This window comes from Polaribacter sp. SA4-12 (genome assembly GCF_002163675.1).
GTDB lineage: Bacteria > Bacteroidota > Bacteroidia > Flavobacteriales > Flavobacteriaceae > Polaribacter.
In genome coordinates this window covers 3,411,612-3,469,282 of the sequence record NZ_CP019334.1, presented here as the reverse complement: position 1 = coordinate 3,469,282, position 57,671 = coordinate 3,411,612, and the positions used below count along the sequence as shown (strand labels likewise).

Below are 57,671 nucleotides of genomic sequence, written 5' to 3'. Positions count from 1 at the left end.
TTCTCCTTTTAAAATGATGAATGCCTTAATAGGGCTTCAAGAAAAAATTATTAATGAGCAAACATCTTTTAAATGTTACCACGGTTTTAAATATGGTAAAAGAGCAAACGAATTTATGGGTTGTCATTGTGGAATTGTTGGAAGACCTATTAAGTTAAAAACTGCTATTGCAAAATCTTGTAACAGTTACTTTTCTAATACCTATAAAAGGATTGTAGAAAAAGACAACAATCCTTCTGAAGGGATAGATAATTGGCATAAACACGTTTCTAGTTTTGGATTAGGTGATTATTTAGGCTATGATTTACCTGCAGGACAAAAAGGTTTAATTCCAAATGGAAAGTATTATGATAGCCGTTATAAATATTCTTGGAATGGATCTACAACAATATCCAATGCAATTGGTCAAGGAGAAATCTTAACTACTCCAATTCAATTAGCAAATTTTACAGCTGCAATAGCAAATAGAGGTTATTTTTATACACCACATATTTTAAAACAAGTTGATAAAAAATCTATTGACAACCCAAAATTCACGATAGCAAAACAAACTACTATTGATAAAAAACATTTTTCTCCTGTTGTTGAAGCAATGCACGAAGTTTTTAAAACAGGAACAGGGAAATGGAGTCAAGTAAAAGGAATTGAAATTTGTGGTAAAACAGGTACTGCAGAAAATTTTATAAGAATTGATGGTCAGAAAATTCAACTTCCAGATCATTCAATTTTAGTTGCATTTGCTCCAAAAGAAAATCCGAAAATTGCTTTGGCTATTTTTGTTGAAAACGGTGGTTATGGATCTACCATTGCGGCTCCAATTACTAGTTTACTTATTGAAAAATATTTGACAGGTGAAATCTCTAAAGCAAATAAATATAGAGAACAAAACATGTTAAACTTAAGTTTACAAGATATTTACGATAAGTTAAACCAAAAGCCTAAAGAAATTGCGTCAGGAACGAAATAACATTTTTGCAAACATAGATTGGATTCTTGTTTTTCTATTCATTACACTTGTTGGTTTTGGATGGATGAATATTTATGCCGCATCAAAAACGGAAGAGAATCATCAAATATTAGACTTTTCTACTAAATATGGAAAACAAATTATTTGGATTGTTTTAAGTATTCCGTTAATAGTTATTATCCTCTTTTTTAACTCCAAATTTTACGAGCAGTTTGCAAGTATTTTTTATATCATCTCATTATTTGCATTAATACTATTGTTTCCTCTTGGAAAGGAAATAAATGGAGCAAAATCATGGTTTAATTTTGGAGCTATGAGCTTACAACCTTCCGAGTTTGTGAAAGCTTTTACAGCCTTAGCAGTAGCCAAACTTTTAAGTGATAGACAATACAATTTAAAGTTGGTAAAAAACCAGGTAAAAGCTTTTATCATTATTTTTACTCCAGCTCTTTTAATAACACTTCAACCAGATGCAGGTTCTGCATTAATTTACTTAGCATTCTTTTTTGTTTTAAATAGAGAAGGATTAACGTTGAATTATATTATTTTTGGGTCCTTATTGATCCTTCTTTTCATTTTAACTATTTTCTTTGGATACTTTCCAATCCTAGTAACCTTATTAATCTTAATTACTATTGCCACTATTTATGCAACTTACAGAGGTGGTAAAAGGTTTATTCGTTTTAATTGGTATAAAGTTTTAACAATATATATAGTTACTACACTTTTTATCTTTGGAACAAATATTACTTATAATAATATTTTTAAACAACATCACAGAGATCGTTTTGAGGTGCTATTAGGACTAAAAACCGACACAAAGAATATAGGTTACAATTCTCATCAATCTGAATTAACAATTAGTTCTGGAAGTTGGACAGGTAAAGGTTTTTTAAAAGGAGATATTACCAAAGGAGATTTTGTACCTGAACAACACACAGATTATATATTTAGTACTGTTGGTGAAGAATGGGGCTTTTTAGGTAGTAGTTTTGTTATTATAATTTTCATGCTAATGCTATATAGAATTATTTATCTCTCAGAAACACATTCTAATAAGTTTGGACGAATATATGGCTATAGTGTAGCCTCTATCCTCTTTTTTCACATTATCGTTAATATAGGTATGGTTATCGGTTTATTGCCAACTGTTGGAATACCGTTACCGTTTTTCAGTTATGGAGGATCCTCTCTTTGGGGATTCACGGTCTTACTATTTATCTTTATAAGACTAGATGCTCATAAAAATTATGATTGGTAAATTCAACCAATATCTTCTACCCATATTTTAGACTTCTTTTAGACTTCTTTTAGCCTAGAAATTGTTTTAAAAATACATTATTAGAAAAAGGCACCAAGTCGTATATAAAACCCTTAATATATCCTCATAATAAACATTCTCTGGTCAGTCAAAGAGAAATTTAAATTAAGAGCAAAAAAAAACTCTGAATATAAATATTCAGAGTTTTTAAATTTCTTAAGAATTAAAATCTTACAATGCAGCAACGTGCTTTGTTAATTTAGATTTTAAATTAGCAGCTTTATTTTTATGGATAATATTAGTCTTAGCTAATTTATCTAACATAGAAATTACTTTAACTAATTTTCCTTCTGCTTCTTTTTTATCTTCTGCAGAACGTAAATCTCTTACAGCATTACGAGTAGTTTTATGCTGATATTTGTTACGTAACCTTTTAGCTTCGTTACTTCTAATTCTCTTTAATGCTGACTTGTGATTTGCCATAATTTCTTAATTCGTTTTGTTTATTAAAACTTGTAGTCCGTACGGGAATCGAACCCGTGTTACATGGATGAAAACCATGCGTCCTAACCCCTAGACGAACGGACCATAACAATTAAAATACATCTCAATTGCGGGTGCAAATATACAATGTTTTTTAACATCTGCAAACAATCATTTTAAAACATATCATTTTTTTGAAAATAGTTGATTTAGCATCACAAATATTTATAAAAAACCACCTTAAAGCACATTAATATTAGACTTATAATTGAAATCAACCTTACTACAGTATAAATTTAATTTTAGATATGAGGAATTCTATTCTTTTAAAACAATTATTAGAGTATTTATCAATTTATAACTGATGAATAGTATAAAATAAACCAGAATATAAATATTAAGAATAAGTTTAAAAAAGAAACAAAAAAAACTCTGAATATAGATATTCAGAGTTTTTGAATTTTTTAAGAATTAAAATCTTACAATGCAGCAACGTGCTTTGTTAATTTAGATTTTAAATTAGCAGCTTTATTTTTATGGATAATATTAGTCTTAGCTAATTTATCTAACATAGAAATTACTTTAACTAATTTTCCTTCTGCTTCTTTTTTATCTTCTGCAGAACGTAAATCTCTTACAGCATTACGAGTAGTTTTATGCTGATATTTGTTACGTAACCTTTTAGCTTCGTTACTTCTAATTCTCTTTAATGCTGACTTGTGATTTGCCATAATTTCTTAATTCGTTTTGTTTATTAAAACTTGTAGTCCGTACGGGAATCGAACCCGTGTTACATGGATGAAAACCATGCGTCCTAACCCCTAGACGAACGGACCATAACAATTAAAATATACCTCAATTGCGGGTGCAAATATACAACGTTTTTTAACTCCCGCAACAATTTTATAAAAAAATGTTATTTTTTTTTCAAAATTAATATGCCTTTGCAAAAAGCACTCTTTTACTTGATGGGTTACCCGTTAAAACACAGACTCCTAACTCTTCTTCTGCATCATTAGGAATACATCTAATAGTTGCCTTTGTATATTCTTTTATTCTGTCTTCTGTTTCTTCTGTACCATCCCAATGCGCAGAAACAAAACCACCTTTACTCTTTATTGCTTTTTTAAACTCTTTAAAATCATCTACAACTGTTGTATGCTCTTTTCTAAAGTCAATTGCCTTTTTAAATAAATTATCTTGTATTTCTTCTAAAAGATTTTCGATAAATGAAACAGCATCATCTTGTGCAACAGTTTGCTTTTCTAGAGTATCTCTTCTTGCTATTTCTAAAGTTCCGTTTTCTAAATCTCTATTTCCAATTGCAACTCTAACAGGAACACCTTTTAATTCGTATTCTGCAAACTTAGCTCCTGGTCTATATGTGTCTCTAGTATCAAATTTAACAGAAATACCTTTTTTTCTTAATTCCTTTACAAATACATTCATTTTTTCTGAAATAGCATCTAATTGCTCGTCACCTTTATAAATAGGCACAATTACAACCTGAATAGGCGCTAATTTAGGAGGTAATACCAAACCTAAATCATCAGAATGTGTCATAATTAAACCACCAATTAAACGAGTAGAAACTCCCCAAGAAGTTGCCCAAACATATTCTTTTTTTCCTTCTTTTGAAGTAAACTTCACATCAAAAGCTTTTGCAAAATTTTGACCTAAAAAATGACTTGTTCCTGCTTGTAATGCTTTTCCATCTTGCATTAAAGCTTCAATAGTATAGGTATCTTCTGCTCCTGCAAAACGTTCGCTATCAGATTTTATTCCTTTAACTACTGGCATTGCCATAAAATTTTCAGCAAACTCTGCATACACATCTTGCATTTGTCTTGCTTCTGTTACAGCTTCTGTTTTTGTTGCGTGTGCAGTATGTCCTTCTTGCCATAAAAATTCTGCTGTACGTAAGAATAAACGCGTACGCATTTCCCAACGAACAACATTTGCCCATTGATTTATTAATAAAGGTAAATCTCTATAAGATTGCACCCAACCTTTATAAGTATTCCAAATAATTGCTTCAGAAGTCGGTCTTACAACTAACTCCTCCTCTAACTTTGCTTCTGGATCTACTCTTAACTTACCTGGATTATCAGGGTCATTTTGTAAACGATAATGTGTAACAACAGCACATTCTTTAGCAAAACCTTCTGCATTTTTCTCCTCTGCTTCAAACAAGCTTTTAGGAACAAAAAGAGGAAAATAAGCATTCTCATGCCCTGTCTCTTTAAACATTCTATCTAGTTCTGCTTGCATTTTCTCCCAAATAGCATAACCATAAGGCTTTATAACCATACAACCTCGAACAGCAGAGTTCTCAGCTAAATCAGCTTTTACTACTAATTCGTTATACCATTTAGAATAATCGTCGGCTCTTTTTGTTAAATGTTTGCTCATAATCAAAAGTTTGGCACAAATATTGTTACCTTTAAAGTGAAAGTTTTGTTAAAAATTTTAGTATCTATTTTACAAAAACGATACAAAATTACTATAATTTAAAGAGTTTTTAGCAAGATTTAATCATTAAAATAAGTATTCATCTAAATATATTCATTATGAAACTACGATATAAAAATTTCAAATTAAACCAACTATTATTTTTACTTACAATTATTCTAGTTTTGGTTTCTTGTGGGACTTATCAAAACGCATCATATGACGATGGTATTTATGATGACGAAACAACTGTTAAAGAAAATAAAAGAGTAATAGTTGTTGATGAAAAAGAGTACCAAGAATACGAAGAAAATTATTTTTTAAAAAAATACGATAGCTTAAATAACATAAACAATAATGATGTTTTTACAAACGTAGATGATTACAATACTGTAGATACTATTTATATTGACGAAGAAGTTATTGATGAAAATTTAAATTACAATCCAAACCAACCTTGGGGACAAGGTGAAAACAATGATGTAGTAGTTAATATAAATTTAATTAGCAATCCTTATTGGAATGGTAATTACGGATATGGTTATTACGACACTTGGGGCTACAGAAACTGGAGCAATAGAGGCTATTATGGATGGAATTATAATCCTTACTGGCACCCTTATCATAATTACTATGCATGGAACGTAGGCTTTTACAACCCTTATTATTACCAATCAGGTTATTATGGTTACGCAAACCCTTATAGAAACTATAACAACAGATACAATAATCGTTATTATAGAAATAGTAATTACGGAAGAAGAACTACAAGTAATAGCATCTACAACAGAAGAAGTAATAAAGCTAATTCTAGCAGTAGAAGGTCTAGTACATCTACAAAAAGAAAACCAACAACTACTTCTAGAAGAAGCAGTAATACAACAACATCTCCTAGAAGAGGTTCAACGAGAGGTAGCTCAACTACAACAAGGAGAAGCTCTACACCCACAAGAAGTGGTTCTTCTACAAAAAGAAGTTCTGGAAGCAGAAGAAATATTGCTGATGTAAATAACAATACAAACACAAGAAACAAAAGACAAGTTGTAGTTGTTAGAAGATCATCTACCGCTTCTTCTACAACAAGAAGATCGAATACAGCTACCAACAGAAATTCTAATAATTCTACAAGAAGAACATCAAGTTCTACAGCGTCTAGAAATAGTTCTTCAACAAGAAATTCATCTACAAATTCATCAACAAGAAGAAGCAGTAGTAACAGCAAACCTTCAACAAGAAGCTCTTCTTCTACAAGATCATCTTCTACAAGAAGTTCTCCTCGTAGAAGCAGCTCTAGAAGTTCATCTACAAGAAGTAGTTATAACAGAAGTAGCTCTAGTAGCTCATCTTCAAGGAGTTCATCTTCATCAAGAAAAAGAGGATAAGATAACTTAAATAAAAAATTATATAAATATTATTATGAAAAATTTTATAACAATAGCGTTATTTTTCGCAGCAACAATCACGTCTTATTCTCAGTCTTTAGGATATCAAGATTTAGGAATTTTGTTTTCACAAAATGATGAAAATGGTTCTGCACGATTTACAGCTATGAGTGGTGCATTTGGAGCATTAGGAGGAGATGTTTCTTCAATGAGTATAAATCCTGCAGGTATTGCTGTATTTAAAAATAGTTATTTTACAGGAACAATTAACTCTAGAAACACTGATATAATTTCTAATTATTATGGAAAATCATTATCTACACAAGATAACTTCTTCAACCTTTCTCATGCAGGTGCTGTTTTAGTTTTTGACAGCGCATACAATTCTGAATGGAGTAAATTTGCAATTGGTTTTAACTATAGAATTACAAAAGATTTTACAGATAGTTTTATAGCACAAGGAAATAGTGGTGTTGCTACTTTTACAGAATTCCCTTTAGACAACAACTCTCCTGCTTTAAATTATAATTTAGCCGATGAGCAACGTTTTTCTAATAACTATAAAGGTGAAATTTCTGAATTAAACATTGCCTTTTCATCTGTTCACCAAAACAAACTATATATAGGTTTAGGATTAAATTTTTATGATTTAGACTTTAGTCAACAATCACTATTAACAGAATTTAATAGTGATGCAAATAATAATGAATTAGATGCTTTTTATTATCAAGAGAACTTTACCACAGGAACTGGTTTTTCCGCTAACGCAGGATTTATTTACAAAGCACATCCTAATTTTAGATTTGGTCTTGCTTACCAAACTCCAACTTGGTATTCAGAAATAATTGAATCTACAAATATTTTAGATAATGATGGCTTTTATGGAGATACAGAAATTGTAGTTAGTAATGACAATAAAACATACTCTAATAATGTTGATGATTTTGGAAACGAATATTATCCTTCACAAGAACTATTATACAAATTAAAAACACCAAGCAAATTTACAGCAAGTGCCGCTTTTATTTTTGGTAAAAATGGGTTATTGAGTTTAGATTACATCAATAAAAATTATCAAAACATCAAATTTTCAAACAATAATTTCATCGAAGAAAATCAATTTTTTCAAAATGAATTAAGAAACACACACTCATTTAATGTTGGTACAGAATGGCGTTTTGATAGATTTAGTATTAGAGGAGGATATAAATTTGAGCAAAACCCCGATAGATTAGCTAAAGATTCAAATAATTTAAAAGGACATTCTTTAGGAGCTGGATATAACTTTGGTAGCTTTAAATTAGACTTTTCTTACAGCAACAATAATAAATCAAGCTTATACAACTTCTACCCTGGCTTTAATGTAAACCCAGCAGAGTTAGATATAGACAACAGAACAATTACAGCTTCAATTACATTAAACCTGTAACTTTTAAAAGTTAAAAATTGAATTCCGCTTAAACAGATAAACGCTGTCTTTAAGCGGAATTCAATTTTTAACATATCAAAAACAATTCTGTTTCCCTTTTTTGCCTTAATTTTGCAATTCAATTTTTTCAAGATAATGAAAGACGTAAAAATCACAGTTCAAGAAACTACCAACAATACAATTATAAAATTTAACACCAATCAAGTTTTAATAAACGGAGGTAGTTATGAATATAGCAATATAGACGAAGCAAAGAATTCGCCTTTAGCACAACAGTTATTCTACTTACCTTTTGTGAAGAAAGTTTTTATTACAGCAAACTTTATTGCTGTTCAACGTTTTGACATTTTAGAATGGATAGATGTGCAAGAAGAAGTTAAAGAACAAATTGAAGCTTATTTAAATGACGAAGGTGTTGTTGTTGATGAAGCCCCTACTTCTAAAAAAGAAGCAATTGAGGTATATTCTGAGGTTACACCAAATCCTTCAGTAATGAAATTTGCATCCAACAAGTCACTAACACAGACGAATGTTGAATATAAAAATATTGATGAAGCTAGCAAATCATCTCCTTTAGCACAAGCTGTTTTTAATTTTCCATTTGTAAAAGAAGTATTTATTTCTGATAATTACGTTTCTGTTACAAAATACGACATGGTAGAATGGAGTGATGTTTTTGCAGAAGTAAGAACTTTTATTCGTGAATATTTAGTTTCAGGAAAGACGATCATTAAAGACTTACCATCTGAAACAAAATCAGCTGAAGAAGATAAAGCCGAAGAACCTAAAGTTCAATTAGAAGGAATTGAAGCACAAATTGTAGATATTTTAGACGAATACATAAAACCTGCTGTTGCTAGCGATGGTGGAAACATTGCTTTTCGCTCTTATGATGTAGAACATAAAATAGTAAGTGTCGTTTTACAAGGTGCTTGTAGTGGATGCCCATCCTCTACTGCTACTTTAAAAAACGGAATAGAAAACTTACTAAAAGAAATGTTACCAAATCAAATTAATGAAGTAGTAGCAATTAACGGATAAGAAAAATGTCAGCAGAAAAGATAAACCCATACAAAGATTCTAAACTTGGTAAAAAAGAGCAAGTTGCTCAAATGTTTGATAACATTTCTGAAAATTACGATGGTTTAAACAGAGTTATTTCTTTAGGAATTGATGTAAAATGGCGTAAAAAAGTAGTGAAGATTGTTGGAGAAAACAATCCGAAACAAATTTTAGACATCGCGACAGGAACTGGAGATTTAGCTATAATGATGGCAGCTTTAAACCCTGATAGAATTGTAGGTTTAGATATTTCTGAAGGAATGTTAGAAGTTGGAAAACAGAAAATTGCCAAAGAAAATCTATCAGACAAAATAGAAATGATTGTTGGTGATTCTGAAGACATGCCTTTTGATGACAATACTTTTGATGCTATTACAGTTTCTTTTGGAGTTCGTAATTTCGCAAACTTAAATAAAGGAATTAAAGAAATTGCAAGAGTTTTAAAACCGACTGGAGTTTTGGTTATTTTAGAAACATCTAACCCAACCTCTTTTCCTTTTAAACAAGGCTATAAATTATACACTAATTTATTTCTACCTGTAGTAGGTAAATTATTTTCGAAAGATAAAGTTGCGTATTCATACTTATCAGAATCTGCAAACTCGTTCCCTTTTGGTGAAGCTTTCAACAATATTTTACAAAAAAATGGGTTTACACATACAGAAGATAAACCTGTAACTTTTGGAGTTGCTACAATTTATACTGCACGTAAATAATGATAAGTAAAAGAAATCTAATATTCAGTTTATTCCTTTTAACTTCAATTGCTTTTTTTTCACAAAGCGATAGAGTTGAATATCTACCAAGTTTTGATAAAAATAAAATCCATTATGGTTTTTATTTGGGGGTAAACCAAAATGATTTTAAAGTCAGTTTAAAAGACGTTCCTACAGTACCAAATGCAAATATTACTGTAGAGCCAACTGCTGGTTTTAATGTAGGTTTAATTGCAGACTTACGCTTACATAAAAATTTAAGTTTACGTTTTGAACCTGGTTTAATGACCAACGCTAAGAAAATTTACTTTAATCACTTAGCACTTCCAAAAGACAGTGTTAGAGATGTAAGTTCTACTTATTTACACGTTCCAATATTATTAAAATTCAGTACAGATAGATATAAAAATATTCGTCCTTATTTATTAGCTGGAGTTTCATATAATTACAACTTTTCTAGTAGTGAAGCCAATCAAGATGATAATTTTGCTAGTCAGTTTAGAATGAAAACAAGCAACTTTATGTATGAAGTTGGTGTAGGAATAGACATTTACTTATACTTCTTTAAGTTTTCTCCTTCTATTCGTGGAATTTTCGCATTAAACAACGAGATTAAATACGATAACCCTGCAAATGGTACCAGTCAATGGACAGCTCCCGTAAACTATATGGGAACTCGTGGTGTTTTTCTAACTTTTGCTTTTGAGTAAAATAGAGTTGCAAAGGTTAAAATAGGCGCAAAATAGCAAAGATTCAAAGTAAAAATTTGTTTATGTAGGTAAATTATGGTTTTATATGCAAAAAAAATCTCTATAAAAGCAGGTAAGAAAGCAATAGCTATTTTCTTTCACTGTATTGACTATCTGTTATTTTTTTAATAACTTATTTTTTTAATATATAGACATTATGCTATCTGGATTATTTTTTTGGAAATTATAATACTTATAGCCATCAACTTTCAATTTTATAAATAAGTCTTTATTATTTCTAGTTAACTTAATCAAAAATTGTTCTTTCAGCTTTACTATTGTATCTCCTATCTTGAAATTGTTTAAGAAATTAGGACTTTCGTAATTAAAAAAAAATAACTCTTCCTTGTTAAGGTAATTTTGTATTTTAATGGTATTGTAATAATCACTTCTGTTATCTCTATTAATTTCAATCACTGTTCCTTTAAATTTCATATTATAGTTTTTTAAAACTAAATTTTCATAAAATTTTGAAGAGTCATTATTTTTACTAATATTAAAAAAAATAATCATTGTTACAATAATTATTAAAATAGGTTTAATCGCTTCTTTTGTATTATATTTAGTTTTCAAAAAAAATAGCTTTTTATTTTCAAATCTTTAGACTTATACATTTACCTGTCATTTTGTATCCTTCTAAAATCTTTTTTTACCCTATTATTAATTGCGTCTAAACACGCTTAAACTCACTCAATAAAATAGCAGTTGCAGTAGCAACGTTTAAACTTTCAGTTTCTTGAGTTTCTCCAAATCGTGGGATAGAAATTTTATTAGTAATTAGTTTTTTTATTTCTGATGAAACTCCATTAGCTTCATTTCCCATAATAAGAATTCCTTCTTTGGGTAAATTCGTTTTGTACACATTATCACCATCCATATCAGCTATAAAAGTCGGTAAATTGGTTTCTGATAAATATTCAGCTAAATCTACATAACGAATTGAAATCCTAGTCAAAGACCCCATACTTGCTTGCACCACTTTTTGATTATAACAATCTACAGTATCTTTCGAGCAAATTAATTTATCAACCCCAAACCAATCGCATAAACGAATAATAGTTCCTAAATTACCAGGATCATTTACTGCATCTAAGGCAACAATTAAGTTTTTATTTTTAAGTGATTTTTCATCAGGAATTTTAAACAAACCTAAAACTTGATTAGGTGTTTTTAAATTGCTGATTTTCTTTAATTCTACTTCTGAAATTCTAACTATTTGTTCATCAGAAATATCTGAAGAAAAATCATCTGTACAAAAAAGTATTTCAACCTCAAACGAAGATTTCAATAACTCTTGCACAACTTTTATACCTTCAGCAATAAATAATTTATGCTTTAGTCTATACTTTTTTTGAGATAAACTTGTTATTAGTTTAAATTGATTTTTTGATATACTCAAAACTAATAGGTTTTTAGAATTTTAGAGGTAGTTATTTTTTTCTTTATTAAGACAAAATTTATAAACATAGCCTTTGTTACGTTTTAAAATTTTAACGCAAAGAAAGGAAAAAAGAACAAGTATAAAAACCAAAAATCTATTGGTTTTGGGTAAATACTCATTAATTGATTGTAAATAGAAATAAACCGCCGAAAAATACTATTTTTGATTTTGATAGCATTGCTAAATTAATGAAAAAACTTTCTTTATCATTTTTATTCGTACTCATTTTTGTTTCATGTAATTCTACAAAACATGTTGCAGAAGATGAACACATGCTTACACAGAACTATATTTTTGTAGATAGTGTTAGAAACAAGAGTAGTAATATTCAGAAATATATTCTTCAAAAACCCAATCCTAGGTTTTTAGATTTACCTTTTGCCTTGTATTTGCATAATATTGGAAATCCTAACAAACCAAAAACACCATCAAAATGGGGAGAAAAAAACCCACGTTCTTATAATTTTGTAAAAAACATTTTTTCAGAAAAACAAAGTATTGGATATGCTAATACCTTTATTGGCTTAAATAATTGGTTTTTAAAACACCAAGGACCTGAAATTATTAAGAAGAAAAAAGTAAAAAGGACTGCAGACAATTTATGGGCTTATTACAAAACTCAAGGTTATTTTAAATCTAAAGTAGATACTGTTGTTAACTTATATAAGGACAAAAAAGCCACTGTAGAATATCATGTTACTAAAGGTAAACCTACTATTTTAGACACTATAAACTTTAAAATAGAATCGACTGTATTAGATTCTATTTACAAAAACTCAGGCACAACGTCTTTATTAAAAACGGGAGATCAATATAATGACAAAACATTTAGAAACGAAGCTGGCAGAGTTTTAAAACTTTTTAGAAACAATGGTATTTATCATTTTACAGAATCTTCTTTAGGTTTCTATGTAGATTCTACAAGAGCAGATTATAAAACAAATGTTGATTTTTTAATATCTGGTGATAGACTAGAAGAAAAACAAGGAATTTACATAAACACTCCTTTTAAAGTACATAAAATTACTGAGGTAAATGTTATTACAGACTACTCGTTCACAAAAAAAGGAGAACAGTTAAAAGATTCTATTTCTTATAAGGGAATTAACTTTTTAGCGCACAATAAAGTTAAATACAATCCTAAGTATTTAGCACAATCTATTTTTCTAAAGCCAAATCAAATTTATAAAGACACTTTAAGAAACTTAACAAGAAATCACCTAAAATCTCTTAAAAACTTTAAATCTACCAATATAAAATTCAGCTCAATTCCAGGAACTGACGATGAGTTAAAAATGGATGTTTTTTTATCACCATTAGAAAAATACACTTTGGGTTTAGAAACTGAAATAACACATTCAAACATTAGGAATATAGGTTCTTCTGCTAAATTTTCTATTTCAAATAGAAACGCTCTTAGAGGCGCAGAATTATTAAAACTATCTTTCTTAGGGTCCTATTTCAACTCAAACAGTGGTCCTGGTTGGGAAATTGGTGTAGACGCTTCTTTAGAAATACCAAGGTTTATTGCTCCTTTTGGCTTGAGTAAATTAGTACCCAAAGAAATGTCTCCAAAAACGTTATTTTCAATTGGATCTAGTTTTCAAAAAAATATAGGTTTAGATAGGCAAGCTTTTACTTTTTTATCTGATTACAAATGGCAGTATAATGCAAAAAAAACAATTCAATTAGAGATACTGAACACCCAATACATCAAAAACTTAAATATTAATAGTTATTTTGATATTTACAGTTCTGAATTTTCAAATTTAGATGATGTAGCGAAAGCTTACGATACAGCCAATAACATTAACACAAACTATCCGCTTTCAGACGACATAGACAAACAAGTAACTGAAGCGATCAGCTTTATGAATAAAGTTTCTGCTGACACTAGCTTTAAAGCAACAAATTCAGACGAATACAACACAGCATTAAATATATTAAATAGATATAATATTGTAACATCAGATTTCTTAATTCCTGTTCTTGCTTATTCTTATACCTATAATAATCAAACAAAGTTTAATGATAATAACTTTTCATTTTTTAAAGCAAGAATTGCCAATTCTGGAAACATTTTAGGGCTAATATCGAAAAACACAAATGCAAATGGTAAAAAAACATTTGCTAGAATACCTTTAGCTCAATACTTTAAAACAGATATTGAATATAAGCAATTTTGGGATTTGGGCTCTAACTCTGTTTTCGGATTTAGAACATTTTTAGGTGTAATTATCCCTTATGATAATTCTGATATACCTTTTACTAAAAGTTACTTTGCTGGTGGTTCTAATGATATTAGAGCGTGGCAAACTTATGAACTAGGTCCAGGAAGCAACAATACAGGTTTAGAATATAATGTAGGTAGCCTTAAATTCTTAACCAGTGCAGAATACAGATTTGATGTGGTTAGTAAGTTAAAAGGTGCATTATTTATTGATGCAGGTAATATTTGGGACATTACTGGTTCAGAATTTGTTGATGACGACGCAAAATTCACAGGTTCATCTTCATTAAAAGATATTGCTATTGGTAGTGGTTTTGGAGCAAGATTAGACTTTAGTTTTTTAATTCTTCGTTTAGATGTTGGTTTTAAAACGTATGAACCTTATTTAACTGGTAATAAATGGCTTAAAAACTACAATTTTGCCAATGCCGTTTACAACATAGGAATCAACTACCCCTTTTAAACACAAAGAAAAGCCTATAACGTTTTCGTTATTTTTTGTTTACTTTCAGACGTATTTTTAGTACTTTTGAAGAGTAATAAATGATAATAAAATAAATAAAAAAACATGAGTCATAATATAAAACCAGGTGTTGCAACTGGAACAGAAGTTCAAGCTATCTTTAACTATGCAAAAGAAAAAGGATTTGCTATACCAGCAGTAAACGTAATTGGATCTGATACTATCAATGCTGTTTTAGAAACTGCTAGAGATTTAAACGCTCCAGTAATCATTCAGTTTTCAAATGGTGGTGCTCAATTTAATGCAGGTAAAGGATTATCTAACGAAGGTGAAAAAGCAGCTATCGCAGGTGCAGTTGCAGGTGCAAAACATATTCATGAATTAGCAGTTGCTTATGGAGTTCCAGTAATTTTACATACTGACCATGCAGCAAAAAAATTATTACCTTGGATTGACGGTTTATTAGATGCTTCAGAAAAGCATTTTGCAGAAACTGGTAAATCTTTATATAGTTCTCATATGATAGATTTATCTGAAGAGCCATTAGAAGAAAATATAGCTATTTGTAAAACTTATTTAGCTCGTATGAGTAAAATGGGAATGACTTTAGAAATTGAATTAGGTATTACAGGTGGTGAAGAAGATGGTGTAGATAATTCTGATGTAGATGATTCTAAATTATACACACAACCAGAAGAGGTTGCTTATTCTTATGAAGAGTTATTAAAAGTTTCTCCTCAATTTACAATTGCTGCAGCTTTTGGAAACGTTCATGGTGTTTATAAACCAGGAAACGTAAAATTAACTCCAAAAATCTTAAAAAATTCTCAAGAATTTATCACAAAAAAATATGGTGTTGAAGAAAACCATATCGATTTTGTATTTCACGGAGGTTCTGGTTCTACTTTAGAAGAAATTAGAGAAGCAATTGGTTATGGTGTTGTAAAAATGAATATTGATACAGATTTACAATTTGCTTTTACAGAAGGAATTAGAGATTATATGCAAGGTAAAGCAGCTTATTTAGCTACTCAAATTGGTAATCCTGATGGAGCAGACCAACCTAACAAAAAATACTACGATCCAAGAAAATGGTTACGTGAAGGTGAATTAACTTTTAAAACACGTTTAAAACAAGCTTTTTCTGATTTAAACAACGTTGATACTTTATAAAAGTTATCATTTAAAATAAATAAAAAGCACTTTGATTTAAATCAAAGTGCTTTTTTTATGACTTTAGATATCAAAAAGGTTACTTTAAAGAAAAAACTTTTACATTTGTATTTCTAACTTAAATTCTATTTTTAAAAAATAGATATAGAAACAACATAAAACAGAACAACTAGTATGGCTTGGTTTAAAAGAACGGATAAAGGAATACAGACTTCTACAGAAGATAAAAAAGATACTCCAAAAGGTTTATGGTACAAAACTCCTAGTGGAAAAATTATAGATACAGAAGAATTAAAAAGAAACTTATATGTAAGTCCAGAAGATGGTTATCATGTAAGAATAGGAAGTAAAGAATATTTTGAGTTATTTTTTGATGAAAATAAATTTAAAGAATTAGATAAAAATCTTACCTCTAAAGATCCTTTAAAATTTGAAGACACAAAAAAATACCCAGACAGATTAAAAGCTGCTCAAGAAAAAACAAAACTAAATGACGCTGTTAGAACTGCAGTTGGAAAATCTCTTGGAAAAGATATCGTAATTGCTGCTATGGATTTTGCTTTTATTGGTGGCTCTATGGGTTCTGTTGTTGGTGAAAAAATAGCAAGAGCAATAGATTATTCAATAAAAAACAAAATTCCTTTTTTAATGATTTCTAAATCTGGTGGTGCTCGTATGATGGAAGCGTCACTTTCTTTAATGCAATTAGTAAAAACATCAGCAAAACTAGCACAATTAGCAGAAGTTAATATTCCTTATATTTCTTTATGTACAGATCCTACAACTGGAGGTACTACAGCATCTTATGCAATGTTAGGTGATATTAATATAGCAGAACCAAATGCATTAATTGCTTTTGCAGGACCAAGAGTTGTAAAAGATACAACTGGTAAAGATTTGCCAGAAGGTTTCCAAAAATCTGAATTTGTATTAGAACATGGTTTCTTAGATGCAATTTACGAACGTAAAAACCTAAAGAAACAAGTTAATTTGTATATAGATTTAATACAAAACATACCCGTTAGAGCATAAACATAAAGCCAGCAAATGCTGGCTTTATTCTTTTTAAAGAAAAACCTATAAAAGAAGAACTTTGGTAGCGTTTTTATTTAAAAAAATAATTATATATTTGCAGCTTCAATGAATCAATCATTGATATACATAATAATCATTTAAATAATATTGGAATGTATTTAACTAAAGAAGTAAAAGAAAGCATCTTCGAAAAACACGGTAAAGGAAAAAACGATACTGGTTCTTCAGAAGGTCAAATTGCATTATTTACACACAGAATTAACCACTTAACTGGGCACTTAAAGAAAAATCGTAAAGATTACAACACTGAGCGTTCATTAGTAATGTTAGTAGGTAAGCGTAAAAGTTTATTAGATTATCTTAAGAAAACGGAAATCAATAGATATCGTGCAATTATTAAAGAATTAGGAATTAGAAAATAATTCTTACAAAAAGAGGCTCTATAAACGTGCCTCTTTTTTATTACAACAAATTTAAAAGTCTGATAGTAACAGCATCAGCAAACCTTATAAAAGATCAGAGTTACCAACAATAATTCTGTGTTTCCATTGCAACAACAGACAACAACACAACAACAAACAGTAATTAAAAATTATAATTAAAATTTATGATTCCAAAAGTATTTAGAGAGGTTATAGACCTTGGTGATGGAAGAACCATCTCATTAGAAACCGGTAAATTAGCGAAACAAGCGCACGGTTCAGTTGTTGTGCAATCAGGAAAATGTATGATGCTTTGTACAGTTGTATCTAGCTACAAAGCAGGAACAGTTGATTTTTTACCTTTAACGGTAGATTACAGAGAAAAGTTTGCTGCTGCTGGAAGATATCCTGGAGGATTCTTTAAAAGAGAAGCAAGACCAAGTGATGGTGAAGTATTAACAATGCGTTTAGTAGACCGTGTTTTACGTCCATTATTCCCTAAAGATTATCATTCTGAAGTACAAGTAATGGTACAATTAATGTCTCATGATGAAGACGTTATGCCAGATGCAATGGCAGGTTTAGCAGCATCAGCAGCTATTCAATTATCAGATTTCCCTTTCGAATGTCCTATTTCTGAAGCACGTGTTGGAAGAATAAATGGAGAATTTGTAATCAACCCAAACAGAGCACAATTAGCAGAATCTGACATCGACATGATGATTGGAGCTTCTGCAGATTCTGTAATGATGGTTGAAGGTGAAATGGATGAAATTTCTGAAGAAGAAATGGCAGATGCAATTAAGTTTGCTCATGAAGCTATTAAAGTTCAGTGTGCTGCTCAAGTAAGATTAGCAGAAGCATTTGGGAAGAAAGAAACAAGAGAATACGAAGGAGAAAGAGAAGATGAAGAATTAGCTGCAAAAATAAATGACTTTTGTTACGACAAATGTTATGCAATTGCTAAAAAAGGAACTTCTAAAGTAGAGCGTACAACTGCTTTTTCAGAAGTAAAAGAAGCATTAAAAGCTTCATTTACAGAAGAAGAATTAGCAGAATATGATGAGTTAGTTGGAAAATATTTCAACAAATCTCAAAAAGCTGCAGTTAGAGAATTAACATTAGCAGAAGGTTTACGTTTAGATGGTCGTAAGACTGATGAAATTAGACCAATTTGGTGTGAAGTAGATTATTTACCATCAGTACATGGTTCTTCAATCTTTACTCGTGGAGAAACTCAAGCATTAGCGACAGTAACTTTAGGAACATCAAGAGATGCAATGAAAATAGATATGCCATCTTACGAAGGTGAAGAGAATTTCTATTTACATTATAACTTCCCTCCTTTTTGTACAGGTGAAGCAAGACCATTAAGAGGAACATCTCGTAGAGAAGTTGGTCATGGTAACTTAGCACAACGTGGATTAAAAGGAATGATTCCAGCTGATTGTCCTTATACAGTAAGAGTTGTATCTGAAGTATTAGAGTCTAACGGTTCTTCTTCTATGGCAACTGTCTGTGCTGGTACAATGGCTTTAATGGATGCAGGTGTACAAATGATTAGACCAGTTTCTGGTATTGCAATGGGATTAATTTCTGATGGTGATCGTTACGCAGTTTTATCTGATATTTTAGGTGATGAAGATCACTTAGGAGATATGGACTTTAAAGTAACTGGTACTTCTGAAGGAATTACTGCTTGTCAAATGGATATTAAAGTAAAAGGATTAGGTTACGAAATTTTAGTAAATGCACTAAAACAAGCTCGTGATGGTCGTTTACATATCTTAGGAAAATTAACTGACACTATTACTGCTCCAAATGAAGAAGTAAAAGGTCATGCTCCTAAAATGATTAACAGAAGAATACCTAACGATTTAATTGGTGCATTTATTGGACCAGGTGGTAAACATATTCAAGAATTACAGAAAGAAACTGAAACTACAATTGTAATTACAGAAGACCCTGTTACTGAAGAAGGTATCATTGAAATTTTAGGAACAAACCCAGAAGGAATTGAAGCAGTAATTGCTAAAATTGAATCTATGATGTTTAAACCAGAGAAAGGTTCTGTGTACGAAGTAAAAGTAATCAAAATGTTAGATTTTGGTGCTGTTGTTGAGTATGTTGAAGCTCCTGGTAACGAAGTTTTATTACACGTAAGTGAATTAGCTTGGGAACGTACAGACAATGTTGGAGATGTTGTGAAAATGGGAGATATTTTAGATGTAAAATATTTCGGTTTAGACCCAAGAACTAGAAAAGAAAAAGTTTCTAGAAAAGCTATTTTACCAAAACCAGAAGGATTTGTTGAAAGACCACCAAGAGATAATACTCGTGGAAGAGACAATAACAGAGGTAGAGATAATCGCGGACGTGATGACAGAAAACCAAGAGAACCTAGAAAAGAAGAATAAATTCTTTTTTTAAAATTGATATTAAAATCGCCAAAATAATTTGGCGATTTTTTTTGTTTATAGCCTATATATAAAATGCTTTTATTTTCTTTGTAACCATTTTATGAAAATTCAACGTATTACATATTTATCTTTAGGGACAAATCAAGAAAACAAACTTGAAAACCTACAAAATGCTATTAACTTAATTGATGATAGAATTGGTGGTATTCAAAAAATTTCATCTATTTACAAGACTCAATCATGGGGTTTTGAAGGAGAAGACTTCTATAATATATGTATTAAAGTCTCTACATATCAACAACCAGAAATTTTAATAAATTCTTTATTAGATATCGAAAATGATTTAGGAAGGTTACGTTCTAATGAAGAAGGATATCAAAATAGAAATATTGATATAGATATCTTGTTGCTAGATGATGAAATTATCTTTTCAAAAACGCTGATAGTTCCTCATTCAAAAATGTTACAACGAAAATTTGTAATGATTCCATTAGCAGAAATAGCTCCAACAACTATTCATCCAATAGAAAAAACTCAAATTTCTGTTTGTTTACTAAACTGTGATGATTCTTCTGAGATAACTTTAATAGATGGTCAGTTAAAAAGACCAACTCCTATTTCTGAAAAATATAATTATATTGCTATTGAAGGGAATATTGGAGCAGGTAAAACATCTTTAGCAAAAATGCTATCAGATGAGTTTAATGCCAAAACAGTATTAGAACGTTTTGCAGACAACCCGTTTCTTCCAAAATTTTACGAAGACAAAGAACGATATGCTTTTCCTTTAGAGATGAGTTTTTTGGCAGACAGATATCAACAACTAACCGATGACTTAGCACAGTTCGACTTATTTAAGAACTTTATTGTTTCAGATTATTATATTTTTAAGTCTCTAATATTTGCTCAGGTAACTTTGCAAAAGGAAGAATATCTCTTGTACAGAAAAATGTTTGATTTAATGTACAAAGAAATTACAAAACCAGACTTATATATCTATTTGTTTCAAAATACAGAACGACTTTTAGAGAATATACAAAAAAGAGGAAGAGATTATGAACAAAGTATTCAATCTTCCTATTTAAAAAAGATACATAATGGTTATAAAAACTTTATAAATACTGAAAAAAGCTTGAATTTATTAATAATAGATGTATCAGAAATGGACTTTGTAAATAACCCAAAAGATTACAAGTACATTGTTAATAAAATAAAGCATTTTTAAAAAAAAAATTATACTTTTGCAGGAATGAATAATTCCCCCCCAATTGTTTAAAACAAAAATCATACTAAAATGAGGAGAATTTTTTTATTTATTCTATTTAGCTCTTTAATCACAGCTAAATCCTATGGTCAATTTACTACTGACGAAATCACTTACGGAAACAGAATTGATTTAGAGAACAGTAATAGTTGGGCTGTTGGTGCAGGTTTCAGTAACTTTATAATGCATGGAGATATGCGTTCTATTGGTACTAGTGATGATACTAATTATTGGAATTTCGGTTTTTTTGCTCATGCAGATAAAATGTTTAATCCATTATTGGGATTAGAGGTAAAAGTATCTTATTCAAAGATTTCTGGAGGTGCTCAATATTTTTCAGATGTTTATGAACTTCTATATGTTAACAATACTGTTATTAGAGATGATATGAAATTTGAAGGTACAGCTTATGGAGCTGAATTAAATCTAATTTTCAGTTTTACAAATTTATACCAAACATCAGCTAGTAAATATCATGCAGCTGGTTATTTTGGTGTTGGTTATCACTCGTATAATTCTGCTTTATATAGTAGATCAGCTGATGGTTCTTACGAGAAGATTCCAGATGCAGATTTTGGAACTAACCCTGCTAGAAATAGTGTTAACCAAGCAAGTTCAATCTATTTATCTGGTCAATTTGGATTAAAAAGAAGGTTAAGCAAACGAGTTGACCTTGAGTTTAGAACTGGGATGTACTTTAACTATGAAGATCATTTAGATGCTGCAATTTCTAATAAACAAGATTGGGAAACATTCTTCGTATCTAGTATTGGTGTAGTTGTTAAATTAGGAAAGAAAAAAGTATTTACTATCTGGGGTGATGATAATGGTAAAGGAGATAGTTTTAAAATTATTGATACGGATAAAGATGGTGTAATGGATCAATTAGATATTGACCCAAATACTCCTGCAGGAGTTATGGTTTATGGAAACGGTAAACCTGTTGACTCTGATAAAGATGGATTACCTGACTATAAAGATAAGTGTCCTTTAAAATATGGGCCTATTTCTAATGAAGGATGTCCTTTAAATATAGATTCTGATGGAGATGGAATAATGGATGGTGAAGATTTATGTCCTAACACTCCTGGTGTAATTGAAAATAGAGGTTGCCCTAAACAAGAAGTTGGTAAGCCAGAAAATGTTACTCAACAAATTGGATTACTTGCTGCAAGCATTTACTTTGATACCAATAGTGACAAAATTAAAAATATATCATTTGCTACTATTGATAAAATCATTAACCTAATGAAGAAAATACCAAATGTTAAGTTTGTTATTGAAGGTCATACTGATGATAGAAATAGCGATAGATATAACTTATATCTATCTCAAAGAAGAGCTGCTAGTGTAAGAAAATACATGGTAAAACAAGGTATTGTTAGTGAAAGGCTAGAATCTAAAGGTTACGGAGAGTCAAGACCAAAATTCTCTAATAGTAACGCAGGTGGAAGACAATTAAATAGAAGAGTTGAAATTAAGCCAGTAGGTTCATTGGATTAATTAATAAAACTGAAATAAATATAAAAGAGAGATTACTTAATTGTAATCTCTCTTTTTTTGATGTTAAGTTATAAGTAGAAAAAAAAAGAATATCACAGATAACAAAAGGCTGATCAATATTAATATTGATCAGCCTTTTGTTATCTGTGATTTCAATTCTTAAATAGTCCGTATTAAATATTTAAGCTTGATGTTAATATTCTTATTTCAATTCTAACTTCTCCGCAAAATAATCACAAAAATCACGCATTGTTGCACTCATTTTTTGATCATCTGTTGCACGTTCAAAACTATCTGCCATAGAAACTAAAGTTTGATGATAAAATTGCTTCATATCATCTACAGGCATATCTTTTGTCCATAAATCCATACGCAAAGTATCTTTTTTCTTATGATCCCAAACAGAAATCATAATAGCTTTAGACTCTTCATTATTTATACCTCCTTCTTTTGCTGTCCAAGAAATTTCTTCTGGTACTTTGTTTTCATCTAAACCAATTTCAAATTTGATTTTCGAATTATGTTTTACTGACATTATTTTTTAGGCTTATATTTTGATTTTTTGAATAAATCTTCTGAATCAATTATTAATAATTCTTGCAAAGATACATCATTATTTTGCATATAAGACCTCACTATTTGCCATCCTAACCACACTCCTATTTTTCCTGGAGATTGATTATCATCTTCTAAATAGAATTTAGAAAACGGAGCATTGTCTAAAAACCTTTTATTCAACTTTGTATCTGTGCTAAACAATAATTTTCTTTCAATGAAATACTTCCAAATTTCTTCTTCATTTGTAATTGCCCAATTAAGTTTTTCTTTTGAAAAACCAATTTTTAATTTATCAGAAATAGTAGGTAAATACATATCTAATAAATACATTTTTTTTCCCTCATGAATCATTTTCCCTATAAAACTTCTGTTTGTTTGAGTTAATAATTGATTTTCTGTAATTGAATTTGCTACATCTACAATTATATTTTCGTTTGTGTTATTCTCTTTTATATACTTTGGATAATCTGCATAAAATTTATGTTCTTTTCCTAAATATACATCCAAAGAAATAAGCAATAAGCTATCTGCATAAATTACTCTACTATCATAATTTATATTAGAAATCATAGTAGTTACATTAGGTGACCTAAATTTAGGGTTATAAAATTTTATATGTTTGAAAAGTGAAGTTAATTGTGATTTTAAATCAGAAACATCACTATATAACTTTTGTGTTTCATTAAATAAATCTAATTCTTCTTTATCTGTCATTTTAGCTATAGCAAGACTATCTGAAAATGATTTGGGAAATAAGTAAGGGTATTTATTCTTCAAAGAAGGTAAGTTTTCTTTAGGTCCTTTATAGAAATCAACCTCATATCTTTTTATTGAAAAATTTACATCAATATGAGAGACATCAGTAACCTCCTTATTATCTGATTTGCAAGAAAGAAAGCTTAATAAAATTAAAAAAACTACTATAAAAAATCTCATAAACATTGTATATTGCTATTAGAAATATAAAACGATAAAAATACTAAAATAGTTTATCAATGAAGACCGAAAAAGTTGCAGAACATATTATAAAGTGGTTAAAAGATTATGCTGAAAATGCAAAAGTAAAAGGATTTGTTGTTGGAGTTTCTGGTGGAATTGATTCTGCCTTAACATCAACATTATGTGCAAAAACAGGATTCCCTACTCTTTGTGTAGAGTTACCGATTCATCAAGCAGAAAATCAAGTTACAAGAGCTCAAGAACATATTACTCAATTAAAAGATAAATTTGATAATGTTTCTGATGTAAGAGTAGACCTAACTTCTACTTTTGAAGATTTTAAAAATGTTGTTCCAAATGCAGAACCTTCGCCAAAGGTAGATTTATCTTTAGCAAACACTAGAGCTAGACTAAGAATGACTACTCTATACTATTTAGCTGGTTTACATAGCTATTTAGTTGCAGGAACAGGAAATAAAGTAGAAGATTTTGGAGTTGGATTTTACACAAAATATGGTGATGGAGGTGTAGATTTAAGTCCTATTGCAGATTTAATGAAATCTGAAGTTTATGAATTAGCAGCGTATCTAAATGTGCCAAATTCAATACAAAAAGCAGCGCCAACAGATGGGCTATTTGGAGACAGCAGAACTGATGAAGATCAAATAGGAGCTTCTTATGATGAGTTAGAATGGGCTATGAATATGCAAGACAAAGGAAAATCTGAAGATGATTTTTCTGGAAGAGAATATGATGTTTTTAAAATTTACTCAAGACTAAATAGAATTAACCAACATAAAATGTTGCCAATACCTATTTGTGAAATACCTACTGATTTACAGTAAATTAGCAGAAATCATCATTTTCTTAATTCTAACTGATGCTTTCTTTTTTGAGCCTTTAATAATATCAAAAGGTAGAAGAATAAATAAGCAAATAATTTTAAGTAATTGAATAAGTTTTTTCATCAAAATTTTCTTATTACTTAATAAGACACTAAAATTATAAAAAGTCACATATAATATATGTGACTTTTTATAATTTTATTTAAATAAATTGATTAAAGTAAGTTTGCTGCAACCATCATCTTTTTAATTCGCATATAAGCTCTTTTTTTCGAACCTTTTGATATTTCAAATGGTAATAAAACAAATAATTGGAAAATTTTTAATAATTGTAATAGTCTTTTCATACTGTGAGCATTTTTCTTTTAGCGAGTGCAATATACAAAAAAACTATTAATACGTCTATTATACCTATAGGGGAAAACACCTGTTTTTACAATTTAATAACATTAGACAACTCTATTTAACTTTTCGAAAAGTCTCATCTTCAAGTTTGTATAGTTTCTAATTACCTCTAAATCTATTGATGCACTTTGATCTTTAACTGCTTCATTCATCAATTCTTCAATTTTCTCTCCGATTAAAACTCTTCTTAAATTATAAACAACATCATTTACATCTTTTGCCAAAACATCTAAAACAGACTTCACTTCTATGTTTTGACCTTCCCAATCACTTAACTGACGACTAGGGTTTTCTTTTTCCATTAAAATAGAAGTTACAATTGTAGATATATCTGTATTTTTATGGTTGATTAAACCATCAATATCTAATTTTTCTAATTGGTTTAATTGATGAATAATTTCTGTATAAATCTCCTGAAAAAGAATATTTGAAAACTCTATTTCATCTTCATGTAAATGCACATAAATTTCTGCAGACACAGTGTTTTCATACTTTCTTGTTCCAAATTGTTCTCTACCCTCTTCATCAACACTAACTATCTCCTCGATAAATTCTACTTGCTCATTTCCATATAAGAGTAAAATTTTAATAATTTCATTTTCAAGAATACTAAGTTGATCAATTTTTTGACTAGAAACTGGTCCACCTTTAACCAAGCCCATTTGAGCTTGTTCTTGGTTCATAAAATATTCTGGTGGTGGCTCGTTTGGATCTTGTTGTGATCTATTTTGCTGTCTGTTTGTTTTATTTTTCTCTTGGGCACCTTTCTTTAATAACTGAGCTAATTCACTAAACAATACTCGCTCAGAAATATCCATAACTCTTGCACATTCCTGTACATAAACTTCACGTTGTATTCCATCTGGTATTTTAGAAATACTGCTAACAATATCTCTAATAACACCTGCTTTTTTTATAGGATCGTTATTAGAATCTTTTAATAAAAGTGAAACTTTAAAGTTGATAAAATCTTGTGCTGAATCTTCTAAATACTGTTTTAATTCAGCATTTGAATTTGATTTCGCAAAACTATCTGGATCTTCTCCATCAGGGAATTGAACTACTTTTACGTTCATTCCTTGTTCTAGAATTAAATCGATACCACGAATGGAAGCTCTTATTCCCGCTGCATCACCATCAAAAAGAACCGTGATGTTTTTGGTAAGTCTATTTATCAATCTTATTTGATCTGACGTTAAAGCGGTACCAGAAGAAGCTACCACATTTTCTACACCAGATTGGTTAAAAGAGATTACATCTGTATAACCTTCCACCAAAAAACAATTGTCTTGTTTTGCAATTTCTTTTTTAGCTTGATATAATCCATAAAGAATTTTACTCTTGTGGTAAATATCACTTTCAGGTGAATTTAAATATTTAGCTGCTTTTTTATCCGCAGTTAAAATACGTCCTCCGAAACCTAAAATACGACCAGACATAGAATGTATAGGAAACATTACACGGCCTTTAAAACGGTCGAATTGCTTATTTTCTTTTACAATTGTTAAACCTGTTGAAGCAAGGTATTTTAAATCGTATCCTTTTGCTAAAGCTCCTTTTGTAAAATTATCCCATTCATCAATACAATATCCTAGTTCGAACCTTTTGATTGTTTCGTCTGTAAAACCTCGTTCTTTAAAATATGATAATCCTATTGCCTTTCCTTTATTAGAGTTGAGCATTAAATCATGAAAATAGTCTTTGGCAAAATTAGATACCATAAACATACTTTCTCTTTCATTCATCTGTTCTTTCTCTTCAGATGATTGCTCAGTTTCCTCAATTTCTATATTGTACTTTTTGGCTAACCACCTTAATGCTTCTGGATATGAAAAATGCTCATGTTCCATTAAAAATGAAACTGAGTTCCCTCCTTTTCCCGTAGAGAAATCTTTCCAGATTTGTTTTACTGGAGACACCATAAAAGATGGTGATTTTTCATCTGTAAAAGGACTTAATCCTTTAAAGTTACTTCCTGCTTTTTTAAGCTGAACAAATTCACCAATAACCTCTTCTACTCTTGCAGTTTCGAAAATTTGGTCTATGGTACTTCTTAATATCATTAATTAAATTTATTTGAAAGTGAAAACAAAGATAAGAATTAGAACATTCATTCTTTGAAAATTTCTAAAATGAAAAACCTCAAAGGTTTAAAAACCTTTGAGGTTTGTATAAATTCTAAAAGTTGTTTTTATGAACTTCTTCCTTTAGTTCGCAATTTGCGTTAAGGATTGAAATGGCATCCTTTTTGTTTTTCACAAAAAGATATAATGGAAAGCCTGTTAAAACGCCCAAAATATTTTAAGAAGCTGTCTTTAGTTTTTTCAATGTTGTATTTGTCAATTTTGCTTCTGCATAATCTTTGGTTACAACAAATTCTTTTTCATCAGAACTTGGTAAATCGAACATAGCATCTGTAAAAATAGCTTCACATAAAGAACGTAAACCTCTTGCTCCTAATTTATATTCTACTGCTTTTTCTACAATATAATTTAAAGCTTCCTCTTCAATAGAAAAGTTAACATCATCCATTGTAAATAACTTAGCATATTGCTTAATTATAGCGTTTTTAGGTTCTGTTAAAATTGACCTTAACGTTATAGCATTTAAAGGATTCATATAACTCAACACTGGCAAACGACCAATAATTTCAGGAATTAATCCAAATGCTTTTAAATCTGATGGAATAATGTATTGCAACAAATTTTCTTCATCTATTTTATCTTCATCTAAAGACGCGCTAAAACCTACAGCTTGCATATTTAAACGTTTGCTTATCAATCTTTCAACTCCAGAAAAAGCTCCACCAGCAATAAATAAAATCTCTTTGGTATCTACCTCAATAAATTTTTGCTCAGGATGTTTTCTTCCACCTTTAGGTGCAACATTAACAACAGTTCCTTCTAATAATTTTAATAAAGCTTGTTGTACTCCTTCTCCAGAAACATCTCTTGTTATAGAAGGGTTATCACCTTTTCTGGCAATTTTATCAATTTCATCAATAAAAATAATACCTCTTTGTGCCTTTTCTACATCATAATCTGCTGCTTGCAAAAGTTTACTTAAAATACTTTCTACATCTTCACCAACATAACCTGCTTGTGTTAAAACAGTTGCATCAACAATTGCAAAAGGTACGTTTAGCATTCTTGCAATTGTTTTTGCTACTAAGGTTTTTCCTGTACCTGTTTCGCCTACTAAAATAATATTAGATTTTTCTATCTCTACATCATCTTCACTTTCTTCTTGCAATAAACGCTTGTAATGATTGTAAACAGCAACAGCCATTGCTCTTTTTGTTTCATCTTGACCAATAATATATTGATCTAAAAACCCTTTAATTTCTAAAGGTTTCTTAATCATTAAATCTTTAGACAAACCATTAGATTTTGATTCAGAAACTTCTTCCTGAACAATTCCATATGCTTGTTCTATACATTTATCACAAATATGTGCATCCATACCCGCAATTAGCAAGTCAGTTTCTGCTTTTTTTCGTCCGCAAAACGAACATTCTAAATTTTCTTCTTTCGACATTTAATTTGGTTTTTGGTTGATCGTTTTTTGGTTATTGGCAATAAACCAACAACTAAAAAGTAACAACTAACAACTATTGTTTTCTTGCTAAAACTTCATCAATCATTCCGTAAGTTTTTGCTTCATCTGCTTTCATCCAATAATCTCTATCAGAATCGTTATGCACTTTCTCTATAGTTTGTCCTGAATGATTTGCAATAATTGCATATAATTCATCTTTCAATTTCAAAATTTCTCTAGTTGTAATTTCAATATCTGAAGCCTGACCTTGAGCACCACCTAAAGGTTGGTGAATCATAACTCTAGAGTGAGGTAACGCAGAACGTTTTCCTTTTGCACCTGCACACATTAAAACTGCTCCCATTGAAGCTGCCATACCTGTACAAATTGTTGCAACATCTGGCTTTATAAACTGCATTGTATCATAAATACCTAAACCTGCATAAACTCCTCCTCCTGGAGAATTAATGTAAATTGAAATATCTTTATTAGCATCTACACTTTCTAAAAACAATAATTGCGCTTGAATAACATTTGCTACTTGATCGTTAATTCCTGTTCCTAAAAAGATAATTCTATCCATCATTAAACGAGAGAAAACATCCATTTGAGTAATGTTCATTTGACGCTCTTCCATAATATATGGCGTTAAACTACTTGTAATTTTACCTAAATATGTGCTATTTAATCCTTGATGTTTTGTTGCGTATTTTTCGAACTCTTTTCCGTAATCCATTTTCGTGATTTTGTTTTAAGTTTAATACTGTAAATATAAGAACTATTTCTTACTCTTTTGTTTCAGTTGGTCGCTAAAAAAACCTGAATCTAACAATTCAGGTTTTCTATTTCTTGTCGTTATGAAAAATAAGGCAATATCTATTTAATTATACAGATTGCTTCGTTCCTCGCAATGACAATTATTTATATACCTCTTTAATAAAGTCTTCGTAAGAAAGCTCTTTAGATTTAAAACTCATATTCTCTTTGTAAAAAGCCAATAATTTTTGACTCATTAATTGAGATTGTAATTTTTGAGCTTCTTCTTGGTTCTGTAAGATTCTACCAGCAATATCATCCAATTCTTTTTCTTCTGGATTCATGTTACCAAATTGAGCCATTTGCGTACGGATAAATCCTTTAGCATATGCTACCAATTCTGCATAATCTAATTTAAGATCATTATCTTTCATAATCTTTCCTTCGATTAATTGATAACGTAAACCTTTTTCAGATTTGTCAAATTCAGCAGTAGCTTCTTCTTCAGATAATTCTTTTTCACCTGCAGTTTTTAACCATTTCTTTAAGAAAGCTGCTGGTAAATCAAATTTTGTGTTTTCAACTAAATGCTCAGTAATTGCATTTAATAATTGTTGATCTCCTTGTTGTAAGAATTGCTTTTCAGCATCTTCTTTAATTTTTTCTTTTAATAATTCTACAGTCGTAATACTTCCGTCAGAAAATAATTTATCAAATAATTCTTGATCTAAATCTGCTAATTCAGTTTTAGTAACTTCTTCTACAGTGAAAGAAACTTTTACATCTAAACCGTGAGTTTGTTCATGAGAAACACCTAAAATGTGCTCTAATCTATGAGCATCTTCAAATAATCCTTTAGTATCTAATTCAATAACATCACCAACTTTAGCTCCAACAACTAACTTTTGGTTTGCTTCCCCGTTAAGGTCGCTTACAATAAAAGTAGATTTTTTGTTGATTTCGCTTTCTTCATTTACAAAAGTACCAGTTACATTTGATTTCTCAGTAGCTTCCTCTAAAGGAACCATTTTACCATAACGAGTTTGAAGATTTTTAACTTCTTCGTCAAGTAATTCTTCTGTTGCAACAATGTTATATTGAGTTACTTTTTCTTTAGCTTTTAAATCTACATCGAAAACTGGTGCTAAACCTAATTCGAATTCAAAAGAAAATACTTCTGCTTCCCAATTAAAATCTTCAGTCATTCTTGGAATAGGATTTCCTAAAATGTCTAATTTTTCGTCTGCTAAAAATTTATTTAAAGATTGTTGTAAAAGCTTGTTAACTTCATCTATCATTATAGATTTACCATACTGCTTTTTAATCATTCCCATTGGCACGTGCCCTTTTCTAAAACCAGGAACATCAGCCTTTTTACGGTAATCTGTTAATAACTCTGCTACTTTTGCTTGATAATCATCAGCAACGATATCAACTTTTACAACTGCGTTTAACGCATCTATGTTTTCTTTTGTAATATTCATTTATTTGTTCTTTTATCTTGAAAAAATCGACTGCAAAATTAATCATTTTAATTGATTTCACAAATCTTAAACACTTCTATTTCAGGTTCGTTGTTTACTAATTAATGCTTTTTCTGTCTTCTTTTAGCAATGAAAATAATGCCGATCTAAAAATGGACAGTAAAACACTGAATAATAGTGCCCAGAAGAATCCCTCAACGGCAAAACCATCTACTAATTTATCTGCTAATAAAATTATACACGCATTAATTACAAATAAGAATAAACCTAAAGTAACTATGGTTGCTGGCAAAGTAAAAAAGATTAAAAGTGGACGCACAAACATATTCAATAACGAAATAACTACTGCAACAATAATTGCAGAAGTATAACCTGCTACTGAAATTCCGGGTAAAATATTAGCTAAAACAATTACTGCTAAAGCCGTTAATAAAATTTTTAAAAATGTTTTCATACTCTTTTATTTTAAATTATTGCTTGCACAAAAATAACAATTTTAACTATTAAACGCGAAAACTATACCAAATGAAAAAGTCTGCATTTTTGTCATGTTTTATAAATAATTGATTTGTTTTTAAACTTAAAACCAATAACTTCGCTACGTATATTAAACTTGTTTTGGTAATTATATTATTAAAAATACCGAAACCTATTATCATTATTTATTTATAGATAAAAACTAAAAAAAATGAAAACTAACGAGCCTTTAAAAAATCAAATCTTTGAAATTATTGAGAATCAAATCAGAGAGAATAATCCAAAAGAAACTAATATAACTTATAAAAGATTAATTGAATTAGGATACAGTAAAACTGAATCTAAGCAATTTATGAGTCAATATATGGCTATAGAATTACTAGATGTTTTAGAACACAAAAAACCGTTTAATGAAGTTAGATATGTCAACAACTTAAAAACACTACCAAAAGAGCCTTCTAAATAAAAAATAAAATTATTTCAACCCTAGATTTACAATGTGATCTCTTAAAATAATTATACTTCGTATTCTTTCTTCGGATGAACGCACAACTTAAAACAACAATTTCGTTACCTAATATACAGATTGTAATAACGAGATTTCAGTAACTCAAACCTCAAAATTTCTGATACATTTAGAAACACTTAAGCAACCACTTTTCCTTATTAAACCTATATAATTTGACAGTGGCGTATCATTTTTGTACCTTTGCGTACTTGTAAGCAAGGATACAAAAACTGAATAATTTTAGAATATTCTATTTTTAGTAAAAAGTTTTTAGAAATCAATCTATAAACTTACACCTTCTTTTTTTTTAAAATTAAACAACCAATCCGTTTAACACCTTTTTTTCGGCTTATCATTATTTATCATTTTAGATAAATCAAATCAATAAATATAATGATCATTAAAACTTTTGACTCCTTTACAAGGATGTCATACTTAAATATTAATAAAATTTAAAAATTTTTATACGAACATTTAGAAGATTGTAAAAATGAAAAAAGTGCCATCCTAAAATAGCTTTTATATGCCGCAAATGAAACTTCTAATTTAGGTGGTTATACGTTTATTACAGAAGAAAAAGACAAAATAAGAATTAAAATAAGTAGTAACACTTAATACAAACAAAATGAAAATATTAGTAATTGGCGCAGGAAACATGGGACTAACATATGCCCAAGGAATGTCAAAATCTAGATTATTAAAGAAAAAAAACATCATGGTTTTAGACAAATCTGCAGAAAAGCTAGAAGAATTAAACGAAATATCTCACTTTGACGCCTTTAAGGAATTAGAAGACTGCGTACCAAAAGCAGACATTATCTTTATTGCAGTAAAACCATATCATGCAGAAAACCTATTTAAAGCATTAAAATCCTTCACAAAACCAGGTCAAGTTATCGTATCAATTATGGCTGGTGTTAATATCGAAAATATCAAAAAATATTCTGGATTAAAAAAAATAGTAAGAGCAATGCCAAACCTACCAGCACAAATTGGTAAAGGTTTAACTTCTTATGTAACTTCAGAAGAAGTATCTAGAATAGAAAAATTAACTGTAGAAAGTTTATTAGATACAACTGGTAAATCCATGGAAGTAAGCAGTGAAAAACTTATTGATGCATCCACAGGAATTTCAGGAAGTGGACCAGCATATGTATTTTACTTTATGCAAAGTATGATGGAAGCAGCCTTAAAAATGGGCTTTTCAAAAAACGATTCTTCTGTTTTAGTGAGTCAAACATTTACAGGTGCCATAGAGTTATTTAATCAATCTAACTTATCTCCAAATTCTTGGATGGAAAAGGTAGCTTCTAAAGGTGGTACTACACGTGCTGCGTTAGATTCTATGGAAGATAACAATGTAAACGAATTAATTAAGGACGCCGCTTTTGCTGCTTTTAATAGAGCTATAGAAATGGGGAAAGAACATTAGAATATACAAAGAACGAATAGTAATTAAAGCAGATATAAACGTAATGATAAATAGGGGTAACAGAATTTACAGACCTATTTTCATACTCTTTTAAAAGCGAAAACTATATCAAATTTAAAAACTGATATACCTGCTGTTGTATGCAAAATATAGTTATCTGATAACTTCAATATTCACGAGTATAAAACATTAAAAACGTTGCATATTCGTGTTAACGTTAGCAAATCATTCAAAAAAATTACTTATTCTGCAACTCTGTAGCCTTTCGCTCTAACTCTGCTTGAAATTCTTCCATCACAGGTTTTACAGTACTATCTGGTATATCCGCAACTTTAATATACATTAAACCATCTACAGCATTATTAAATTTAGGATCAACGTTAAAAGCCACTAAACGTGCATTTTGTTTTACGTACTTTTTAATTAAAACAGGAATTCTTAATGCTCCTGGTTCAATTTCATCAATAATTTTATCGAACTTTTGCATGTCTGCTTTCGTTGCATCAAACACAAAATCTTTATCGCCGTCTTTTAATTTTACCTTGTATTCTTTCTTCGGATGAATATATTGCGCAATATATGGATCGTAATAATGAGATTTCATAAACTCAATCATCAAAGATTTTGAGAAATCTGAAAACTTATTACTAATAGAAACACCACCCATTAAATATTTATATTCTGGATAACGCAATGTAACATGTACAATTCCTTTCCATAATAAAAATAAAGGCATTGGTTTTTGCTGGTATTCACCAATAATAAAAGCTCTACCCATTTCTATGGTATTACTCATCATTTGATGTAATTCTGGTTCTATTCTAAACAGCGTATGTATATAGAATCCATTAATACCCAATTTTTTATAAATTTCTTTACCAAGTCCCATTCTGTAAGCACCCGCTAATCGGTTTGCTTGTCTATCCCACAATAATAAATGGTGATAATATTTATCGAATTTATCTAAATCTATTTCTTTATTGGTTCCTTCACCAACATCTCTAAAAGTAATTTCACGAAGCCTACCAATTTCATGTAATAAATTAGGAATATCTTTTGCATTTGCAAAAAATACTTCGTAATTTTTACTCTCTAATAAACGTCCTTCAGCTTCTCTTAAAGTATTTACTTCTTTAACAAATAATTCTGTACTTCGTTGAGCTGTTATTTTTTTTGCAGCTTTTTTAGGTATCTTTATATTTTGAGTAGAAATTAATTTATGCGCCTTCTCAAAAGGATTTGCCAACATGTAAGTTTTCTTTCTGATAAACTCATAAAAAGAAGGAATATCTTTATACTCATTTTGATCTTTTACAGAAATCGGTTTTCCAATTCTTACTTTTATAACTTTACCTCTTTGAGACATTAACTCCGAAGGTAATTTTGCAGTTCTTAAGGTATCCGAAATTTTTGCTAAAAAGTAAAAAAGAGGACTGTTTTTGGCGTGAAAATAAATAGGAATTACAGGAACATTCGCTTTTTTTATCAACTTAATTGCTCCTTCTTCCCAAGGTTTATCTACATTTAATTTACCATCTTTAAAAGTAGAAACTTCTCCTGCGGGAAAAATACCTAAAGGCTTCCCTTCTCTTAAATGTAATAATGCATTTTTTATTCCTGCAAGACTAGATTTTGCATCCTTTCTATCCTCAAAAGGATTCACGGGCATTACATAAGGCTTTAAAGGGTCTACCCTGTGTAATAAGAAGTTGGCTATAATTTTATAATCTGCTCTTTTTTCGACGAGTAGTTTTAATAACAAAACACCATCGATACCTCCTAAAGGATGATTAGAAACCGTAATAAAAGGACCTTCTTTTGGAATTCTTTTAAAATCTTCTTCTGGAATTTCAAACTTAATCTTACAATCGTCTAAAACACCGTTTAGAAAATCTAAATCAGACTTATTTTTATTGTTATCGTAGATTTTATTAACTGCGGAAATACGCAGAATTCTTAACAAAATCCATCCTATAAAAGTTCCAAAAAAACCAAGCTTATGTAAACCAATTGCTTTTGCAATTTCTTTAGATGTTACTAATGCCATTCGTTATAATTAAAGCGAACTGCAAACATACTAAAAAAACAAATATCGAAATATTAATTTGTTGACAAAACGATCTGAATAGTCTCTTTATTTACTTGCGTTAGTAATGATTCTCCTTTTGCTTCAATACTTAAAACTGCTTTATCATCAAAATGACGAACTGTATACAAGTCTACCTCTTTCTGAACATCTATTTTAAACTGCTTTTTTAACTCGTCGTAAAAAGCATCAAACTTATTAAACTTATTATCAATACAAACAGAAAAACTAATTGCAGAATTCTGAATTAAGTTTACTTTTAACTGATAATCGTGTAGTTTTTGAAAAATATAACTGATATTGTTTTCTACCATAAAAGAGAAGTCTAGCGCAGAAATAGAAACTAAAACTTGATCTTTCTTTACAATAAAACAAGGAATAAAAGGCACTAATCTTGTTCCTTTAGAAACCCTTGTACCTGCTTCTTTAGGGTTTACAAAAGAACGTACTAATAATGGAATATCTTTTCTTTCTAAGGGTTGTAACGTTTTTGGATGAATTACAGATGCTCCATAAAATGCCATCTCTATAGCTTCTTCATAAGAAATTTGCTCTAACAAAGTAGTATCTGTAAACACTCTTGGATCTGCATTTAAAACACCTGGTACATCTTTCCAAATAGTAACGTTTTCTGCATCTAAACAATACGCAAAAATTCCTGCGGTATAATCAGACCCTTCTCTACCTAACGTAGTTGTATTCTCTGTATCATTTGCTGCAATAAAACCTTGAGTAATGTTTAGTTTAGAAGCATCTAATTTATTACTAATTATCTTCTGAGTTAAATCCCAATCAACTTTAGCATCTCTATAATTACTATCTGTTTTTATGTAATTTCTAACATCAAACCAGTTATTTTCAATTCCTATTTTTGTTAAATAAGCACTTACAATTTTAGTTGATAAAAGCTCACCAAAACAAATAATTTGATCATAAACATAATTATATCTTTGGGATGTATTTCTTGCTAAAAACCAGCTTAGTTCACCTAAAAGAATATCAATTTCTTTGTAAATAGTATCCTCTTTATCAAACAAATCATTTATTATCGTTTTATGATAATCTTCAATAATACCCAAGTTATCTGATAATTTATCTGTCTTATTATAATACGCATCTATAACTTCTTCAAAAGCATTTGTAATTTTCCCCATTGCAGAAATTACAACTACTGTATCTTCTGTTCCTTCACTCTGTAAAATTCGAGTTACATTCTTTATACTTTCTGCATCTTTAACGGATGCTCCTCCAAATTTAAAAATCTTCATTTTAACTATTTTGAATAAATTTTACTAAATTTTCTTTGTTCATTTGTACAACAGACCAGTCATTTAAATAAGTGGCTCCTGTACTTTTATAAAAATCTACTGCATTGGTATTCCAATCAATTACTTCCCAAGCAACTCTATTGTAATTATTATCGAGTGCGTATTTTAAAACAGCTGTATACAAAGCTTTTCCTGCACCTATTTTTTGTTTGCTTTTTGTTACAATTAAATCTTCTAAATGAATTGTTCTTCCTTTCCATGTAGAAAAACGTTCATAAAACAAAGCAATACCTATAATTGTATTTTCTTGTTCGGCAACATAAACCTTAAACTTAGGATTTTCAGAAAAACCGTTTCTCACTAAATCATCAACTGTAATTTCTACAGCTTCAGGTTCTTTTTCGAAAACTGCTAATTCTGTGATTAAATTAAACACAGATTGCATATCTTTCTCTTCGCCAAGTCTTACTTTAAAGTCCATATTACTTAAATTTTAGTCAAAGATAGTTTTTTTGCTATCCTCCAAAAATAATTAAATATTTTACACAATTATTTTTGATTTGTTTAAATTTTGGAAGAAAAAATAAAGAACTAAAACGTTGTAGTACGTTAAAAAAAATTTGATATTTGTAAAAATCATCAATAATAAAATAGAATGAGTGTACAAAAACAAACTTTAGGTGAATTTATTATAGAAAACCAGCATGCTTTTAAATATAGCTCTGGAGAACTTTCTAGTCTTTTAAACTCTATTCGATTAGCTGCAAAAGTGGTAAATCATGAAGTTAACAAAGCAGGTTTGGTAGATATTATTGGTGCTGCTGGAGACACAAACATTCAAGGTGAAGATCAACAAAAACTAGATGTTTATGCGAATGATAAGTTTATACAGACTTTAACTCGTAGAAATATTGTTTGTGGTATTGCAAGTGAAGAAGAAGATAGTTTTATTAGCATTAATAGTATTGATGAAAATCATCAAAATAAATATATTGTTTTAATTGATCCTTTAGATGGTTCATCTAACATTGATGTTAATGTTTCTGTAGGAACTATTTTCTCTATTTATAGAAGAATAACTCCTGTTGGAACACCTGTACAATTAGAAGATTTTTTACAAAAAGGAAGTGAACAAGTTGCTGCTGGTTATGTAGTTTATGGTACTTCAACAATGTTGGTGTATACAACTGGTGATGGTGTAAATGGTTTTACATTAAACCCTGCAATTGGTTCTTTTTATCTATCACACCCAAATATGGAATTTCCAGAAGATGGAACTATGTATTCTGTAAATGAAGGAAATTATATGGATTTCCCTTTAGGTGTAAAAAAATATATTAAATATTGTCAGGAAGAAGAAGGAGACAGACCTTATACAAGTAGATATATTGGTTCTTTAGTTTCTGATTTTCATAGAAACATGATTAAAGGTGGTATTTATATGTACCCAAAAGGATCTAGAAACCCGAATGGAAAATTACGTTTATTGTATGAATGTAATCCGATGGCTTTTATTGCAGAACAAGCAAATGGTAAATCTTCTGATGGGTATACAAGAACTATGGATGTAGAACCAACAGAATTACACCAAAGAGTCCCATTTATTTGTGGTAGTATAAATATGGTTGAAGAATTGGAAGAATTTATGCTTAAATACGGAGAATAAATCTTTCTTATACTGCAATAAATTATCAATAAGTAAACTTCTTGTAAATCCGTCCATTTATGGTTAATTTTACAGTTGTAAAAACAATACTAACTTTTAAAAACATAAAAAATGGCTTTTCAATTACCAGAATTAGGATACGCTTATGATGCGTTAGAACCAAATATCGATGCTAGAACTATGGAAATTCACCATAGTAAACATCATAATGGATATACAACAAAATTAAACGGTGCAATTGCTGGTACTGATTTAGAAGGAAAATCTATTGAAGATATTCTTGCTAATTTAGACATGAGTAATGGTGCAGTAAGAAATAATGGTGGTGGTTTTTATAATCATTCATTATTCTGGACAGTTATGAACCCAAATGATAGAGGTTATTTATCTGGAGAATTAAAAGATGCTATTGAAGCTGCTTTTGGTTCTAAAGATGCTTTTATTGAAGCTTTTTCTAAAGCTGCAGCAACTCAGTTTGGTTCAGGTTGGGCATGGTTATGTGTTTTACCAGGAGGTAAAGTAGAAGTTTGTTCTACACCAAACCAAGACAATCCATTAATGCCAGGTGTAACTTGTGGAGGAACTCCAATCTTAGGATTAGACGTTTGGGAACACGCTTACTACTTAAACTACCAAAACAGAAGACCAGATTATATTGATGCTTTCTTTAATGTAATTAACTGGAACGAAATTGAAAGACGTTACGCAGAAGCTAAATAAAGGCGCAGCCATTTTTAGTATCTCACTCATAAGTAAAAAAGTAAATTTACTTAAACTTATAAATAAAAAAGCATCCTATTTTTAGGATGCTTTTTTATTTACTTAAAACGCTTACTTTTAAAAAGAAAACTTGTCTGACTTTAAGTCTTTCGATTTTGCAGAAACACTTCCATTTAAAGACTCACCTACTCTAATTAATGCAGTTGCAATTCCTGCTTCTGCCTTTATAGCATCTGGGTTCATAATTTCTATATCACCTTTTAAAGTAATATTTATTTCTTCTGAATAATCTGTATTTACTGTTCCGTTTTCATCAACAGCAGCTATATAACAAAACACAACATCGTTAACTCCTGATTTTGGTTTCTTACCACTTTCATCTATCCAAATTTTTAATTTGGTTGGTTTTTTAGCTGTTTTAACAATAGCTTCAGAAATTTGTTTTCCGTTGATAAAACTCAACGCTTTTAAAGTTCCTGCTTCAAAAGAAGGAATTTTAAATGTAAATGGTGGATGCTCTAATTTATTGGTATTTTTATCTTGATCTGGTTTCTGTGAAGCAATTAATTTATCATTCAAAAACAATTTAACTTCATCAGCATTAGAAAATACTTTTACATCTAGAGGTGATTTTTTATTCCAAAAACTTGCAATTTCTAACACGTTTCCTTCACTAACATCTTTCTGACTTTGATAAAAATAATATCCAAATTTTGGCAATCTAAAAAGACCCATCATTCCAGAATGCTCAATATCTGGATGATAACCTCTGTTATAATCATACATTACCCAATAACTGTCTGAGAAAGCAACTGTATTTAAATTATCATTATGTGATTCTTGTAAATTATAAGCCTGATTTAACAATCGTTTTTCACCATTAGATCTTGCTTGACGGCTACTTAATTCTGCACGTAAATCATTTGGTAAATTATCTTGATTTAAACCTCCATTTTTAGAATGATATTCCCAATCTCCATATTCTGAAACAGAATAAGGCTTGTCTTTTAATTCATGTGGATGTAAAATTCTATGTTGACGTGCTTGTAAATAAATATCATACACATCATCCATCCAACCACAAGAATATACGTTCTCTCCTGGATATTCGTCATGCACAATTGCATTTAACTTTTCCATAAAATAAATTGGCATTTGTGTTTCATTTAGAGAAACTTCCCATGCCAAAACAGAAGGTCTATTTCTATCTCTTCTAATTAATTCTGATGCAGATCTGTAACAATATTCTCTAAAAGCATCTGTATCATTATAAAATTGCCATCCCATAATTGCATCAACAACAACCAAACCTAACTCATCACAAGCATCTAAAAATGCTGGAGATTGCGGATAATGTGATAATCTCATATAATTAAAACCACCTTCTTTTATCTTTTTAGCATCTCTATATTGTGCATTATCAGACAAAGCATAACCAACAAAAGGATAATCTTGATGACGATTTACGCCTCGTAAAAATGTTTTTTTACCATTGATATATAATTGATTCTCTTTATCAAAAGTAAATTCTCTAATTCCAAATTTTGTAGTTTTTTTGTCAACTTCTTTTTCTCCAATAAAAACTTTCGTTTCTAAATGATATAAATTAGGATTTTTTGGCGACCATAATTTTGCTTCATTTAAAGTAAATAATTCTTTAATTTCAAGATCACTCTCTGCGTTTACTTTTTTGGTTGATGATTTTTCTTTTACAAGTTTTCCATCATAAAAAATACTTTGAACAACTTTAATCTCCTTTTCAACTTTTTCTTCATTAATAACATGTGTTTTAACGGCTACTTCAGAAACAGCTTCAGAAACTTTTGGATACGTAATAAAAACTCCTCCTCCAGCTACTTTCTTAGCTAAAACAGCATCAGAAATATATACTTTATCAGAAATATGCAACCACGTATTTCTATACAAACCTCCATACATATTAAAGTCTAATCTCTTTAATGGTTTTGGTCCTGTAATTTTATTATCCGTATTATCTAATCGAATAGCAACTACATTATCTCCTTTATTTACATATTTTGAAATATCAACTTTCACTGGTAAATAACCTCCATGATGTTCTGAAACCAAAATCCCGTTTATCCAAATTTTAGAAAAGTTCATTGCTGCTTCTAATTCCAAAAATATTTTTTTTGTTGATGGATCTACAGGAACATCAAAACTTTTTCTGTACCAAGCAACACCTTGCCATTGATTATTAACTACCTGAGGTTCTATATTAGTTGTATGTGGTAAACTTACAGATTCCCAAGAAGATGCCTCAAAATCTGTTTTACTAAAAGTATCATCTGAGGTTGTGGTTTCTTTTAATTTTGTAAATTTCCAATCTTTATTAAAATTTTCTTTTGCTTCGTAATTAGCTTCTTTACAAGAAACCAAATTAACAGCTATAAAGAGTAAAAACGAGTACTTCAATAAATTTTTAAAACTGATTTTCATTGGTTTGGGGTTATTTATTTTTTTTGGTTTTCAAATGCTTTTTATAAATGCCACTATACTTTTTACTTCCTACTTCTACTCCTTCTTTCATTTGTATATAAGCTTTAGGGTATTCTTTTACAAACCATTTCATAAAAGGTTGTCCGGGTACAGGTTTTGGATTATAAACAGTACTCACAGGAGTCATTTCTTTATCAAAAAGTAAAGTTTTAGCACGTAACTTTTCTAAAACATCTTTGTAATCAGAATTAGAAGCTAAATTATGAAGTTGATGTGGATCTTCTTTTAAGTTGTACAACTCTTCCTTTGGTTTTCTAGGTTCGAAAAATGGTTTTTGAGCTTCATTTAATTTCCCTTCTTTGTACATTTTTCTCATAATATGTACAGCAGGTCTGTAAAATTCTAAATATGCTTGGTGTGCGTCATAAGGAACTTCTGGTTTATCATTTCTAATATAAGACCATTCGCCTGAAGTTACAGCTCTCGATTTTTCTTCAATTTCATCCCATAAATCTCTTGCTCCATACGCAAATTTTCTATCGAAATTTTTATTAAAAATTGATTTTCCTGTCATATAACTAGGAACCTCAAGTCCTGCAAAATCAATAATAGAAGCAGTAATATCTGTAGCACTTACAACCTCTTTTCGCACTTGATTTCCTTTAAATTGTTTTGGATAATACATTATAAACGGAATTCTTAATCCTGAATCTTGTAAATATCCTTTTCCTCGAATATTACAACGCCCATTATCACCAATAAAAATAACAATGGTATTATCTGCCATACTTTTGTCTTCTAATTCTTTAAAAATCATTCCAACTTCGTTATCCATGTATTCAATTTGGTCTAAATATTTAGCCCAATCTAAACGTACTGCAGGATGATCTGCCATATAAGGAGGTAAAGTCAACGTTTTAGGATCTACGGGGTGTTTCGATTTTTCTCTAACTTCATTCCACCAATCACCTCTATGAGTAACCGCTAATTGAATTTGCGCAAAAAATGGTTGGTCTTCTTTTTCAAAAGTATCAAACTTGTCAAATAAGCCAAATTCTGTTTTACCATTCCAATTACCAATAGGTTTGTGCTTAAAGTTTACATCAATTTTTCTACCTTTTTTCATTACTGAATGGTTTCCTAAAATGGTAGTATAACCAGCGTCTCTTAACAATTTTGTAAATGGTTTAAATTGAGAATCTAAAGGAGTGTTTCTATTACTTCTGTGGTTGTGTGAGTTTGTTATAACTTGATGTGTCCCCACCATCATTGCAGATCTACTAGGAGAACAAATAGGATTGGTTACAAAAGCATTATCAAAACGAATACCTTCTGAAGCCATTTTATTTAAATTCGGAGTTTTTACATTTGGCATTCCATACGTCTCTAGATCTGTACTCATGTCTTCTGCCATAATCCAAATAATATTCGGGCGTTGATTTTTAACTGTTCCTTGAGCAACTTTTTCTGATGTTTGTTTACATGATAAAAATGTAAAAGCTACAGAAAAACTAAGAGTAATAAATTTTATTGATTTCATAATTATTTTTTAAAAACACCTCCTGAAAAAGGAAAATGTAGATTTTTCACGCTCTCTATTTTTGAAATTTTATTGGCTTTCTTTACCAATTCTGGATGCTTTTTTGAAACATCATTTTACTCGTATAAATCTAAAGATAAATCATACAATTCTGTGTGATAATTGTCACTCATTCTAACTGCTTTCCATTTTCCAAAACAAGTTGCTTGCTTAAAGCCTTTTACACTTCTACCTTCTTGAATTTCAAAATACAAAAAATCATGTTTTTTTTTATTTCTTATTCTAATTTAATAGAGCTAGTAAATAGAAATAGACTTAAAAATAGAATTGTTAAAACAATTTTACGAACCCTTTATTATTGTTAATAATTTACTCTTAGATAATGTAAATTTGAATAATAAAAGAGAAACGTTTGTTTTTATAAATGTATTTATGAGTAAATTAATTACTACTTAAAGAAATAAACTTAATTATTATTTCTTTTTATCCCTTTTAGTCTTTTTACTTCTTTTATTACCCGAATTTAATTTATAAGTATAACTTAACACGACATAACGCCCTAAACTCTGAAGATTGGTTTCTTCGAAATAGTTTAAGGTACTTCTTCTATAAACATCAATATTTTTATCTAGCAAGTCTATTAAAACTAACTTTATAATATTGTTGTTTTTTGATAAGGAATATGACATTGCTGCATTCCAAATTGGTATTTCTTGTTGAATAGAAAAACCATTATCAATATAGATAATATAATAAAACTGTGTATTAATATTTAATCTTTTAGAAACATCAAAATCTATCATCCCAAAATACTTTTGGTTCGTAAATTGCCTATCTTGATTATTCTCTATAGAGAAACTAGTGTTATTTATTTTATAGGTTGCACCTGCTTTTAAATCCACTCTTCTTTTTCTATTATTTTGAACCATAAAACTTACTAAATAATCTTTTGAAACAACATTATTCAACTCAAAATTTATCACTGAATTTGCTGCATTATAAGAAAACTTATTTTTAAGACTAAATCTAATTCCTAAGCTATTTACTTTTTTACTAACATTTAGCAAGGCGTTTAATCGTACTTTTTTTCCGCTATTATGATAACTAATAGTTCTTATATAATCTTCATCCACAGTAATAATATCTATATTATTTTTAAAAGTAGTTAGTTTTTAACCTTCATAGTTATTAATCCCTTCATAAGTACCAACCTATAGAAAACCATTGCTATCTTTAAGAACAGAGGCAACACCATTATGAACTAAACTATCAGAAATAGTAATCTTTTTAATATTCGTAAACTGATTTTCTTATGCTACTATCCCTAAATATAAAAACACAAATACTAAAAAAAGAAAATTATTTTTTTGAAACATACTTAAAAATGAATAACAAAAGAACAGATAATTTTAGACTTTACAATGATATTTCAATTATTTATATATACTATATAAATAAAGCTAATTCGTTAAATTAGATATAAATATAACTGATTTTGACTTATAAAAAAGAGCCCTCTTTTTACTAAAATTAATTAATTTGAAAAAAAATTAAAAAATATTTGCCAGATGTATAAAACTTACTATATTTGCACCCCACTTAGGAAATAAGGGGATTATTACAAAGTTCAAATTAGAAAATAACGACTGCGAAAGTAGCTCAGGGGTAGAGCATCACCTTGCCAAGGTGGGGGTCGCGAGTTCAAATCTCGTCTTTCGCTCTATTCAACAAAAATACCATGCTGAAGTGGTGGAATTGGTAGACACGCTGGACTTAAAATCCAGTGGTCAGTAATGGCCGTGCGGGTTCAAGTCCCGCCTTCAGTACGAAAACCGTAACATTTATTTGTTACGGTTTTTTTTATGTATAAAAAGACAAGTACAACAAATTGAAATCCGCTACCAAACAATAAGCTTGAATTATAAATTAAACTATCCTTTTAAAAAATTTATAGATATTACTATTAGGAATGCTTTTAACTTACTATATTTGCAGCCACTTAATAAATAAGTGAGTTATTACAAAGTTCAAATTAGAAAATAACGACTGCGAAAGTAGCTCAGGGGTAGAGCATCACCTTGCCAAGGTGGGGGTCGCGAGTTCAAATCTCGTCTTTCGCTCTATTCAATAAAAATACCATGCTGAAGTGGTGGAATTGGTAGACACGCTGGACTTAAAATCCAGTGGTCAGTAATGGCCGTGCGGGTTCAAGTCCCGCCTTCAGTACAAAAACCGTAACATTAATTTGTTACGGTTTTTTTTTGATACTTACAATACCGACGCGACAAATTGAAATTCACTAATCAAAATTTCAATTATCTTTCTATCTCTGCATAATCAATAATTAAACGAACACTTTGTAAATCATAAGATTTCAGATTCACCTTACTCCTTCTCTATTATTAATTAATTTAGATGTACACTAGGAAAAAAATGATCTTGAATTTATCTAAAATTCATAAATATATTTTTAGCAAGTTTAATTTTGACTAATAATTTTTACATCTTATAAGAAAAATAATCCTTTACTTATTCGTCATCGGCATGATAACAGGGCTTTCAAACAATTTAATAGCAAAGACTACAGCTACAGCATCGAATAACTCATCGTGTACGATTATTGCACCTATCAGTATTACAGCAGGTCAAGATTTAATATTTGATGATATTATTAAAGGTGCTTGAAGCGTGACAGTAACAACTAATAGTGTCAGAACTATTACTGATGCAATGAAATCCGGAACGCAGTTAGGTCCAATTCAAGCAGCAAATTTTACAGTATCTGGTGAAGAAGGCTATTCCTACGCTATTACATTACCACTTAATGATGTTGCTAAATTGTCATTAGCAGATGCAACTGATATGTTGTTAATAACTTTGTAAGTAGTCCAAACGCAACTTCTACTATTACTTCTGGAAGTAATACAATTTTGGTAGGTGCTACATTAACTGTTGCATCAGATCAATTGGCAGGTGATAATACTGGTACTTTTAATGTTACTGTTGCCTACAACTAAATAAGTAATCAAAAAACTAAATATCTTATTCAACTAGGTATTTAGTTTTTTTTATTTTTTTCTAATTTAATATCCTACTATTATGATGAATTCAGAGAAAAAAAAATTTTCATTCTATACACAAGTGTTTAGATGCATATTGGTTATTGTTTTTTTAATTACAACTATAAACCCCATAACAGCACAAGGAAATCTAGTATTTTACCCTAAGCGTGTCGTTTTTGACGGCAAAGTTAAAATTAAAAAATTAACACTTGTAAACATTGGTAAAGACACAGCTGTTTACAATATTTCTTTTTAAGAATACAAAATGGATGAAAAAGGAGAACTAAAAATAGTTTCTGAAACAGAAGAAGGTTTAAACTTCTCTTCATCTAATGTTCGTTTTTTTTACGAAAACACCCAATGAAACACAAAAAATGGAATATATATAATAGTTGCTAAAAACTTAAATAAAATTATGAGAAAAAAATTATCGTTCATTAAATTTTAATAACAACTACAAAAAAAATAAAGCAACTTTCAAGAACTTAAAGAGCAAAAAAATAATTTATTCTTTTGCTCTTTAAAATTTAAGCATAAAAAAAAGCCGATATAAAATATCAGCTTTTTTTGATTCAATCTATAAATCCCCCAACTTACGATTGCTAACTTTAATTAACCCATAGTTATGAACTATTAACATAACTAGACTGCAAATATAGATTGGAATTGGACTTAAAATTTTAGTTTTCGATTGGTGGATATAATTTCCCGATAAATGGAATCATCTTATAGATAAACGGAGTATAGAATTTTACTTTTAGCAAATATCCCTTAACCACAGTAAAACAAGTGTTAAAGCAAAATAACTTCTAGACTAAATCCAATATTCTTATATAAGATAAAGCAAAAGTCTTATAACGAAAAAATCACTTCATAAATGAAGTGATTTTCGCGGTCTGGACGGGACTCGAACCCGCGACCCCCTGCGTGACAGGCAGGTATTCTAACCAACTGAACTACCAGACCGTTGCTTTAAGCGGTTGCAAATATAACATAGATTTTAATACAAACATAGATTTTTTTCTATTTAGATTGTAAAACTTTTAACGCCAAACCTAAACACCAGAAAATCTTGATGTTAATCCACAATTTTTATTAAACACTACTTAAACAAAAGTCTTATAACGAAAAAATCACTTCATAAATGAAGTGATTTTCGCGGTCTGGACGGGACTCGAACCCGCGACCCCCTGCGTGACAGGCAGGTATTCTAACCAACTGAACTACCAGACCGTTGCTTTAAGCGGTTGCAAATATACAATGTATTTTTACATATGCAAACATAAAATAAAAAAATTATTTATTTTTTTTTCTACTAATTAAATAAGAAGTCAAAACCTCATTATATCCTTTATGAATATCTACAGGAATATAATCGATTTTATATTGTAAACATTTATTTTTCAAATCTTTAAAATAATCACCAACCAATTCTTTATACTTTTCTTGAACATTTTCTGCGTAAACATTTACTTCTTCCCCAGTTTCAACGTCAACAAACTTTTTTGGAGAATTGTCAAAATTGAAGTTAAATTCTGTTTCTCCATCATACGTATGGAACAAAACCACCTCATGTTTATTAAATTTAAGATGTTTTAAAGCTTCAAAAAGAGCATCATTTTCTTTATTTGGCTGAAACATATCAGTAAAAACAAAAATTAAAGAGCGTCTATGTATTTTTTCTGCAATTTCATGCAAATATTTATACGTTTCTGTGGATGCCTTAGATTCCGAAACTAACAATTGCTCTAACTGATGTAATAACATGTTTCTATGACGATCACTTCCTTTTTCAGGAGCATAATATTCATAAGTATCAGAATAAATACTTAAACCTACAGCATCTCTTTGTCGTTTTAAAATTTCCATTAAAGAAGCAGCTGCAATTGCAGAAAAACCAACTTTATTCAAATTATCTATTGTTTGCTTCTTTACAACAGGATAATGCATAGATGCAGAGTTATCTATTATAATATGACAGCGTAAATTAGTCTCCTCCTCATATTTCTTAGTATATAACTTCTCTGTCTTTGCAAATAATTTCCAATCTATATGGCGAGTACTTTCTCCTTTGTTATATAATTTATGCTCAGAAAATTCTACAGAAAAACCATGAAACGGACTTTTATGAATCCCTGTAATAAAACCTTCTACTACTTGTTTTGCAAGTATGTCTAGATTTTTAATTTCTGCAGATTTAACTTCGGATAAATTCATGCTATTTTTTAATATTTTGAGCTCTTGTTAAATTATCAGTAGTTTGAAATAATTTTTTTAATAAGATTGGACTGTAATTTGGGTTATCCTCTAAAAATTGATTTAAGATATCATTTGCTTCCTTAGATGAATAGTTTCCAATAGAACTAGCCAACCATCCTTTTGGGAAAAAAATATCGCCCGTTAATTGTACTTCTTCAAGTTTATCTAAAATCGATTTTAAATGCTTTGCTGATGACTTTTGCCTTAATGGATGATGAATATTACTCAACGCAGTTTGCACCCAAGACTCCTTTTCTCTATTTTCTTTTTGCAAAAGCGATTTCATAAAACTATCTCTCACATTTTCATCACTAGAAAGTGAAGGCATTAACCATTTAAAACGCTCTAATCTGTCTGAATTTAAAATTCTAACTTGTTGTTCTTCTAATACTTCTTTTGCTTTTGAATGCTTAAAAATTGCCAATTTCATTGCTAACGAAGTGAAATCATTCTCATTTAAAAAGAGATTCTTAATTTTTTTATTTTCTTTCCAAATTTGATATAAATTTCCTTTTCCTTCATCATAAATTGCAATAGACTGATACAATCTAAACAACGTTTTTTTAATATTTTTTGGTAACTCTTTTCCTAAAAGTGTATCAATTTGATTTTCAGTATTCTTTTGAATTTTGTTTTGTTCATCCTCATTTAAGAAAGTCCAGAAAATTGTTTGAATTCTACCTGACAAATAATTTGTAATCAATTCGTCTCTTTCAACTTTAATCGCATTTAAATACACTTGATATGTTTCTAATGGAGTAACTTCTCCATTCAACATATTCTCATATAAATTAATAAATTGGTATCCTCTAGAAACGGCATCATCAATATCTTTATATGTATTAATTTCATCTTTATAAATTGGAAAAACACCATAACCAAATCCGTTTGTGTTATATAAAACCTGACCAGGTTTAAAATCTTTTATTGCTGATGTAATATCAAAAGATTTTCCCATGTTTTTCAGGTTAATGATTTTCTGATATCCTCTTTTATCTATCAATTTAATTTTAAAGGATTGTGTCCAAATTTTATCAGAACCATCTTCTGCTTTTTGATGAACAATAAACTTCGTTACATTTCCCATGTCATTCAACTCAATTTCTTCATAAAAAACAGGTCTTCCAGATGAATTCACCCAAACATCAGACCAATTTTTAATATTTCCAGGAGATTTTTTATCCAAAATTGAAACAAGTTCATTCCAATCTGCATTTGAGTTTGAGTAGGTTTTTATATATTCTTGAATACCTTCTTTAAAAGGTTCTTCTCCTAATAGATATTCTAACTGACGCATCATAATTGGCGCTTTGTTGTAAATGATTCTTCCGTATAAAGAACCAGCGTTTTTTAGGTTTCCTAAATACTGACGAATTGCATTTGTTCCTTTTGTTCTGTCTTCTGAATACGCACTTGGATAATGAGTCATCATAAAGTTTAAATCATGATTTACTTCAGGAAAAACAGGATTCATAATTTTATCTGCCATAAAATTTGCAAACACTTCCTTCATCCAAACATCATTAAACCATTTCATGGTAACCAAATCTCCAAACCACATATGCGATGTTTCGTGGGCAATTAATTTTGCTCTACTCAACTTTCTATTTTGTGTGGCATTTTTATCTAAAAACAATGAAGATTGTCGGTATTGAATTGCACCAACATGTTCCATTCCTCCATATTGAAAAGGCGGAATTGCAGCAAAATCCATTTTTTGAAAAGGGAATTTAACTTTAGTGTATTCTTCTAAAAAATCAATTGCTTTTTGATGAATACTAAACACCTCATCAACACTTTCTGTAATCTTTTCTGTATTATTTTCTCTATATAAAAAGCGCATATCAAACGCTCCTGGGTTTTTAATTTCTTCGGTGAACTTGCCAGCAACAAATGAAAATAAATAAGTACTAATTAAATCTGTTTCTTTAAAAGTATGTTCTACAAAACCATCTATTTCTAAACTACTTTCTTCAAAAGCACCACACAAAACTTTCCAATCTTTTGGAGCTGTAATTCTTAAATTATAATTGGCTTTTATATCTGGTTGATCAAAACAAGGAAACAAGGTGCTTGCTCTATCAGGTACTAATAATGTATATAAAAACTCTTCGTTTCTGTTCAATGATTTCTCTCCCGCATCAAAAAAAAATCCTATAGAGTTATCTCCTAAAACCAACAGTTTTTTATCAATTATAATATGTTCTTTTTGATGATTTATCTCTGACGTTTCTCCATTTACTTTTATTGATTTTAGTTTTGAGGCTTCTTCATTAAAATCAAGAAACACATCATTTTTTAAATCCTTATTAGTAAAATTAAGTGCTAGTTTAGAAGCAATAGGGTTTTCTTTTTCTTTCGGAATTTTAAAATCCAAATTATAAACAACATCAGTAATTTGTTGTTTTCTATATTTAGCTAATTCAAAAGAGATTCCTTTTTCTAATTTTAGTTTATTCTCTTGTTTATCACAAGAAAATATCAAAACTAAAAAAACAGATAAGGCTAAAAAATATTTCATATATTATTTATTGTATTTACTAAAAATAAAACTTCTATCACATTTAATATCTTGTTCATAATAATTCATTTTAAAATTATCATGTGTAAATTCAAATCTCCAATCAATCGCTCCAAAATATAAAAAAGCTACAAATACAGACCAAGTAACAACAGACCATCCTAGAATTTTAATTAAAATATTTAAGAACCTGTTTTTTACATTTCTAAAAAATAGCGTCACACCAAAAAAAAATAGCGCCCAAAAAATAAAATTCCCAATAAAGCCCAGAATATAGATATCTCCGGACATAGAAAAAACCCAAGAACTATTAGTTTCTTGTATAAAAGGAAAACCATAAAATCTTGGTCCTAATTCAGGATAATCACAAACATATTCAAATGTCAACATTTCGTCGCAAATAAATCCTAGAGAAGCAATTATTGAAAACAAGATTCTTTTCATCATTCTAGTACCAAAGTACTAAAAATAAAAAAAGGTTTGACGTTAGCCAAACCTTTATCTTATTTAAAATGTAAATACTATTTATATAGCAGCATCAATTTTACCAGTGTAAACATTTTTAGGTGCAACACCTACTTGTTTATCTACAACTTCACCATTTTTAAAGATTAAAACAGTTGGTATATTACGTACGCCATATTTTGCTGCAAATTCCTGATTAGCATCAACATCTACTTTACCAACAATAGCTTTACCATCATACTCTGCATGAATTTCATCAACAATTGGCCCTACCATTCTACATGGTCCACACCATGCTGCCCAAAAATCAACTAATACTGGTTTGTCAGATTTTAATACTAATTCCTCAAAGTTTGCGTCTGTAATTTCTAATGCCATTTTTTATATTTTTAATTTGTTATTTCAGTTTTGAAATACAAAAGTAATCATTTTATTTATTTTGTAGTTTTCAAAAAAATTACTTTTTCTTATTTGTCTATAAATACTACTTATAAGTACAAATAAGAAATTCATTAAAAAAGCGACAAACAAATGTTCTTTTTTAATGAATTCTTATTTCAACTCCCCATTATTACAAAAAGGATAGTTTATATAAATCGTACGTTTTAAAATAACTCAGAAGCTATCGCTTGTACATTATCGCTTTTACCCATAGAATAATAGTGCAAAACAGGAACTCCTGCTGCTTTTAACTCTTTAGATTGCTGTATCGCAAACTCAATACCAACTTGCCTTACCGCTTTATTGTCTTTACAACCATCTACAGCATCAATTAAATCTTGTGGCAAATCTATTTTAAATACCTGAGGCAATATTTGCAAATGTCTTTTAACTGCAATTGGTTTAATTCCCGGTATAATTGGCACATTAATTCCTATTTCTTTTGCCGCTTTTACAAACTCAAAATATTTATTATTATCAAAAAACATTTGAGTTACCACATAATCGGCACCAGCATCAACTTTCTCCTTTAAACGTCTTAAATCTGATACTAAAGACGGAGCTTCCATATGTTTTTCTGGATATCCTGCAACACCAATACAAAAATCTGAATGATGCTCGACATTTACATCATCATGTAAATATTTACCACGATTTAAATTCGAAATTTGATCCACCAATTCCGTAGCAAAAGCATTTCCTCCTTTAACGGGCTTAAAATATGGCTCATCTTTCATAGAATCTCCACGCAAAGCCATCACATTATCTAATCCTAAATAATGACAATCTACCAAAACATATTCTGTTTCTTCTTTTGTAAAACCACCACACAATAAATGCGGAATAGCATCTACCTTATATTTATGCATAATAGAAGCACAAATACCAACAGTTCCAGGACGCATTCTAGTAATTCTTTTATCTAAAAGTCCGTTTCCTTTATCTAAATAAACATACTCTTCTCTAGAAGTTGTTACGTCTATAAAAGGTGGATTAAATTCCATTAATGGATCTATATTATTATATAAATCTTGAATATTTTTTCCTTTTTTTGGCGGTATTACTTCAAAAGAAAATAACGTTTTACCGTTTGCATTTTTAATATGATCTGTAACTTTCATAAGCCTCCCTTAATCCCTCCAAAGGAGAGAAACTGTTGCGGGTGTTTTGTGTTATTATTGTATTTTATTTTTTGGACGTTCCCCAAAAGGGTCGCGCTTTTCACTATATCTTTTTGCTGAAAAGGCAAAAAGGATGCCGTTTCAATCGCTAACGCTACTTGTTTAGTAACTTTTTCACTTCTTCAAAATCTTCTTTATATTCCCAATAGATCCATCTTCCATCTACATAATCGGTTAGAACATATTTTTCACTTAAAGATTTAATTCGTGAAACTGCAATTAGTTTCTTCGCAAAATTATCTGCAGGAATGTGAACTATTATCTCGTTGTTATTTTTATCATAACCATGAGAAATAATATAACTTCCTAAATGTAATTCTATAAATTTCATATCTTATTCTTCAGCAAGCGTTGGGTGTAACCACTTTCTCGCTTTTTGTTTTGTAATTCCTTTTCTTGTTGAATAATCTGTAACTTGATCATCTGTAATTTTACCTAAACCAAAATATTTAGCTTCTTTGTTTCCAAAATAATATCCAGATACTGCAGCTGCTGGCCACATTGCCATACTTTCTGTTAACTTAACTCCTATTTGTTTTTCAACATCTAACAATTCCCAAATTGTTTCTTTTTCTAAATGATCTGGACACGCAGGATATCCTGGTGCAGGACGAATTCCTTTATAAGTTTCTTTAATTAAATCATCATTAGTTAACTCTTCATCAACACCATAACCCCAATGTTTAATTCTAATTTGCTTATGTAAATATTCGGCCATTGCTTCTGCAAAACGGTCTGCAATTGCTTGCGCCATAATTGCATTATAATCGTCTTCTTTATCTCTATAAGAATCTGCTAATTCTTGTGCGCCAAAAATACCTACACAAAAAGCACCCATATAATCTGTTTTATTACTTTCTTTTGGAGCAATAAAATCTGACAATGCAATATTTGGTATTCCTTCTCTCTTTTTTAATTGCTGACGTAAAGTTCTAAAAATAGCAATCTCTTTTCCTTTCTTCTGAATCGAAATATCATCGTCATTTACAGTATTTGCTTCAAACAAACCAAAAATTGCTTTTGGTTTCAACAATTGTTTGGCAATAATTTCTTTAATCATTGCTTGTGCTTCATCATACATGATTGTTGCTTGTTCACCAACAACCTTATCTTTTAAAATAGCTGGAAATTTACCATGTAAATCCCAACTTCTAAAAAACGGACTCCAATCTATAAACGGAACTAATTCTTTTAAACTTAATTGTTCTAAAGTCTGAATCCCTAATTCTTTTGGCTTTACAATTTCTGATGTTTGCCAATCAATTTTATATTTTCTTTTACGTGCTTCATTTAATGAAACGTATGATTTTTCTTTACCTCGTTTTAAAAACTTAGTTCTAAATTCATCATAATCTTTTTTCATTTTAGCAACATACTCATGTGATGTTTTCTTATTTAATAAGTCACCAACGACAGTTACTGCTCTAGATGCATCATTTACATGAACAACCGCTTTATTATATTGCGTATCAATCTTAACAGCAGTATGCGCTTTAGAAGTCGTTGCTCCTCCAATCAATAATGGAACTTCAAAATTTTGACGTTGCATTTCTTTTGCTAAGTATACCATTTCATCAAGAGAAGGTGTAATTAACCCTGATAATCCAATAGCATCTACACGTTCTCTAATTGCTGCTTCAATGATTTTTTCTGGCGGAACCATGACACCTAAATCTACAATTTCATAATTATTACAAGCCAATACTACACTTACAATATTTTTACCAATATCATGAACATCACCTTTAACAGTCGCCATTAATATTTTACCAACAGGTTCTTGTTTATCTCCTTTTTCTGCTTCAATAAACGGATTTAAATATCCTACAGCTTTTTTCATTACACGAGCAGATTTTACAACCTGAGGTAAAAACATTTTTCCTGCTCCAAATAAATCTCCAACCACATTCATACCCGTCATTAAATTGCCTTCAATAACTTCAATTGGTGCAGCTGCTTCTTGTCTCGCTTGTTCTATATCTTCAATAATAAAGGCATCAATTCCCTTTACTAAAGCGTGTGTAATTCTATCTTGTAAAGGATTTTCTCTCCATGATAAATCTGCTGTTTTACCAACTTTAGATCCTTTTACTGTTTCAGCAAAATCTAATAAACGTTCAGTTGCATCTTCTCTTCTATCTAAAATAACATCTTCTACATGTTCTAATAAATCTTTAGGAATATCATCGTAAATTTCTAACATTGCAGGATTTACAATTCCTATATTCATACCTGCTTGAATTGCATGATATAAAAACACAGTGTGCATTGCTTCACGAACTCCGTTATTTCCTCTAAAAGAAAATGATACGTTACTTACACCTCCACTTACAGAAACATTTTCTAAATTTTGTCTTACCCAACGTGTTGCTTCAATAAAATCGATGGCATTTCTTCTATGCTCATCCATTCCTGTTGCAACTGGGAATATATTTAAATCAAAAATAATATCTTCGGATGCAAAGCCAACTTTATTTACCAAAACATCGTAAGAACGTTTGGCTATTTCTAATCTTCTTTCGTAATTATCTGCTTGACCAGTTTCATCAAAAGCCATTACAATTACAGCGGCACCATATCGCTTTATTTGTTTTGCTTCCCAAATAAATTTTTCTTCTCCTTCTTTTAAAGAAATTGAATTTACAACACACTTACCTTGTACAACCTTTAATCCAGCTTCAATGATTTCCCATTTAGAGCTATCAATCATAATTGGAACTCTACAAATATCTGGTTCTGCAGCAATTAAATTCAAGAAACGAACCATTGATTCTTTTCCATCAATTAAACCATCATCAAAATTAATATCGATAATTTGCGCTCCACCATCTACTTGATGTCTAGCAACATCTAAAGCTTCATCAAATTTTTCTTCTTTTATTAAACGTAAGAATTTTTTAGATCCTGCAACATTCGTTCTTTCTCCTACATTAATAAAATTGCTATTCTCGTTTAAAACCAAAGGTTCTAAACCAGACAATTTCATATATTTTGTTTGCTTTATCTTCATTATTTATAATGTTCTACAGTTGGAAAAGGTTCATAAAAATGATGTAACAATTCTTTCCATTGTTGGTATTCATCAGATTTTCTAAATCCGATTTCGTGATCTTCAATTGTTTCCCAATTGACTAATAAAATATACTTATCTTCTTGTTCTAAACATTTCTTTAATTGATGAGAAATATATCCATTCATAGAAGAAATAATACGTTCTGCTTTTTTGAAATTATTTTCAAAATCCTCAGAAAGACCTCTCTTTACATTTAATAAGGCTACTTCTAATATCATCTCTAAGCTTAATGTTTTTCTGAATGCTGTCTTGGTTTATATTTTGCTGCAACATTTGCTATTTCTCTAATGTGTGCAGGACTTGTACCACAACAACCTCCAATAATATTGATTAAGTCCTTTTTCATATACTCTTCAATTTGCTCTCCCATTTCTTCTGGAGTTTCATCATATTCTCCAAAAGCATTTGGTAATCCTGCGTTTGGATGTGCAGAAATTCCGAAGTCAGTTTTACTTGCAATTGCTTCTAAATGCGGTTGTAATAAATTGGCTCCTAAAGCACAATTAAAACCAACAGTTAATAAAGGTATGTGTGAAACAGAAATTAAAAATGCTTCTGCTGTTTGTCCAGATAATGTTCTTCCGGAAGCATCAGTAATTGTACCACTCAGCATTATAGGAATATCAATATTTCTTTCGTCTTTTACTTCTTCAATAGCAAATAAAGCTGCTTTTGCGTTTAAAGTATCAAACACCGTTTCTACTAAAAGTAAATCAACTCCACCATCAACTAAAGCTTCTGTTTGCTGTTTGTAAGCAATTCTTAATTCATCGAAAGTAACTGCTCTATAACCAGGATCATTTACATCTGGAGACATACTTGCAGTTCTATTTGTTGGACCTATTGAACCTGCTACAAAACGAGGTTTATGAGGTTCTCTCTCCGTAAATTCAACGGCAACTTCTTTTGCAATTTTTGCAGATTGATAGTTTAGTTCATATACCAAATCTTCCATTTGGTAATCTGCCATTGCAATTGTAGTTCCAGAAAAAGTATTGGTTTCTATAATATCTGCACCTGCTTCAAAATACTTACCATGAATCGTTTTAATTGCTTCTGGTTGCGTAATTGATAACAAGTCATTATTCCCTTGTAATGGAGTTGGATAATCTTTAAAGCGTTCTCCTCTAAAATCTTCTTCCGTAAATTTATAGGCTTGTAGCATAGTACCCATGGCACCATCTAAAACCAAAATTCGTTCTTGTAAAGCTTTATATATGTTTGACATTTTTTGATATTTTTATCAATATGTCATCAGGAAAAGTGAAATTTTCGCTGTTATCTGTCAGATTAATTAATGAAACTTGTTCAAGATAATCTGTAGAATGTAGCACCTTTATTTCTTAACGAAATGGGTTGCTAAGGCTTCAGCGGGTCTAATCCCTCTACCTTTCGTGATAACGGTATCAATAAGTTTATGAACTGAACTACAAAGAAAAGGATTATTTTTTTATTTGTAGAGTGTATTTGTAAAATCTATTCTTTTTCGAATAATGTTGATGATAAATAACGGTCTCCTCTATCGCAAATGATTGCTACT

51 protein-coding genes, 8 tRNA genes and 1 riboswitch (2 of these 60 cut by a window edge) are annotated in these 57,671 nt (G+C 29.8%); of the genes, 25 read left to right on the top strand and 34 right to left on the bottom strand.

All coding sequences use genetic code 11. The features are described 5' to 3' along the window. Nucleotides 1-967 carry the 3' portion of a penicillin-binding protein 2 gene (mrdA, locus tag BTO07_RS15095; protein ID WP_087522013.1) on the top strand. 920 nt of this gene lie to the left of the window's left edge, so only the last 967 of its 1,887 coding nucleotides appear in the window; its start codon lies beyond the left edge, outside the window; it ends in the stop codon at nucleotides 965-967. After that, complete coding sequence (gene rodA / locus BTO07_RS15090; protein ID WP_087522012.1) at nucleotides 948-2,228, top strand: rod shape-determining protein RodA; 1,281 nt, start codon at nucleotides 948-950, stop codon at nucleotides 2,226-2,228. Before mrdA ends, rodA begins: the two co-directional genes overlap by 20 nt. A gap of 231 nt (nucleotides 2,229-2,459) precedes the next feature. Here the strand turns inward: rodA and rpsT (BTO07_RS15085) are convergent, their stop codons facing one another. The 5 genes from rpsT (BTO07_RS15085) to proS all read right to left on the bottom strand — a co-directional run bounded on the left by rpsT (BTO07_RS15085) (nucleotide 2,460) and on the right by proS (nucleotide 5,123). Continuing rightward, on the bottom strand, nucleotides 2,460-2,711 hold the full coding sequence (rpsT, locus tag BTO07_RS15085; RefSeq protein ID WP_087522011.1) for a 30S ribosomal protein S20: 252 nt from the start codon (nucleotides 2,709-2,711) through the stop codon (nucleotides 2,460-2,462). A gap of 33 nt (nucleotides 2,712-2,744) precedes the next feature. Next, nucleotides 2,745-2,816: transfer RNA gene (locus tag BTO07_RS15080), tRNA-Glu, on the bottom strand. Between the two features lie 374 nt (nucleotides 2,817-3,190). Next, complete coding sequence (rpsT, locus tag BTO07_RS15075; protein ID WP_087522011.1) at nucleotides 3,191-3,442, bottom strand: 30S ribosomal protein S20; 252 nt, start codon at nucleotides 3,440-3,442, stop codon at nucleotides 3,191-3,193. Between the two features lie 33 nt (nucleotides 3,443-3,475). Then, nucleotides 3,476-3,547 (bottom strand) — tRNA-Glu (locus tag BTO07_RS15070). A 97-nt stretch (nucleotides 3,548-3,644) separates the two neighbouring features. Next, complete coding sequence (gene proS / locus BTO07_RS15065) at nucleotides 3,645-5,123, bottom strand: proline--tRNA ligase (protein ID WP_087522010.1); 1,479 nt, start codon at nucleotides 5,121-5,123, stop codon at nucleotides 3,645-3,647. A 158-nt stretch (nucleotides 5,124-5,281) separates the two neighbouring features. On the opposite strand from proS, the gene BTO07_RS15060 reads away from it, so the two are divergent. From BTO07_RS15060 to porT, 5 genes are all read left to right on the top strand, one after another. After that, complete coding sequence (locus BTO07_RS15060; protein WP_157663359.1) at nucleotides 5,282-6,544, top strand: hypothetical protein; 1,263 nt, start codon at nucleotides 5,282-5,284, stop codon at nucleotides 6,542-6,544. A 34-nt stretch (nucleotides 6,545-6,578) separates the two neighbouring features. Next, complete coding sequence (locus BTO07_RS15055) at nucleotides 6,579-7,973, top strand: OmpP1/FadL family transporter (RefSeq protein WP_087522008.1); 1,395 nt, start codon at nucleotides 6,579-6,581, stop codon at nucleotides 7,971-7,973. 135 nt (nucleotides 7,974-8,108) lie between these two features. Beyond that, nucleotides 8,109-9,014, top strand: coding sequence for a NifU family protein (locus tag BTO07_RS15050; RefSeq protein ID WP_087522007.1), 906 nt, complete (start codon nucleotides 8,109-8,111; stop codon nucleotides 9,012-9,014). Nucleotides 9,015-9,019: 5 nt separating this feature from the next. Then, nucleotides 9,020-9,751: a bifunctional demethylmenaquinone methyltransferase/2-methoxy-6-polyprenyl-1,4-benzoquinol methylase UbiE gene (gene ubiE, locus BTO07_RS15045; protein WP_087522006.1), complete on the top strand. Its 732-nt coding sequence runs from the start codon at nucleotides 9,020-9,022 to the stop codon at nucleotides 9,749-9,751. Next, entirely contained in the window at nucleotides 9,751-10,461 is a 711-nt protein-coding gene (gene porT, locus BTO07_RS15040; RefSeq protein WP_087522005.1) for a type IX secretion/gliding motility protein PorT/SprT, read from the top strand. The genes ubiE and porT overlap by 1 nt, the downstream gene beginning before the upstream one ends. Before the next feature lie 180 nt (nucleotides 10,462-10,641). On the opposite strand, the gene BTO07_RS15035 is transcribed toward porT, so the two are convergent. Further along, nucleotides 10,642-11,073 (bottom strand): hypothetical protein, encoded by a 432-nt coding sequence (locus BTO07_RS15035; protein ID WP_087522004.1) that lies wholly within the window; start codon nucleotides 11,071-11,073, stop codon nucleotides 10,642-10,644. Nucleotides 11,074-11,170: 97 nt separating this feature from the next. Beyond that, nucleotides 11,171-11,899 carry a TrmH family RNA methyltransferase gene (locus tag BTO07_RS15030; RefSeq protein WP_087522003.1) on the bottom strand — a complete coding sequence of 243 codons (729 nt, stop codon included), beginning with the start codon at nucleotides 11,897-11,899 and terminating at the stop codon, nucleotides 11,171-11,173. Nucleotides 11,900-12,129: 230 nt separating this feature from the next. On the opposite strand from BTO07_RS15030, the gene tamL reads away from it, so the two are divergent. From tamL to BTO07_RS14995, 7 genes are all read left to right on the top strand, one after another. Then, entirely contained in the window at nucleotides 12,130-14,634 is a 2,505-nt protein-coding gene (gene tamL, locus BTO07_RS15025; RefSeq protein ID WP_087522672.1) for a translocation and assembly module lipoprotein TamL, read from the top strand. Between the two features lie 105 nt (nucleotides 14,635-14,739). Then, complete coding sequence (gene fbaA / locus BTO07_RS15020; RefSeq protein WP_087522002.1) at nucleotides 14,740-15,807, top strand: class II fructose-bisphosphate aldolase; 1,068 nt, start codon at nucleotides 14,740-14,742, stop codon at nucleotides 15,805-15,807. Between the two features lie 174 nt (nucleotides 15,808-15,981). After that, nucleotides 15,982-16,839, top strand: a complete 858-nt coding sequence (accD, locus tag BTO07_RS15015; protein ID WP_087522001.1) for an acetyl-CoA carboxylase, carboxyltransferase subunit beta — start codon at nucleotides 15,982-15,984, stop codon at nucleotides 16,837-16,839. A gap of 155 nt (nucleotides 16,840-16,994) precedes the next feature. After that, entirely contained in the window at nucleotides 16,995-17,264 is a 270-nt protein-coding gene (rpsO, locus tag BTO07_RS15010) for a 30S ribosomal protein S15 (protein ID WP_087522000.1), read from the top strand. Between the two features lie 185 nt (nucleotides 17,265-17,449). Further along, nucleotides 17,450-19,681, top strand: coding sequence for a polyribonucleotide nucleotidyltransferase (locus BTO07_RS15005; RefSeq protein ID WP_087521999.1), 2,232 nt, complete (start codon nucleotides 17,450-17,452; stop codon nucleotides 19,679-19,681). A 103-nt stretch (nucleotides 19,682-19,784) separates the two neighbouring features. Beyond that, nucleotides 19,785-20,909, top strand: coding sequence for a 2-amino-4-hydroxy-6-hydroxymethyldihydropteridine diphosphokinase (folK, locus tag BTO07_RS15000; protein ID WP_087521998.1), 1,125 nt, complete (start codon nucleotides 19,785-19,787; stop codon nucleotides 20,907-20,909). A gap of 69 nt (nucleotides 20,910-20,978) precedes the next feature. Next, nucleotides 20,979-22,451, top strand: coding sequence for an OmpA family protein (locus BTO07_RS14995; protein WP_087521997.1), 1,473 nt, complete (start codon nucleotides 20,979-20,981; stop codon nucleotides 22,449-22,451). A 202-nt stretch (nucleotides 22,452-22,653) separates the two neighbouring features. Here BTO07_RS14995 and gldC read toward each other — a convergent pair whose 3' ends face one another. Both gldC and gldB read right to left on the bottom strand, forming a co-directional pair. Continuing rightward, nucleotides 22,654-22,986, bottom strand: coding sequence for a gliding motility protein GldC (gldC, locus tag BTO07_RS14990; protein ID WP_087521996.1), 333 nt, complete (start codon nucleotides 22,984-22,986; stop codon nucleotides 22,654-22,656). Continuing rightward, nucleotides 22,986-23,945: a gliding motility lipoprotein GldB gene (gene gldB, locus BTO07_RS14985; RefSeq protein ID WP_087521995.1), complete on the bottom strand. Its 960-nt coding sequence runs from the start codon at nucleotides 23,943-23,945 to the stop codon at nucleotides 22,986-22,988. The genes gldC and gldB overlap by 1 nt, the downstream gene beginning before the upstream one ends. A gap of 59 nt (nucleotides 23,946-24,004) precedes the next feature. Between gldB and nadE the strand changes: the two genes are divergently transcribed. Beyond that, nucleotides 24,005-24,793, top strand: coding sequence for an NAD(+) synthase (gene nadE / locus BTO07_RS14980; RefSeq protein WP_087521994.1), 789 nt, complete (start codon nucleotides 24,005-24,007; stop codon nucleotides 24,791-24,793). A 215-nt stretch (nucleotides 24,794-25,008) separates the two neighbouring features. On the opposite strand, the gene BTO07_RS17650 is transcribed toward nadE, so the two are convergent. The 6 genes from BTO07_RS17650 to BTO07_RS14955 all read right to left on the bottom strand — a co-directional run bounded on the left by BTO07_RS17650 (nucleotide 25,009) and on the right by BTO07_RS14955 (nucleotide 31,429). Beyond that, a complete protein-coding gene (locus BTO07_RS17650; RefSeq protein ID WP_257789751.1) occupies nucleotides 25,009-25,140 on the bottom strand; it encodes a hypothetical protein in 132 nt (43 codons plus the stop codon). A gap of 102 nt (nucleotides 25,141-25,242) precedes the next feature. Beyond that, nucleotides 25,243-27,261 carry a DNA primase gene (gene dnaG / locus BTO07_RS14975; RefSeq protein ID WP_087521993.1) on the bottom strand — a complete coding sequence of 673 codons (2,019 nt, stop codon included), beginning with the start codon at nucleotides 27,259-27,261 and terminating at the stop codon, nucleotides 25,243-25,245. A 238-nt stretch (nucleotides 27,262-27,499) separates the two neighbouring features. Further along, nucleotides 27,500-28,735 (bottom strand): ATP-dependent Clp protease ATP-binding subunit ClpX, encoded by a 1,236-nt coding sequence (clpX, locus tag BTO07_RS14970; RefSeq protein ID WP_087521992.1) that lies wholly within the window; start codon nucleotides 28,733-28,735, stop codon nucleotides 27,500-27,502. Between the two features lie 73 nt (nucleotides 28,736-28,808). Next, nucleotides 28,809-29,471, bottom strand: a complete 663-nt coding sequence (gene clpP, locus BTO07_RS14965) for an ATP-dependent Clp endopeptidase proteolytic subunit ClpP (protein WP_087521991.1) — start codon at nucleotides 29,469-29,471, stop codon at nucleotides 28,809-28,811. Nucleotides 29,472-29,652: 181 nt separating this feature from the next. Further along, nucleotides 29,653-30,975 carry a trigger factor gene (gene tig / locus BTO07_RS14960; protein ID WP_087521990.1) on the bottom strand — a complete coding sequence of 441 codons (1,323 nt, stop codon included), beginning with the start codon at nucleotides 30,973-30,975 and terminating at the stop codon, nucleotides 29,653-29,655. A 97-nt stretch (nucleotides 30,976-31,072) separates the two neighbouring features. Then, nucleotides 31,073-31,429: a phage holin family protein gene (locus BTO07_RS14955; RefSeq protein WP_087521989.1), complete on the bottom strand. Its 357-nt coding sequence runs from the start codon at nucleotides 31,427-31,429 to the stop codon at nucleotides 31,073-31,075. Nucleotides 31,430-31,663: 234 nt separating this feature from the next. On the opposite strand from BTO07_RS14955, the gene BTO07_RS14950 reads away from it, so the two are divergent. Both BTO07_RS14950 and proC read left to right on the top strand, forming a co-directional pair. Continuing rightward, complete coding sequence (locus tag BTO07_RS14950) at nucleotides 31,664-31,918, top strand: hypothetical protein (RefSeq protein ID WP_087521988.1); 255 nt, start codon at nucleotides 31,664-31,666, stop codon at nucleotides 31,916-31,918. 667 nt (nucleotides 31,919-32,585) lie between these two features. Beyond that, on the top strand, nucleotides 32,586-33,392 hold the full coding sequence (gene proC / locus BTO07_RS14945) for a pyrroline-5-carboxylate reductase (protein ID WP_087521987.1): 807 nt from the start codon (nucleotides 32,586-32,588) through the stop codon (nucleotides 33,390-33,392). Between the two features lie 238 nt (nucleotides 33,393-33,630). Here proC and BTO07_RS14940 read toward each other — a convergent pair whose 3' ends face one another. Genes BTO07_RS14940 through BTO07_RS14930 form a run of 3 tightly spaced genes read right to left on the bottom strand, consistent with a single transcriptional unit; the run spans nucleotide 33,631 to nucleotide 37,227 of the window. After that, nucleotides 33,631-35,439, bottom strand: coding sequence for a GNAT family N-acyltransferase (locus tag BTO07_RS14940; protein WP_087521986.1), 1,809 nt, complete (start codon nucleotides 35,437-35,439; stop codon nucleotides 33,631-33,633). Nucleotides 35,440-35,492: 53 nt separating this feature from the next. After that, the gene (locus BTO07_RS14935) at nucleotides 35,493-36,746 is read right to left on the bottom strand and encodes an aspartate kinase (RefSeq protein WP_087521985.1); all 1,254 of its coding nucleotides are present in this window, start codon (nucleotides 36,744-36,746) and stop codon (nucleotides 35,493-35,495) included. A gap of 1 nt (nucleotide 36,747) precedes the next feature. Beyond that, nucleotides 36,748-37,227, bottom strand: coding sequence for a GNAT family N-acetyltransferase (locus tag BTO07_RS14930; protein ID WP_087521984.1), 480 nt, complete (start codon nucleotides 37,225-37,227; stop codon nucleotides 36,748-36,750). Nucleotides 37,228-37,401: 174 nt separating this feature from the next. Between BTO07_RS14930 and fbp the strand changes: the two genes are divergently transcribed. Together fbp and BTO07_RS14920 are read left to right on the top strand one after the other, a co-directional pair. Then, on the top strand, nucleotides 37,402-38,412 hold the full coding sequence (gene fbp / locus BTO07_RS14925; protein WP_087521983.1) for a class 1 fructose-bisphosphatase: 1,011 nt from the start codon (nucleotides 37,402-37,404) through the stop codon (nucleotides 38,410-38,412). A 111-nt stretch (nucleotides 38,413-38,523) separates the two neighbouring features. Continuing rightward, on the top strand, nucleotides 38,524-39,132 hold the full coding sequence (locus BTO07_RS14920; protein WP_087521982.1) for a superoxide dismutase: 609 nt from the start codon (nucleotides 38,524-38,526) through the stop codon (nucleotides 39,130-39,132). A 117-nt stretch (nucleotides 39,133-39,249) separates the two neighbouring features. Here the strand turns inward: BTO07_RS14920 and BTO07_RS14915 are convergent, their stop codons facing one another. The 4 genes from BTO07_RS14915 to BTO07_RS14905 form a co-directional block, all read right to left on the bottom strand. Then, a complete protein-coding gene (locus BTO07_RS14915) occupies nucleotides 39,250-41,589 on the bottom strand; it encodes a glycoside hydrolase family 2 TIM barrel-domain containing protein (RefSeq protein WP_087521981.1) in 2,340 nt (779 codons plus the stop codon). Nucleotides 41,590-41,599: 10 nt separating this feature from the next. Further along, nucleotides 41,600-43,129 (bottom strand): sulfatase family protein, encoded by a 1,530-nt coding sequence (locus BTO07_RS14910; RefSeq protein WP_087521980.1) that lies wholly within the window; start codon nucleotides 43,127-43,129, stop codon nucleotides 41,600-41,602. Between the two features lie 116 nt (nucleotides 43,130-43,245). Continuing rightward, on the bottom strand, nucleotides 43,246-43,383 hold the full coding sequence (locus tag BTO07_RS17350) for a hypothetical protein (protein ID WP_157663358.1): 138 nt from the start codon (nucleotides 43,381-43,383) through the stop codon (nucleotides 43,246-43,248). A 219-nt stretch (nucleotides 43,384-43,602) separates the two neighbouring features. Next, a complete protein-coding gene (locus BTO07_RS14905) occupies nucleotides 43,603-44,262 on the bottom strand; it encodes a hypothetical protein (protein WP_087521979.1) in 660 nt (219 codons plus the stop codon). Nucleotides 44,263-44,777: 515 nt separating this feature from the next. Between BTO07_RS14905 and BTO07_RS14900 the strand changes: the two genes are divergently transcribed. The 6 genes from BTO07_RS14900 (at nucleotide 44,778) to BTO07_RS17700 (ending at nucleotide 46,146) form a co-directional block, all read left to right on the top strand. After that, nucleotides 44,778-44,849: transfer RNA gene (locus BTO07_RS14900), tRNA-Gly, on the top strand. Between the two features lie 20 nt (nucleotides 44,850-44,869). Further along, nucleotides 44,870-44,955: transfer RNA gene (locus BTO07_RS14895), tRNA-Leu, on the top strand. A 222-nt stretch (nucleotides 44,956-45,177) separates the two neighbouring features. After that, nucleotides 45,178-45,249, top strand: a tRNA-Gly gene (locus BTO07_RS14890). A gap of 20 nt (nucleotides 45,250-45,269) precedes the next feature. Further along, nucleotides 45,270-45,355: transfer RNA gene (locus BTO07_RS14885), tRNA-Leu, on the top strand. Between the two features lie 462 nt (nucleotides 45,356-45,817). After that, a complete protein-coding gene (locus tag BTO07_RS14880) occupies nucleotides 45,818-46,012 on the top strand; it encodes a hypothetical protein (RefSeq protein ID WP_087521978.1) in 195 nt (64 codons plus the stop codon). Nucleotides 46,013-46,035: 23 nt separating this feature from the next. Continuing rightward, entirely contained in the window at nucleotides 46,036-46,146 is a 111-nt protein-coding gene (locus BTO07_RS17700; RefSeq protein WP_087521977.1) for a DUF4402 domain-containing protein, read from the top strand. 937 nt (nucleotides 46,147-47,083) lie between these two features. On the opposite strand, the gene BTO07_RS14870 is transcribed toward BTO07_RS17700, so the two are convergent. The 12 genes from BTO07_RS14870 to cysM form a co-directional block, all read right to left on the bottom strand. Further along, nucleotides 47,084-47,157 (bottom strand) — tRNA-Asp (locus BTO07_RS14870). A gap of 193 nt (nucleotides 47,158-47,350) precedes the next feature. Next, nucleotides 47,351-47,424 (bottom strand) — tRNA-Asp (locus BTO07_RS14865). A 63-nt stretch (nucleotides 47,425-47,487) separates the two neighbouring features. Then, on the bottom strand, nucleotides 47,488-48,408 hold the full coding sequence (locus tag BTO07_RS14860) for a DUF58 domain-containing protein (protein ID WP_087521976.1): 921 nt from the start codon (nucleotides 48,406-48,408) through the stop codon (nucleotides 47,488-47,490). A 1-nt stretch (nucleotide 48,409) separates the two neighbouring features. Continuing rightward, nucleotides 48,410-50,971 (bottom strand): M1 family metallopeptidase, encoded by a 2,562-nt coding sequence (locus tag BTO07_RS14855; RefSeq protein WP_087521975.1) that lies wholly within the window; start codon nucleotides 50,969-50,971, stop codon nucleotides 48,410-48,412. 3 nt (nucleotides 50,972-50,974) lie between these two features. After that, on the bottom strand, nucleotides 50,975-51,415 hold the full coding sequence (locus BTO07_RS14850; RefSeq protein WP_087521974.1) for a hypothetical protein: 441 nt from the start codon (nucleotides 51,413-51,415) through the stop codon (nucleotides 50,975-50,977). A gap of 81 nt (nucleotides 51,416-51,496) precedes the next feature. After that, on the bottom strand, nucleotides 51,497-51,814 hold the full coding sequence (gene trxA / locus BTO07_RS14845; protein WP_087521973.1) for a thioredoxin: 318 nt from the start codon (nucleotides 51,812-51,814) through the stop codon (nucleotides 51,497-51,499). A gap of 227 nt (nucleotides 51,815-52,041) precedes the next feature. Beyond that, complete coding sequence (metF, locus tag BTO07_RS14840) at nucleotides 52,042-52,998, bottom strand: methylenetetrahydrofolate reductase [NAD(P)H] (protein ID WP_087521972.1); 957 nt, start codon at nucleotides 52,996-52,998, stop codon at nucleotides 52,042-52,044. A gap of 154 nt (nucleotides 52,999-53,152) precedes the next feature. Next, a complete protein-coding gene (locus BTO07_RS14835; protein ID WP_087521971.1) occupies nucleotides 53,153-53,389 on the bottom strand; it encodes a hypothetical protein in 237 nt (78 codons plus the stop codon). A gap of 3 nt (nucleotides 53,390-53,392) precedes the next feature. Continuing rightward, nucleotides 53,393-56,068 carry a methionine synthase gene (gene metH, locus BTO07_RS14830; RefSeq protein WP_087521970.1) on the bottom strand — a complete coding sequence of 892 codons (2,676 nt, stop codon included), beginning with the start codon at nucleotides 56,066-56,068 and terminating at the stop codon, nucleotides 53,393-53,395. Beyond that, nucleotides 56,068-56,349 (bottom strand): antibiotic biosynthesis monooxygenase family protein, encoded by a 282-nt coding sequence (locus BTO07_RS14825; RefSeq protein WP_087521969.1) that lies wholly within the window; start codon nucleotides 56,347-56,349, stop codon nucleotides 56,068-56,070. Before BTO07_RS14825 ends, metH begins: the two co-directional genes overlap by 1 nt. A gap of 8 nt (nucleotides 56,350-56,357) precedes the next feature. Continuing rightward, nucleotides 56,358-57,359 carry a homocysteine S-methyltransferase family protein gene (locus tag BTO07_RS14820; protein WP_087521968.1) on the bottom strand — a complete coding sequence of 334 codons (1,002 nt, stop codon included), beginning with the start codon at nucleotides 57,357-57,359 and terminating at the stop codon, nucleotides 56,358-56,360. A gap of 47 nt (nucleotides 57,360-57,406) precedes the next feature. Further along, nucleotides 57,407-57,535, bottom strand: a riboswitch (SAM riboswitch). 72 nt (nucleotides 57,536-57,607) lie between these two features. After that, nucleotides 57,608-57,671, bottom strand: partial view of a cysteine synthase CysM gene (gene cysM / locus BTO07_RS14815; protein WP_087522671.1) — the 3' end only. 830 nt of this gene lie beyond the right edge of the window; the window shows 64 of its 894 coding nt (coding positions 831-894); the start codon falls outside the window, past its right edge — the gene reads right to left on this strand; its stop codon occupies nucleotides 57,608-57,610.

Bases quoted from the DNA above. Each gene is read 5' to 3' on its own strand.
- rpsT (WP_087522011.1), bottom strand. From the start codon at position 2,711: ATGGCAAATCACAAGTCAGCATTAAAGAGAATTAGAAGTAACGAAGCT.
- tamL (WP_087522672.1), top strand. From the start codon at position 12,130: ATGAAAAAACTTTCTTTATCATTTTTATTCGTACTCATTTTTGTTTCA.
- BTO07_RS15005 (WP_087521999.1), top strand. From the start codon at position 17,450: ATGATTCCAAAAGTATTTAGAGAGGTTATAGACCTTGGTGATGGAAGA.
- dnaG (WP_087521993.1), bottom strand. From the start codon at position 27,261: ATGATATTAAGAAGTACCATAGACCAAATTTTCGAAACTGCAAGAGTA.
- porT (WP_087522005.1), top strand. From the start codon at position 9,751: ATGATAAGTAAAAGAAATCTAATATTCAGTTTATTCCTTTTAACTTCA.
- metF (WP_087521972.1), bottom strand. From the start codon at position 52,998: ATGAAAGTTACAGATCATATTAAAAATGCAAACGGTAAAACGTTATTT.
- BTO07_RS14860 (WP_087521976.1), bottom strand. From the start codon at position 48,408: ATGAATTTATCCGAAGTTAAATCTGCAGAAATTAAAAATCTAGACATA.
- BTO07_RS14950 (WP_087521988.1), top strand. From the start codon at position 31,664: ATGAAAACTAACGAGCCTTTAAAAAATCAAATCTTTGAAATTATTGAG.
- proS (WP_087522010.1), bottom strand. From the start codon at position 5,123: ATGAGCAAACATTTAACAAAAAGAGCCGACGATTATTCTAAATGGTAT.
- BTO07_RS14835 (WP_087521971.1), bottom strand. From the start codon at position 53,389: ATGAAATTTATAGAATTACATTTAGGAAGTTATATTATTTCTCATGGT.
- gldC (WP_087521996.1), bottom strand. From the start codon at position 22,986: ATGTCAGTAAAACATAATTCGAAAATCAAATTTGAAATTGGTTTAGAT.
- BTO07_RS14935 (WP_087521985.1), bottom strand. From the start codon at position 36,746: ATGAAGATTTTTAAATTTGGAGGAGCATCCGTTAAAGATGCAGAAAGT.
- BTO07_RS14920 (WP_087521982.1), top strand. From the start codon at position 38,524: ATGGCTTTTCAATTACCAGAATTAGGATACGCTTATGATGCGTTAGAA.
- BTO07_RS15050 (WP_087522007.1), top strand. From the start codon at position 8,109: ATGAAAGACGTAAAAATCACAGTTCAAGAAACTACCAACAATACAATT.
- clpX (WP_087521992.1), bottom strand. From the start codon at position 28,735: ATGTCGAAAGAAGAAAATTTAGAATGTTCGTTTTGCGGACGAAAAAAA.
- BTO07_RS14940 (WP_087521986.1), bottom strand. From the start codon at position 35,439: ATGGCATTAGTAACATCTAAAGAAATTGCAAAAGCAATTGGTTTACAT.
- gldB (WP_087521995.1), bottom strand. From the start codon at position 23,945: ATGAGATTTTTTATAGTAGTTTTTTTAATTTTATTAAGCTTTCTTTCT.
- metH (WP_087521970.1), bottom strand. From the start codon at position 56,068: ATGAAGATAAAGCAAACAAAATATATGAAATTGTCTGGTTTAGAACCT.
- BTO07_RS17650 (WP_257789751.1), bottom strand. From the start codon at position 25,140: ATGAAAAGACTATTACAATTATTAAAAATTTTCCAATTATTTGTTTTA.
- ubiE (WP_087522006.1), top strand. From the start codon at position 9,020: ATGTCAGCAGAAAAGATAAACCCATACAAAGATTCTAAACTTGGTAAA.
- BTO07_RS15060 (WP_157663359.1), top strand. From the start codon at position 5,282: ATGAAACTACGATATAAAAATTTCAAATTAAACCAACTATTATTTTTA.
- BTO07_RS14910 (WP_087521980.1), bottom strand. From the start codon at position 43,129: ATGAAATCAATAAAATTTATTACTCTTAGTTTTTCTGTAGCTTTTACA.
- folK (WP_087521998.1), top strand. From the start codon at position 19,785: ATGAAAATTCAACGTATTACATATTTATCTTTAGGGACAAATCAAGAA.
- fbaA (WP_087522002.1), top strand. From the start codon at position 14,740: ATGAGTCATAATATAAAACCAGGTGTTGCAACTGGAACAGAAGTTCAA.
- accD (WP_087522001.1), top strand. From the start codon at position 15,982: ATGGCTTGGTTTAAAAGAACGGATAAAGGAATACAGACTTCTACAGAA.
- trxA (WP_087521973.1), bottom strand. From the start codon at position 51,814: ATGGCATTAGAAATTACAGACGCAAACTTTGAGGAATTAGTATTAAAA.
- nadE (WP_087521994.1), top strand. From the start codon at position 24,005: ATGAAGACCGAAAAAGTTGCAGAACATATTATAAAGTGGTTAAAAGAT.
- BTO07_RS14915 (WP_087521981.1), bottom strand. From the start codon at position 41,589: ATGAAAATCAGTTTTAAAAATTTATTGAAGTACTCGTTTTTACTCTTT.
- BTO07_RS14820 (WP_087521968.1), bottom strand. From the start codon at position 57,359: ATGTCAAACATATATAAAGCTTTACAAGAACGAATTTTGGTTTTAGAT.
- BTO07_RS14855 (WP_087521975.1), bottom strand. From the start codon at position 50,971: ATGAAATATTTTTTAGCCTTATCTGTTTTTTTAGTTTTGATATTTTCT.
- proC (WP_087521987.1), top strand. From the start codon at position 32,586: ATGAAAATATTAGTAATTGGCGCAGGAAACATGGGACTAACATATGCC.
- BTO07_RS15055 (WP_087522008.1), top strand. From the start codon at position 6,579: ATGAAAAATTTTATAACAATAGCGTTATTTTTCGCAGCAACAATCACG.
- fbp (WP_087521983.1), top strand. From the start codon at position 37,402: ATGAGTGTACAAAAACAAACTTTAGGTGAATTTATTATAGAAAACCAG.
- clpP (WP_087521991.1), bottom strand. From the start codon at position 29,471: ATGGATTACGGAAAAGAGTTCGAAAAATACGCAACAAAACATCAAGGA.
- rpsT (WP_087522011.1), bottom strand. From the start codon at position 3,442: ATGGCAAATCACAAGTCAGCATTAAAGAGAATTAGAAGTAACGAAGCT.
- BTO07_RS14955 (WP_087521989.1), bottom strand. From the start codon at position 31,429: ATGAAAACATTTTTAAAAATTTTATTAACGGCTTTAGCAGTAATTGTT.
- BTO07_RS14850 (WP_087521974.1), bottom strand. From the start codon at position 51,415: ATGAAAAGAATCTTGTTTTCAATAATTGCTTCTCTAGGATTTATTTGC.
- BTO07_RS14825 (WP_087521969.1), bottom strand. From the start codon at position 56,349: ATGATATTAGAAGTAGCCTTATTAAATGTAAAGAGAGGTCTTTCTGAG.
- rpsO (WP_087522000.1), top strand. From the start codon at position 16,995: ATGTATTTAACTAAAGAAGTAAAAGAAAGCATCTTCGAAAAACACGGT.
- BTO07_RS14930 (WP_087521984.1), bottom strand. From the start codon at position 37,227: ATGGACTTTAAAGTAAGACTTGGCGAAGAGAAAGATATGCAATCTGTG.
- BTO07_RS14995 (WP_087521997.1), top strand. From the start codon at position 20,979: ATGAGGAGAATTTTTTTATTTATTCTATTTAGCTCTTTAATCACAGCT.
- tig (WP_087521990.1), bottom strand. From the start codon at position 30,975: ATGAATATTACAAAAGAAAACATAGATGCGTTAAACGCAGTTGTAAAA.